This is a genomic window from Actinosynnema sp. NPDC059797 (genome assembly GCF_042732085.1).
In the GTDB taxonomy this organism is placed as follows: domain Bacteria; phylum Actinomycetota; class Actinomycetes; order Mycobacteriales; family Pseudonocardiaceae; genus Actinosynnema.
The window spans coordinates 1-49424 of the sequence record NZ_JBHWIE010000032.1; the positions used below are offsets into that span (position 1 = coordinate 1).

Annotated in this window: 56 protein-coding genes and 1 pseudogene; 38 read left to right on the top strand and 19 right to left on the bottom strand. The window is 73.7% G+C overall.

Annotated features, from left to right (window positions below):
- Positions 1-106: 106 nt before the first annotated feature.
- Positions 107-904, bottom strand: coding sequence for a hypothetical protein (locus ACFV4N_RS11815; protein WP_499672474.1), 798 nt, complete (start codon positions 902-904; stop codon positions 107-109).
- Positions 905-1294: 390 nt separating this feature from the next.
- On the opposite strand from ACFV4N_RS11815, the gene ACFV4N_RS11820 reads away from it, so the two are divergent.
- Entirely contained in the window at positions 1295-2365 is a 1071-nt protein-coding gene (locus ACFV4N_RS11820; protein ID WP_499672475.1) for an XRE family transcriptional regulator, read from the top strand.
- Positions 2366-2409: 44 nt separating this feature from the next.
- Here ACFV4N_RS11820 and ACFV4N_RS11825 read toward each other — a convergent pair whose 3' ends face one another.
- Entirely contained in the window at positions 2410-4668 is a 2259-nt protein-coding gene (locus ACFV4N_RS11825; protein WP_499672476.1) for an ATP-binding protein, read from the bottom strand.
- A 197-nt stretch (positions 4669-4865) separates the two neighbouring features.
- Here ACFV4N_RS11825 and ACFV4N_RS11830 point away from each other — a divergent pair, with 197 nt between their 5' ends.
- The 6 genes from ACFV4N_RS11830 to ACFV4N_RS11855 all read left to right on the top strand — a co-directional run bounded on the left by ACFV4N_RS11830 (position 4866) and on the right by ACFV4N_RS11855 (position 10069).
- Positions 4866-5999 carry a hypothetical protein gene (locus tag ACFV4N_RS11830; RefSeq protein ID WP_499672477.1) on the top strand — a complete coding sequence of 378 codons (1134 nt, stop codon included), beginning with the start codon at positions 4866-4868 and terminating at the stop codon, positions 5997-5999.
- 94 nt (positions 6000-6093) lie between these two features.
- The gene (locus ACFV4N_RS11835; protein ID WP_499672478.1) at positions 6094-7218 is read left to right on the top strand and encodes an acyl-CoA dehydrogenase family protein; all 1125 of its coding nucleotides are present in this window, start codon (positions 6094-6096) and stop codon (positions 7216-7218) included.
- Positions 7218-8225 (top strand): s-methyl-5-thioribose-1-phosphate isomerase, encoded by a 1008-nt coding sequence (locus tag ACFV4N_RS11840; RefSeq protein WP_499672479.1) that lies wholly within the window; start codon positions 7218-7220, stop codon positions 8223-8225. The genes ACFV4N_RS11835 and ACFV4N_RS11840 overlap by 1 nt, the downstream gene beginning before the upstream one ends.
- A complete protein-coding gene (mtnC, locus tag ACFV4N_RS11845) occupies positions 8218-8904 on the top strand; it encodes an acireductone synthase (RefSeq protein ID WP_499672480.1) in 687 nt (228 codons plus the stop codon). Before ACFV4N_RS11840 ends, mtnC begins: the two co-directional genes overlap by 8 nt.
- A complete protein-coding gene (gene mtnB, locus ACFV4N_RS11850; protein ID WP_499672481.1) occupies positions 8901-9491 on the top strand; it encodes a methylthioribulose 1-phosphate dehydratase in 591 nt (196 codons plus the stop codon). Before mtnC ends, mtnB begins: the two co-directional genes overlap by 4 nt.
- Positions 9492-9496: 5 nt before the next feature.
- Positions 9497-10069, top strand: coding sequence for a 1,2-dihydroxy-3-keto-5-methylthiopentene dioxygenase (locus ACFV4N_RS11855; protein ID WP_499672482.1), 573 nt, complete (start codon positions 9497-9499; stop codon positions 10067-10069).
- Here the strand turns inward: ACFV4N_RS11855 and ACFV4N_RS11860 are convergent.
- Entirely contained in the window at positions 10044-10652 is a 609-nt protein-coding gene (locus tag ACFV4N_RS11860; protein ID WP_499672483.1) for an HD domain-containing protein, read from the bottom strand. The two genes, ACFV4N_RS11855 and ACFV4N_RS11860, sit on opposite strands and share 26 nt — an antisense overlap.
- A gap of 99 nt (positions 10653-10751) precedes the next feature.
- Between ACFV4N_RS11860 and ACFV4N_RS11865 the strand changes: the two genes are divergently transcribed.
- The 7 genes from ACFV4N_RS11865 to ACFV4N_RS11895 all read left to right on the top strand — a co-directional run bounded on the left by ACFV4N_RS11865 (position 10752) and on the right by ACFV4N_RS11895 (position 18395).
- Positions 10752-11495, top strand: a complete 744-nt coding sequence (locus ACFV4N_RS11865) for a hypothetical protein (protein WP_499672484.1) — start codon at positions 10752-10754, stop codon at positions 11493-11495.
- A 127-nt stretch (positions 11496-11622) separates the two neighbouring features.
- Positions 11623-12372, top strand: a complete 750-nt coding sequence (locus tag ACFV4N_RS11870; RefSeq protein WP_499672485.1) for a hypothetical protein — start codon at positions 11623-11625, stop codon at positions 12370-12372.
- Positions 12373-12565: 193 nt separating this feature from the next.
- Entirely contained in the window at positions 12566-14353 is a 1788-nt protein-coding gene (ctaD, locus tag ACFV4N_RS11875; RefSeq protein WP_499672486.1) for an aa3-type cytochrome oxidase subunit I, read from the top strand.
- Positions 14354-14461: 108 nt separating this feature from the next.
- Positions 14462-15688: a phosphoserine phosphatase SerB gene (gene serB, locus ACFV4N_RS11880; RefSeq protein ID WP_499672487.1), complete on the top strand. Its 1227-nt coding sequence runs from the start codon at positions 14462-14464 to the stop codon at positions 15686-15688.
- Positions 15689-15702: 14 nt separating this feature from the next.
- Positions 15703-16392: a peptidyl-tRNA hydrolase gene (locus ACFV4N_RS11885; RefSeq protein ID WP_499672529.1), complete on the top strand. Its 690-nt coding sequence runs from the start codon at positions 15703-15705 to the stop codon at positions 16390-16392.
- A gap of 28 nt (positions 16393-16420) precedes the next feature.
- The gene (locus tag ACFV4N_RS11890) at positions 16421-17839 is read left to right on the top strand and encodes a phospholipase D-like domain-containing protein (protein WP_499672488.1); all 1419 of its coding nucleotides are present in this window, start codon (positions 16421-16423) and stop codon (positions 17837-17839) included.
- A gap of 52 nt (positions 17840-17891) precedes the next feature.
- Positions 17892-18395, top strand: coding sequence for a hypothetical protein (locus tag ACFV4N_RS11895; RefSeq protein ID WP_499672489.1), 504 nt, complete (start codon positions 17892-17894; stop codon positions 18393-18395).
- A 31-nt stretch (positions 18396-18426) separates the two neighbouring features.
- On the opposite strand, the gene ACFV4N_RS11900 is transcribed toward ACFV4N_RS11895, so the two are convergent.
- From ACFV4N_RS11900 to ACFV4N_RS11915, 4 genes and pseudogenes are all read right to left on the bottom strand, one after another.
- Positions 18427-20448, bottom strand: a complete 2022-nt coding sequence (locus ACFV4N_RS11900; protein WP_499672490.1) for an ATP-dependent DNA helicase — start codon at positions 20446-20448, stop codon at positions 18427-18429.
- 42 nt (positions 20449-20490) lie between these two features.
- Positions 20491-21162 carry a nucleotidyltransferase domain-containing protein gene (locus tag ACFV4N_RS11905; protein ID WP_499672491.1) on the bottom strand — a complete coding sequence of 224 codons (672 nt, stop codon included), beginning with the start codon at positions 21160-21162 and terminating at the stop codon, positions 20491-20493.
- Positions 21159-21734: a biotin transporter BioY gene (locus tag ACFV4N_RS11910; RefSeq protein WP_499672492.1), complete on the bottom strand. Its 576-nt coding sequence runs from the start codon at positions 21732-21734 to the stop codon at positions 21159-21161. Before ACFV4N_RS11910 ends, ACFV4N_RS11905 begins: the two co-directional genes overlap by 4 nt.
- 99 nt (positions 21735-21833) lie before the next feature.
- A pseudogene (locus ACFV4N_RS11915) lies at positions 21834-22677 on the bottom strand (glycosyltransferase family 2 protein); the annotation flags it as partial.
- A 32-nt stretch (positions 22678-22709) separates the two neighbouring features.
- Here ACFV4N_RS11915 and ACFV4N_RS11920 point away from each other — a divergent pair.
- The 5 genes from ACFV4N_RS11920 (at position 22710) to ACFV4N_RS11940 (ending at position 26176) form a co-directional block, all read left to right on the top strand.
- Entirely contained in the window at positions 22710-22856 is a 147-nt protein-coding gene (locus ACFV4N_RS11920) for a hypothetical protein (RefSeq protein WP_499672493.1), read from the top strand.
- Between the two features lie 380 nt (positions 22857-23236).
- Positions 23237-24010 carry a choice-of-anchor P family protein gene (locus ACFV4N_RS11925; protein WP_499672494.1) on the top strand — a complete coding sequence of 258 codons (774 nt, stop codon included), beginning with the start codon at positions 23237-23239 and terminating at the stop codon, positions 24008-24010.
- A 2-nt stretch (positions 24011-24012) separates the two neighbouring features.
- Positions 24013-24201 carry an LAXTG motif-containing small protein gene (locus ACFV4N_RS11930; RefSeq protein ID WP_499672495.1) on the top strand — a complete coding sequence of 63 codons (189 nt, stop codon included), beginning with the start codon at positions 24013-24015 and terminating at the stop codon, positions 24199-24201.
- Positions 24198-25361, top strand: coding sequence for a non-hydrolyzing UDP-N-acetylglucosamine 2-epimerase (gene wecB, locus ACFV4N_RS11935; RefSeq protein WP_499672496.1), 1164 nt, complete (start codon positions 24198-24200; stop codon positions 25359-25361). The genes ACFV4N_RS11930 and wecB overlap by 4 nt, the downstream gene beginning before the upstream one ends.
- A 155-nt stretch (positions 25362-25516) precedes the next feature.
- Positions 25517-26176 carry a hypothetical protein gene (locus ACFV4N_RS11940; protein ID WP_499672497.1) on the top strand — a complete coding sequence of 220 codons (660 nt, stop codon included), beginning with the start codon at positions 25517-25519 and terminating at the stop codon, positions 26174-26176.
- 133 nt (positions 26177-26309) lie between these two features.
- Here the strand turns inward: ACFV4N_RS11940 and ACFV4N_RS11945 are convergent, their stop codons facing one another.
- Together ACFV4N_RS11945 and ACFV4N_RS11950 are read right to left on the bottom strand one after the other, a co-directional pair.
- Positions 26310-26879, bottom strand: coding sequence for an isochorismatase family protein (locus tag ACFV4N_RS11945; RefSeq protein ID WP_499672498.1), 570 nt, complete (start codon positions 26877-26879; stop codon positions 26310-26312).
- Between the two features lie 14 nt (positions 26880-26893).
- Complete coding sequence (locus ACFV4N_RS11950; RefSeq protein WP_499672499.1) at positions 26894-28168, bottom strand: nicotinate phosphoribosyltransferase; 1275 nt, start codon at positions 28166-28168, stop codon at positions 26894-26896.
- A 78-nt stretch (positions 28169-28246) separates the two neighbouring features.
- Here ACFV4N_RS11950 and clpS point away from each other — a divergent pair, with 78 nt between their 5' ends.
- From clpS to ACFV4N_RS11985, 7 genes are all read left to right on the top strand, one after another.
- Positions 28247-28546: an ATP-dependent Clp protease adapter ClpS gene (gene clpS / locus ACFV4N_RS11955; protein WP_499672500.1), complete on the top strand. Its 300-nt coding sequence runs from the start codon at positions 28247-28249 to the stop codon at positions 28544-28546.
- On the top strand, positions 28543-29100 hold the full coding sequence (locus ACFV4N_RS11960; protein WP_499672501.1) for a DUF2017 domain-containing protein: 558 nt from the start codon (positions 28543-28545) through the stop codon (positions 29098-29100). The genes clpS and ACFV4N_RS11960 overlap by 4 nt, the downstream gene beginning before the upstream one ends.
- Positions 29100-29672 carry a P1 family peptidase gene (locus tag ACFV4N_RS11965; RefSeq protein ID WP_499672502.1) on the top strand — a complete coding sequence of 191 codons (573 nt, stop codon included), beginning with the start codon at positions 29100-29102 and terminating at the stop codon, positions 29670-29672. The genes ACFV4N_RS11960 and ACFV4N_RS11965 overlap by 1 nt, the downstream gene beginning before the upstream one ends.
- A gap of 158 nt (positions 29673-29830) precedes the next feature.
- The gene (locus ACFV4N_RS11970; protein WP_499672503.1) at positions 29831-30430 is read left to right on the top strand and encodes a DUF2231 domain-containing protein; all 600 of its coding nucleotides are present in this window, start codon (positions 29831-29833) and stop codon (positions 30428-30430) included.
- Between the two features lie 9 nt (positions 30431-30439).
- Complete coding sequence (locus ACFV4N_RS11975; protein ID WP_499672504.1) at positions 30440-30895, top strand: M67 family metallopeptidase; 456 nt, start codon at positions 30440-30442, stop codon at positions 30893-30895.
- A 54-nt stretch (positions 30896-30949) separates the two neighbouring features.
- Positions 30950-31222 carry a MoaD/ThiS family protein gene (locus ACFV4N_RS11980; protein ID WP_499672505.1) on the top strand — a complete coding sequence of 91 codons (273 nt, stop codon included), beginning with the start codon at positions 30950-30952 and terminating at the stop codon, positions 31220-31222.
- A 6-nt stretch (positions 31223-31228) separates the two neighbouring features.
- Positions 31229-32179 (top strand): PLP-dependent cysteine synthase family protein, encoded by a 951-nt coding sequence (locus ACFV4N_RS11985; RefSeq protein WP_499672506.1) that lies wholly within the window; start codon positions 31229-31231, stop codon positions 32177-32179.
- An 81-nt stretch (positions 32180-32260) separates the two neighbouring features.
- Here ACFV4N_RS11985 and ACFV4N_RS11990 read toward each other — a convergent pair whose 3' ends face one another.
- Positions 32261-33550, bottom strand: coding sequence for an extracellular catalytic domain type 1 short-chain-length polyhydroxyalkanoate depolymerase (locus ACFV4N_RS11990; protein ID WP_499672507.1), 1290 nt, complete (start codon positions 33548-33550; stop codon positions 32261-32263).
- Entirely contained in the window at positions 33547-34200 is a 654-nt protein-coding gene (locus tag ACFV4N_RS11995) for a polysaccharide deacetylase family protein (protein ID WP_499672508.1), read from the bottom strand. Before ACFV4N_RS11995 ends, ACFV4N_RS11990 begins: the two co-directional genes overlap by 4 nt.
- A gap of 174 nt (positions 34201-34374) precedes the next feature.
- Here ACFV4N_RS11995 and ACFV4N_RS12000 point away from each other — a divergent pair, with 174 nt between their 5' ends.
- Entirely contained in the window at positions 34375-34785 is a 411-nt protein-coding gene (locus tag ACFV4N_RS12000; protein WP_499672509.1) for a cytidine deaminase family protein, read from the top strand.
- Positions 34786-34848: 63 nt separating this feature from the next.
- On the opposite strand, the gene ACFV4N_RS12005 is transcribed toward ACFV4N_RS12000, so the two are convergent.
- Both ACFV4N_RS12005 and ACFV4N_RS12010 read right to left on the bottom strand, forming a co-directional pair.
- Positions 34849-35520 (bottom strand): hypothetical protein, encoded by a 672-nt coding sequence (locus ACFV4N_RS12005; protein ID WP_499672510.1) that lies wholly within the window; start codon positions 35518-35520, stop codon positions 34849-34851.
- 32 nt (positions 35521-35552) lie between these two features.
- A complete protein-coding gene (locus tag ACFV4N_RS12010; RefSeq protein ID WP_499672511.1) occupies positions 35553-35969 on the bottom strand; it encodes a CYTH domain-containing protein in 417 nt (138 codons plus the stop codon).
- Between the two features lie 181 nt (positions 35970-36150).
- Here ACFV4N_RS12010 and ACFV4N_RS12015 point away from each other — a divergent pair, with 181 nt between their 5' ends.
- Positions 36151-36924, top strand: a complete 774-nt coding sequence (locus ACFV4N_RS12015; RefSeq protein ID WP_499672512.1) for an MBL fold metallo-hydrolase — start codon at positions 36151-36153, stop codon at positions 36922-36924.
- A gap of 17 nt (positions 36925-36941) precedes the next feature.
- On the opposite strand, the gene ACFV4N_RS12020 is transcribed toward ACFV4N_RS12015, so the two are convergent.
- Entirely contained in the window at positions 36942-37784 is an 843-nt protein-coding gene (locus ACFV4N_RS12020; protein ID WP_499672513.1) for an SMP-30/gluconolactonase/LRE family protein, read from the bottom strand.
- A 212-nt stretch (positions 37785-37996) separates the two neighbouring features.
- Here ACFV4N_RS12020 and ACFV4N_RS12025 point away from each other — a divergent pair, with 212 nt between their 5' ends.
- Genes ACFV4N_RS12025 through ACFV4N_RS12045 form a run of 5 tightly spaced genes read left to right on the top strand, consistent with a single transcriptional unit; the run spans position 37997 to position 41176 of the window.
- Entirely contained in the window at positions 37997-38626 is a 630-nt protein-coding gene (locus ACFV4N_RS12025) for a rhomboid family intramembrane serine protease (RefSeq protein ID WP_499672514.1), read from the top strand.
- Positions 38623-39420, top strand: a complete 798-nt coding sequence (murI, locus tag ACFV4N_RS12030) for a glutamate racemase (RefSeq protein WP_499672515.1) — start codon at positions 38623-38625, stop codon at positions 39418-39420. Before ACFV4N_RS12025 ends, murI begins: the two co-directional genes overlap by 4 nt.
- A 17-nt stretch (positions 39421-39437) precedes the next feature.
- Positions 39438-40250 (top strand): MBL fold metallo-hydrolase, encoded by an 813-nt coding sequence (locus ACFV4N_RS12035; protein ID WP_499672516.1) that lies wholly within the window; start codon positions 39438-39440, stop codon positions 40248-40250.
- On the top strand, positions 40240-40743 hold the full coding sequence (locus ACFV4N_RS12040; RefSeq protein ID WP_499672517.1) for a hemerythrin domain-containing protein: 504 nt from the start codon (positions 40240-40242) through the stop codon (positions 40741-40743). The genes ACFV4N_RS12035 and ACFV4N_RS12040 overlap by 11 nt, the downstream gene beginning before the upstream one ends.
- A gap of 10 nt (positions 40744-40753) precedes the next feature.
- Positions 40754-41176, top strand: a complete 423-nt coding sequence (locus ACFV4N_RS12045; protein ID WP_499672518.1) for an OsmC family protein — start codon at positions 40754-40756, stop codon at positions 41174-41176.
- Here the strand turns inward: ACFV4N_RS12045 and ACFV4N_RS12050 are convergent.
- Positions 41173-41691 (bottom strand): DUF2231 domain-containing protein, encoded by a 519-nt coding sequence (locus ACFV4N_RS12050; protein ID WP_499672519.1) that lies wholly within the window; start codon positions 41689-41691, stop codon positions 41173-41175. The genes ACFV4N_RS12045 and ACFV4N_RS12050 overlap by 4 nt on opposite strands.
- A gap of 54 nt (positions 41692-41745) precedes the next feature.
- On the opposite strand from ACFV4N_RS12050, the gene rph reads away from it, so the two are divergent.
- Together rph and rdgB are read left to right on the top strand one after the other, a co-directional pair.
- Positions 41746-42510, top strand: coding sequence for a ribonuclease PH (gene rph / locus ACFV4N_RS12055; RefSeq protein ID WP_499672520.1), 765 nt, complete (start codon positions 41746-41748; stop codon positions 42508-42510).
- Positions 42507-43109 (top strand): RdgB/HAM1 family non-canonical purine NTP pyrophosphatase, encoded by a 603-nt coding sequence (gene rdgB / locus ACFV4N_RS12060; RefSeq protein ID WP_499672521.1) that lies wholly within the window; start codon positions 42507-42509, stop codon positions 43107-43109. Before rph ends, rdgB begins: the two co-directional genes overlap by 4 nt.
- Positions 43110-43129: 20 nt before the next feature.
- On the opposite strand, the gene bcp is transcribed toward rdgB, so the two are convergent.
- The 3 genes from bcp to ACFV4N_RS12075 form a co-directional block, all read right to left on the bottom strand.
- Positions 43130-43603, bottom strand: coding sequence for a thioredoxin-dependent thiol peroxidase (gene bcp, locus ACFV4N_RS12065; protein ID WP_499672522.1), 474 nt, complete (start codon positions 43601-43603; stop codon positions 43130-43132).
- 18 nt (positions 43604-43621) lie between these two features.
- Positions 43622-44152, bottom strand: coding sequence for a hypothetical protein (locus tag ACFV4N_RS12070; protein WP_499672523.1), 531 nt, complete (start codon positions 44150-44152; stop codon positions 43622-43624).
- Between the two features lie 284 nt (positions 44153-44436).
- Positions 44437-45462 carry an LLM class flavin-dependent oxidoreductase gene (locus tag ACFV4N_RS12075; protein WP_499672524.1) on the bottom strand — a complete coding sequence of 342 codons (1026 nt, stop codon included), beginning with the start codon at positions 45460-45462 and terminating at the stop codon, positions 44437-44439.
- Positions 45463-45569: 107 nt separating this feature from the next.
- On the opposite strand from ACFV4N_RS12075, the gene ACFV4N_RS12080 reads away from it, so the two are divergent.
- The gene (locus ACFV4N_RS12080; protein WP_499672525.1) at positions 45570-46610 is read left to right on the top strand and encodes an FAD-dependent oxidoreductase; all 1041 of its coding nucleotides are present in this window, start codon (positions 45570-45572) and stop codon (positions 46608-46610) included.
- Here the strand turns inward: ACFV4N_RS12080 and ACFV4N_RS12085 are convergent.
- Positions 46576-47856, bottom strand: coding sequence for a styrene monooxygenase/indole monooxygenase family protein (locus tag ACFV4N_RS12085; protein WP_499672526.1), 1281 nt, complete (start codon positions 47854-47856; stop codon positions 46576-46578). The genes ACFV4N_RS12080 and ACFV4N_RS12085 overlap by 35 nt on opposite strands.
- Before the next feature lie 141 nt (positions 47857-47997).
- On the opposite strand from ACFV4N_RS12085, the gene ACFV4N_RS12090 reads away from it, so the two are divergent.
- Complete coding sequence (locus tag ACFV4N_RS12090) at positions 47998-49095, top strand: sensor histidine kinase (RefSeq protein ID WP_499672527.1); 1098 nt, start codon at positions 47998-48000, stop codon at positions 49093-49095.
- Positions 49086-49424, top strand: a 339-nt coding sequence (locus ACFV4N_RS12095; protein WP_499672528.1) for a response regulator, incomplete at its 3' end; no start/stop codon positions are given. The genes ACFV4N_RS12090 and ACFV4N_RS12095, both read left to right, overlap by 10 nt.

Consider the following 49424-nt stretch of genomic DNA (forward strand, 5'->3'; position numbering starts at 1 on the left):
CCCCACACGTCCCAGCCGGGCTGGGAGCCGCCGAACGTCCCGGCCCTCTGGCAGCGACTCTGACACCGGCGGGCGGGTCGGGCGACGGACCCGACCCGCCCGCCGGTCAGGGGACGACGCGGGCGGCGGCGACCGGGCGCTCGGAGGTGGGGTGGGCGCCGGCCGACGAGGTGTTCACGCTCCACCGGTAGCGGGTGAAGGCGCCGGTCGCGTCCGAGGCGTAGAACATCATGTGGCCGAAGCCCGCGCCGTCGGTGGCGGCGCCCGCGTTGAAGATCCGGCTGTCCGGGAACAGGGCGTAGTTGCCCACCCCGTACCGGCCGTGCGGCTCGGACGTGCAGTCGACCACCTCGACCGCGTACTGGGTCTCGCCGGGGAAGTTCAGCGACGCCACCGGGGCCGTGTAAGGGCCCTTCACCGACCTCACCATCACGATGTGCCCGGTGTTGGTGTCCTGGTCGTTGCGGTAGTCGACGGCGATCAGGTCGCCCGGCAGCAGGTCCGCCACCGCGTCCACGCGCTCGAAGTGCGGCACGGACCGCTCGGCGAACGCCAGCCGGTAGTCGCGGGCGAACGGGCTCGCCGTGCCGAAGTGGGCGCGGAAGAAGCGGGGCGTCGCCCACGGGTAGGTCCGCCTGAGCACGGCCGTCTGGAACGAGGCGCACTGGCTCCGGTTGACCCAGCCCGAGGCGTCGCCGGGCGAGCCCCACCGGACCACGTTCGGCTGGTCGGGCTCCTTGTAGACGTTGTTGCCCAGCGGGCACGTCGGCAGCGACAGGTAGCCGACCAGCAGCTCGGCTTCGAGCAGGTGCGGCGTGGACGTCCGGTGTGGACGCGGGCCTGAGGACCCGGGGGGCGGCGCTACGGCGGTCCCACCGGGCTGCGGTCTCCAGGACAGGGCCATCGTGCGACTCCCCCCTTCGGTGCGGGCCCGCACACCGTAGTCGAAGGGAGGAGCCGCCACCCGCTGGTCGGCGCACGTCCGCCGGTTGTTCAGCGCAGGTACACCAGCAGGACGGTGGTCACGGCGGTGCCGGAGGACCGGGGCGAAGCGGCGAGCGCGTTCATGGCCACCCCCGAAGGCCGTCTTGGCTGAACTTCAGCTCTGATCACTGAAATCTGTTGAATCCAGGTGTGATGAGGGTAGCGGGGTTCCGTTCAGCCGACGAAGCGCAATTGCGACTCGTGGGCTCCCAGGTCCGGGTGGTTTCGTGTACTCTGCGAAATTCGGCATTCTTCCTGAAGTTCGCTGAAGGGCTCACCGCTCGTGGTGGTCGCAGAAGGTCCCTCCGCGTTGGCGCGCCGTCTCCGGGCGCTGCGTGAGGAGACCTGGCCGGAAGTCCGGATCACCCAGGGCGACCTCGCCGACGCGCTCAGCGCGGAGAAGCCCGCGAGCGTGCCGCTGCTGTCGTCGTGGGAGAGCCGCACCAAGCCGAAGGCGCCGCCGCTGCACCGCCTCGCCGCCTACGCCACGTTCTTCGCCACCAAGAGGTCCGTGGCCGAACGCCCCTACCGCCTGCTGGACGTCGACGACCTGACCGCCGACGAGCTGCGCCGCCGCGAGGAGCTGCTCGCCGAGCTGACCGGGCTGCGCGCGGCCGGCCGGCGCGACCTCGCCCCCGCTGCGGCGGCCGATGGGAGGGACCCGGGGTTCTGGCACTTCGACGACCGGCACGTCATCACCATCGTGGTCGCCCAGCTGCCCCGGGAGATGCGCGACCGGATGCCCTACGCGGACCCGACGAAGCCCGACTACGTCGAGCTGCACACCTACGCCGACCTCGACGCGCTGATCGAGCTGCACGGCCACATCCGCGCGGTCAACCCGCGCAGCCAGGTCAACTTCCGCACCGACACCGACCTCTCCCACGACGACTACACCACGCACCTCGTGCTGCTGGGCGGCGTGGACTGGAACTGCGCCAGCCGCGAGCTCCAGGACCGGGTGGACCTGCCGGTCGAGCAGGTCGGCAGGCACCACGAGTCCGAGCCCGGCGGGTTCGTCGCGCGACTGCCGGACGGCACGGAACGCCTGTACGCGCCCGTGCTCGGCACGTCACCCGACCGGCACGACGTGCTGAACGAGGACGTCGCGCACTTCTACCGCGGCCCGAACCCGTTCAACCACAAGAGAACGGTGACGGTCTGTAACGGCATGTACGGCCGGGGGACCCTCGGCGTCGTGCGCGCGCTGACCGACGCCCGGTTCCGCGACCGCAACTCCGAGTACCTGGAGACCCGCTTCGCGGGCGCCGAGGCCTACAGCGTCCTCACCAGGGTGCTCGTGGTGAACGGCCAGGTGGTCACGCCCGACTGGGACCTGCCCGGGTCCCGCCTCCTCGAATGGCCGGAGGCGTCCGGGTGAAAGCCGCCGGGCTCGGTGCCGCACGACACCGAGCCCGGCGCGGTTCACCCGGTCAGGTCGTCCAGCCGGCGCTGGACCAGGGCGGCCTCCGGAGCGCCGAGGTCGAGGTAGATCTCCAGCGCCCGCCTCAACCGCTCCTGGGCTTCGGGCAGCTCACCCAGTGCTCCGTGGGCGCCGGCGAACCCCTCGTGCGCCTGCGCCTGCTCGTAGCGGTCGCCGATGCCCAGGGCGATGACGAGCGCCTGGTCGTGGAACTCCAGGGCCGGCTCCGCCGCGCCGAGCTGCCGGTTGGTGTTGCCGAGCCCGTTGAGCGCCGCGGCCTCCAGCGCGCGGTCGTGGGTGGCGCGGGCGAGGAGCAGCGCCTTGCGGTGGTGGTCCAACGCCTTGGTGTAGTTCGCCAGGTGCTGGAGCGCCACCCCGATGTCGTTCAAGGCGTAACCCTGTCGAGGCAGGTCATCGGTCTCGCGGAACAGCTCCAGCGCCCGCAGCGTGTGCTCGACCGATTCCTCCGAGCGGCCCACCCGGTCCAGGACGAGGCCCATGTTGTTGAGCACCTGTCCCTGCCCCGTCCGATCGTGCCCGGCCTCGAACAGGCGCAGTGCCTCGGCATCGCGGTCCAGCGCTTCGTCGTACTCGCCGAGCAGCATGTGGACGAGCCCGAGGTCGGCCAGCGCCTGTGCCTCGGCGTTCGGCTGACCGGCTTGCCGCAACACCCCGACCGCCTCCTCCAAGTGGTCCTGGGCCTCCCGGTAGCGCCCGAGGCGCTGGTAGGCGGTGCCGAGGTTGTGCAGGCACCGCCCCAGGGCCACCCGGTCGTCCAGCTGCCGCGCCGCCCGGACCGCCAGCGCGTGCAGGGACACGGCGTCGTCGAAGTGCCCGTGGACGTCCAGGAACCGGTAGAGGGTCGTGGACAGCAGGGGTGCGTAACCGGCCCAGGTGGTGTCCACCGTCTGGGCCGCCACGGCGGAGAAGGTGGCCCGCTCGACCTCCAACCAGCGCGCGGCCCGATCGGCGTCCGCGAGGACCGCCGGGACCACGTCGGTCTTCGGCGCCGGCGGCCGACGGCCGTGTTCCTGGGGGAACAGGAGCTTCATGGCGAGCGACGCGGAGCGCAGGTAGAAGTCGAACAGCCGGCGCTGCGCCGCCTGCTTGACCTCTTCCTGCTCTTCCTGCGAGGCGAGGTCGGCCGCGTAGACGCGCAGCAGGTCGTGCATCTGGTAGCGGCCGGTCCCGGTGCGCTCCAGCAGGTGCGCGCGGAGCAGCGAGTCGAGCAACCGGCGCGTCCGCTGCTGTGCGCTCCCGATGAGGGCCGCGGCGGCGGCCGGATCGAAGTCGCGACCGGGGTGCAGCCCCAGGAGGCGGAATGCCCGTGCCTCGTCCGACCCGAGGTTCCGGTAGGACCAGGACAGCACGGCGCGCACCGCGGTGTACGGATCGTCCCCCGCGTCGAGCAGGTCGAGCCTGCTCTGCTCGTCGGCCAGGTCGGCGACCAGTTCGGCGAGGGGGGTGTCCGGGCTCGTCGCGGCGAGGTCGGCCGCGATCCGCAGCGCCAGCGGCAGCCGGGCGCAGTGCCGGACGAGGTCGTGGGCGGCGTCGGGCTCGGCGTCGACCCTGGGGCCGATCAACGTTCGCAGCAGGGTCACCGCCTGCTCGTGGGGCAGGAGGTCGAGGTTGACCCGGCGGGCGCCGTCCCGGGAGACCAGCCCCGGCAGGGCATCGCGGCTGGTGACCAGGACGACGCACGAGGACGTGCCCGGCAGCAGTGGCCTGACCTGGTCGGCGGACCGGGCGTTGTCGAGCACCACCAGCATCCGTCGACCGGCGGCCAGGCTGCGGAACCTGGCCGCGCGCTCGTCCGGGTCGTGGGGGATGTCGGAATTCGGCACCCCCAACGAGCGCAGCAGGCCGGCGAGCGCCTCGGCGGCCTGCATCGGCCGGTCCGGTCCGTACCCGCGCAGGTTGAGGTAGAGCTGACCGTCGGGGAACCGGTCGCGCACCCGGTGCGCCCAGTGCGTCGCGAAGGCGGTCTTGCCCACCCCGGCCGTGCCGGACACCGCGGAGATCACCGCGGCGGCCGTGCGCGGGGCACCTTCGGTCGACGCGAGCAGCAGGTCCAGCTCGGCGAGCTGTTCGACCCGGTCGGTGAAGGCGTGCACGTCCGGTGGCAGTTCGTGTGGGACGGGCACCTCGTGGCGCCCCGTCGAGTGGAGGTGGACCCCGCCCGCGATCGAACCCGCCTGGACGACCGAACGTGCGGCGCCGGAGACGTCGTTGCTCGTGTCGGGCCCGTGCTCATCGGACAAGCGAAGCCTCCTGCGGGTCTGGGCAGAGCGTAGCGACGTGATGACCGACCGAGTACGGCCAAGAGGATTATGTCTCCCGGGCGGTGATCCGCAGTTCTGCGGAAGTTGGTTGAGCGTCACTCGGTTTCCGTTGGTGGGGAACGGTTGTCGCCGCGCACGCGTTGATCCCGGTACCGTCGGTCGCCGGAGGTCCTGACTTGATCGCTGTCGGACCGCTGCGCGCGGAACACCACGCTTCACACGGCAAACTCCTGACCGCGTTGGACGTGGCCGACTGCCCGCCGGGTCGGGTGGACGCCGTCGTCGTGCCGACGAACCGGCCGACCGCACACCTGTACGCCGTGCTCGACGTCGCTGCCGCCCTCGACCGTCCCCTGGTGGCGCTGACGAGCGGCCACGCCTCCGCCGCCCGGACCGCGAAGCTGGCCCGCGACCGGGGCGTCGAAGCGCTGGCCCTCGACGTCCGCGACCTGTGCGGCTCCGTGATGCCGCGCCTGGCCACCGGGAAGGTGCTGCGCGGCACGGAGTTCGAGCGGCGCACCGACACCAGCCTCAAGCGCAACCTCGGCCTGCTGGTGTCGTGGGTGGCTGGCTGGGAGCGCGTGGCGTTCCTCGACGACGACATCACGGTGCCGCGGCCCGCCGACCTCGACGCGGCGGCCGGCCTCGTGTCGGACGGCTACGCGGCCGTCGGCCTGGACGTGGGCGGCTTCCCGGACAACTCGGTGGTGTGCCACGCCCACCGCGAGACCGGCGGCGAGCAGGGCACGTTCATCGGCGGCGGTGCCCTGGTCGTCGGCAACGGGTCCATGACCTCCTTCTTCCCCAACGTCTACAACGAGGACTGGTTCTTCCTGCTCGACGACCGGGGCCTGCGCCGCTCGGCCAGGGCCGGCGAGGTGCTCCAGAAGCCCTACGACCCGTTCGCCAACGAGCTGCGGGCGCAGACCGAGGAGTTCGGCGACTGCCTCGCCGAGGGCGTGTTCGCGCTGCTGGACGACGAGGGCGGGTTCGAGGCCGCGGCCGACGAGGGCTACTGGTGGGAGTTCCTGCTCGGCCGGGCCAACCTGATTGACGGCATCCTCGACCGCATCCGTTCGAGCAACCGGCAGGACGACGAGGCGCTGCGCATGGAGATCGCCCTGCGGGCCGCCCGCAAGCGCTGCGACGCCATCCCGCCGTCGCTGTGCGTGCGGTACCTGAAGGCGCTCGCCCAGGACCGCCGCACGTGGGCCTGGCACGTGGAGTGGCACCCCTGCGGCGCCACCGACCTGCGCGGCGCGCTCAACGTGCTGGGACTGGCCGGTCACGGGATCCACGTGACCCGCTGAACCGCCGCCCCTCCCATGTGGCGGAACGCTCAGCCCGCGCCGCCGCCCGCCCGATAGGCTCGCCTGCTGGGGACGAACTGGCAGGAGGCAGTGGATGACGAGCACCGATGGTCGGCAGAAGTGGCTGACCGTCGCCGAGGAGCTGGCCGCCGGGCTGCGCGTGGACGCCGCGGAGCGCGACCGGCTGGGCGCCGAGCCCGCCGCCGAGGTCGAGGCGCTGCGCCGGTCCGGCCTGCTGGCGGTCCGCGACTGGGCGACCCAGCAGGCGGTGACCCGCGTGGTCGGCGCGGCGGACGCCAACGTCGGCCACCTGCTCGGCTACCACTACCTCCAGGTGTGGCGCAGCGGCCTGTTCGACAACCCCGCCTTCGACGCGGGCGAGGACCTGTTCTGGGCGGGCGTGAGCAACCCGCTGGACGCGGCCCTCCGGCTCGACCCGGTCGACGGCGGGTTCACCGTCTCCGGCCGCAAGACCTTCGCCACCGGCGCGTCCGTCGCCGACCGGCTCGTGGTCAGCGCCACCCGCGCCGACACCGGCGAGAAGCTGACCTTCACCCTGGACGCCCGGGCCGACGGCATCTCCTACGCCGGCGACTGGGACAACATCGGCCAGCGGCTCACCGCCAGCGGCGGCGTGACCTTCGACGCGGTGTTCGTCCCGCACGCGCGGGTGCTGGGCGGCCAGGACGAGGCCACGCCCCGGCTGTCGCTGGCGGCCCTCGGCTTCCAGCTCGTGCTGGCCCAGCTGTACGTCGCGCTCGCCGAGGGCGCGCTGGCCGAGGCCGCCCGCTACACCCGCACCACCACCCGCCCCTGGTTCCTCAGCGGCGTGGACAAGGCCGTCGACGACCCCTACATCCTCGGGACCTACGGCGAGCTGGTCGCCGACACCAAGGCCGCCGGCCTGCTCGCCGACCACGCCTCCGGGCTGCTGGACGCCGCCTCCGGGCGCGGCGCCGGCCTGACCGCCGACGAGCGCGCCGAGGCCGCCGCCGCGATCTCCGCCGCCAAGGTCGTCTCCACCCGGGTCGCCAACCAGACCACCAGCCGCGTGTTCGAGCTGTGCGGGGCCCGCGCCACCGCGGCCGGCTACGCCTTCGACCGGTTCTGGCGCAACGCCCGCACGCTCACCCTGCACGACCCGGTGTCGTACAAGGCGCGCGAGGTCGGCGCGCACTTCCTCACCGGCGAGCACGCGCCGTTCACCGGGTACAGCTGATGGAGCCGGTGCTCGCGCGCAGCGTCCGGCTGGAGGACGACGGCGTCCACATCCTGGACCGCCGCAACTTCCCGTTCGAACGGGTGTGGGTGCGCTGCGCCACCGTGGCCGAGGTCGCCGGCGCCATCGAGGACATGGTCACCCAGTCCTCCGGCCCGTACTTCGCCGCCCTGTGGGGCATGGTGCTGGCCGCCCGCGAGGCCCGCGGCCTGCCCCGCGCCGAGGCTCGCGCGTCCCTGGAGCGGGCCGGCGAGCTGCTGGTCGCCACCCGGCGCACCAACAACGCCCTGCGCAAGGCCGTGGCCGCCGTGCTGGCCGGCGTGGACGCCTCCGACGACCTCGAAGCGGGCGCGCTGGCCGGCGCGCGCGCGGGCGACGAGCGCTACCGGGACCGCAGCCGCAGGCTCGGCGAGGCCACCGCCGCGCTGCTCCCCGGGGACGGCGCGGTGCTCACCCACTGCTGGGCCGACCTGTACCTGACCGAGACCGTCAAGGCCGCCCAAGGCCTCGGCAAGCGTTTGCGCTTCGTGTGCACGGAGACCCGCCCGTACCTCCAGGGCGCCCGGCTGACCGCGGAGACCCTGGGCGAGATGGGCGTGGACACCACCCTGATCACCGACGGCATGGGCGCGGCGGTGATGTCGGCCGGCGAGGTCGACGTGCTGCTGACCGCCGCCGACCGGGTCACCATGGACGGGCACGTGGTGAACAAGGTCGGCACGCTCGGCCTGGCCGTCGCCGCGCACGCCTTCGACGTGCCGTTCCTGGCCATGGTGCAGGCGCCCGACCGGCTCGCGCCGACCGCCGCCGACGTGCCGATCGAGCACCGGCCGGGCGAGGAGGTGCTGCACACCCTGGGCCGCCGCACGGCCACCGACAAGGCGCGCGGCCGCTACCCCGCGTTCGACGTCACCCCGCCGCGGTTCGTGACCACCGTGGTGACCGACCGCGGTGCGTACGCTCCGCACGAGCTGGCCGACTACTACGCCGAGGACGTTCATGACTGACCGGATCGCTACTGGGTGGGTTGTGCTGGACATCGAAGGCACGCTCAGCGCCACCGACCAGGTGCTGGTCACCCTGTACGACTACGCGCGCCCGCGCCTGGGCCCGTGGATCGACGAGCACCCCGACGACCCGGCCGTGGCCGAGGCGGTGGCGCAGGTCCGCGAGCTGTCCGGGGTCGAGGGGGGCACGGACGAGCTGGTCGCCGTGCTGCACGGCTGGATGGACGCCGACCGGAAGGCCACCCCGCTCAAGACGCTGCAGGGCCTGATCTGGCAGGAGGGCTACGCGCGGGGCGACCTGGTCGCCGAGTTCTTCCCGGACGTGGTGCCCGCCCTGCGGAAGTGGCACGACGAGGGCGTGAAGCTGGCCGTGTTCTCCTCCGGCTCGGTCGCCGGGCAGGTCGCGTTCTTCCGGCACACCACCGACGGCGACCTGACGCCGCTGTTCGAGCACCACTTCGACACCGCCAACGCGGGGCCGAAGCGCGAGGCGTCGTCGTACCTGAAGATCGCCTCCGTGCTCGACGCGGACCCCGGCGACATCACCTTCTGGTCCGACGTGCCCGCCGAGCTGCACGCCGCCGCCGAGGCGGGCTGGCGCACGGTCGGCGTGGCGCGGCCCGGCGAGCCCCAGGAGCACGCCGACTTCGGCCCGCACCGCAAGGTGGACTCGCTGTGACACCGGGCGAGGCGCTGGCCGCCGAGTGCGCCCGCTACACCGCGATGGGCTGGATGCGGGGCACGTCGGGCAACCTGTCGGTGGTCGTGGACCGCGACCCGCTGCGGCTGGCCGTGACGGTCAGCGGCAAGGACAAGGGCGAGCTGACGCCCGACGACGTGGTGCTCGTCGACGCCGGGGGCAACACCGACGACCCGGTGCGCGTGCCGTCCGCCGAGGCGGCCCTGCACGGCCGGATCGCGGCGGTGTCGGGCGCGGGCGCGGTGGTCCACGTGCACGCCCTCGCGCCCGTGGTGGCCGCCGAGCGCTGGCCCGACGGGGTGGAGCTGCGCGACCTGGAGATGCTCAAGGGCTTCGGCCGGCGCGCCCACGACGACGTGGTGGTCATCCCGGTCGTGCCCAACGGGCAGGACATGGGGGTGCTCGGCGACGCGTTCGAGGAGGGCTTCCGGCCGGACGTGCCGGCCTTGCTCGTCGCCCGCCACGGGGTGTACGTGTGGGGTGACGACCTCCACCAGGCCAGGCACCGCCTGGAGTGCCTGGAGTGGCTGTTGCGCTTCAAGGTCGAGGTCTCTTCGAGGAGGTAGGCGCGATGACGTTGCTGACCGTGTGGCCGGACACCGATCCCGGGAACCCGGTGATCCGCACCTCCGACCCCGCCGAGATCGCCGAGGAGCTGAAGCAGCTCGGCGTCCGCTACGAGCGGTGGCCCGTCCTGCCCGGCGTGACCAAGGAGAACGCCCTGGAGGCGTACCGGGACCAGGTCGCCCGGGTCACCGAGACCGAGGGCTACGTCCTGGTCGACGCCATGGAGATGACCCCGTCGGACGACCCCGGGTGGCTGGAGACCGCCGCCCAGTCGCGCGCCAGGTTCCTCGCCGAGCACACCCACGACGACGACGAGGACCGGTTCTTCGCGCGCGGCGCGGGCGTGTTCTACCTGCACGTCGGCGACCGCGTGCACGCCGTGCTGTGCGAGGCGGGCGACCTGCTCAGCGTGCCGGAGAACACCACCCACTGGTTCGACATGGGCACCCGGCCCGACTACGTGTCGATCCGGTTCTTCCACGACGACGACGGCTGGGTCGGCAACTTCACCGGCAGCGACATCGCCCGGTCGTTCCCGACGTTCGACCAGCTCATGGCGGATCACCGAGCGAGCTGAGCTCGGCGGCCAGGTTCCGCCTGGCGCGCGCCTCCCAGCGGGCGCGCGCCGCGGGCGTGGCGTACAGCGGGTCCCGGTCGAGCAGGGACCGCAGCACCGCGCCGCGCCCGACCCGCCAGGCGTCGTCGGCGACGTGCGCGTACTCGGCGCGCACCGCCCGCCGGTAGCGCTCGTAGTCCGCCGGCCCGGAGCCGAGCACGGCCAGGTCGGCGTCGAGCAGCAGCCGGGCGACCTCGTCGTCCGAGGTGTGGTCGGTGGTGGCGAGCACCAGTTCCGCGACCCGCTCCGCCTGCGGCAGCCCGGCCAGCCGCGCCCGCGCCCAGTCGGCGCTGCGGCGCTCGTCCTCGCCGGGCCGGCCGTCGTAGACGACGTCATGCGCCAGGGCCGCCAGGACCAGCACCGCGCGCTCCTCGGCCGTCCGGTCGGCGGCGAGCGCGGTCACGTCCCGCACGACGGCCAGCACGTGGTCGGCGTTGTGGTAGCCGCGGTGCGGCTCGGCGTACCGCTCGGCCAGGTCGCCGGGCGGGTGGTCGCCGCCCAGCGCGCGGACGGCGTCGTACCACGGGGTCTCCAGGTCTCGCACGGGACCATTCCACCGCGAAACCGGCCGCGGACCGACACGTCCGAACGGTTCAGGGCGATACACCGGGTGGAGCACCCCTTCGACTCCGCGAGGTGGACCATGCGCACGACGACCCGCGCCCTGCTCACCGCCGCCCTGCTCACGGCCGCCCTGGTCACGGCTGCCGCCACGCCCGCCGCCGCTGCCACCGCCGCCCAGTCCGACGACAGCCGGGCCTCCGTCGTGGTCGGCGACGTCCGCCTCGACGAGCCGGGCGACGCCTGCGACGAGGTCGGCCTGCCCGGCGACGAGACCGCCCTGCCCCCCGACGCCCACCGGGGCAACGGCCCCTACCTCGACGTGCTGGCCTTCCCGCCGGGCCGGGCCGTGACCGGCGTGGTGGTGGCGAACGGCGAGGCATACCACGTCTACCCGGCGGCGAACCTCCACGACCTGCCCTGGGAGGGGCTGCGGGCGCCGCTCGACCAGGACGACCTGCTGCCGGCCGTCGCCCACTGGTTCGCCTGCGCCGTCGCGGTCGCGACCACCCCGCCCACCGCCAACAGCACCGTGACCGCCTCGCTGGACGCCCCCGTGGCCAGCCCGAACGGCGCGCTCCTCCCGACCTCGACCACCACCGCGCCCCGGATCCCCCGGACGCCGACCGCCACCGCGACCACCGCCCCGCCCACCGCGGCGCCCGCCGGGACCGGCACGTCCGCCGCCCCGGCCGCGAGCCCCCGGACCGCCGGCCTCGCGGACACCGGCGCCGCCCCCGCCGGGCCGGCGGTGCTCGGCCTCGCCCTGCTCGCCGCGGGCCTCGCGCTGCTCGCGTCCACCCGGGCCCGCGGGTCCGGCCGGTGACGCGTCACGGGGGCATCACAAAACAGGGACGAACCACTACTCCCGAAGGTGGTCGCTCGATAGGGGGACATCCGGCGTAGTTGGCTACGCCGGTCGGTCCTTCTTCCCGTGGAGCACCACCATGCGCATGACCTCCCGTCGCCTGCTCGGGGTAACCCTGTTCGCTCTGACCACCGCAGGACTGCTCGGTGGCGTCGCCGCCGCCACCCCGGGCAAGGGCCCGGACAAGAACCTGGACGCCAACCACCCGAACGCCTGCGCGGTGGCGGGGCTGTCCGGTCGGGCCGTCGACGGTGACGAGGGCGACCTGGAACTGCCCCACACCGTCACCGGCCGGACGACCCTGACCGTCGAGGGCGGCGTCGCGGGCCACACCGTGACCGGCGTCGTGGTCAAGGGCGGCGACGGCTACCTGGTCTACCCGGCCGCCGAGCTGGGCGAGCTGCCCTGGGAGGGCCTGGTGCCGCCGCTCAACAACGGCGGGCAGCTGCCCGACATCAGCCACTGGTTCTTCTGCGTCGAGCCGGGCGGGCAGCCCGAACAGCCGGGCGGCGAGCCCGGCCCGGAGCCCGAGCAGCCGGGCGGGGAGCCGGAGCAGCCGGGTGGCGAGCCGGAGCAGCCGGGCGGGGAACCCGGGCAGCCGGAGCAGCCGGAGCGCCCGTCCGCCGGCACCCCGAACGGGTCGTCCACCGCGCCGACCACCCCCGGCTCCGCCACGCCGGCCACGACCACCTCCGCGCCCGCCGCCGTCGCGACCGACGACCTGGCCGACACCGGATTCGGCTCCGCCTGGCTGCTGTTCGCGGGCCTCGGGCTCGTCGCCCTGGGCGCGGTGTTCGTGGCCTCGCCGAAGCTGCGCGGCCTGATCCGCCGCTGAACCCGCCCCGACCCGCTTCCCGGGACCGCGGTCCCGGGAAGCGGGTCCACCGCCCACCGGCTGTGACCTGCGCTACCTCGCCCGAGCCGGCAACCGGCCCAGCCGCGCCCCCCGGAACCGGGCCGTCTACGATCCGAGAAGCCGACGGGCCCGCCCGCCGGTCACGCCAGAACCAGCACAGGCAGGAGGCACCGTGACGGCCGTAGCCCCGCAGCCGATCGCTACGCGGCCCTTCGGGACTCGCAAGGCGGTCAAGGGTTCGTTCCTGCTGCGGATGTTCCGCACCACGGACCACAAGCAGATCGGCATCATGTACCTGGTCACGTCGTTCGCCTTCTTCATGGTGGGCGGCGCGATGGCCATGCTGATCCGCACCGAGCTGGCCCGTCCGGGGATGCAGTTCCTCTCGCAGGAGCAGTACAACCAGCTGTTCACCATGCACGGCACGGTGATGCTGCTGCTCTACGCGACCCCGATCGTGTTCGGCTTCGCCAACTTCATCCTGCCGCTCCAGATCGGCTCGCCGGACGTGGCGTTCCCGAGGCTCAACGCCTTCTCGTACTGGCTGTACCTGTTCGGCGGCCTGATCGTGATGGCGGGCTTCCTCACGCCGGGCGGCGCGGCCGACTTCGGCTGGTTCGCCTACACGCCGCTGTCCAACGCCATCCACTCGCCCGGCGCGGGCGCCGACCTGTGGATCTCCGGCCTGGTCGTCGGTGGTCTCGGCACCATCCTCGGCGCGGTCAACATGATCACCACCGTGGTCTGCCTCCGGGCGCCCGGCATGACCATGTTCCGCATGCCGATCTTCACCTGGAACATCCTGGTGACGAGCGTGCTGGTGCTGCTGGCGTTCCCGATCCTGACCGCCGCGCTGCTGGGCCTGCTGGCCGACCGGCACCTGGGCGCCCACGTGTTCGACCCCGCCAACGGCGGCGTGATCCTGTGGCAGCACCTGTTCTGGTTCTTCGGCCACCCCGAGGTCTACATCGTCGCGCTGCCGTTCTTCGGCATCGTGTCCGAGATCTTCCCGGTGTTCAGCCGCAAGCCGCTGTTCGGCTACAACGGGCTCGTCTACGCCACGCTGGGCATCGCGGCCCTGTCCGTCGCCGTGTGGGCCCACCACATGTACGCCACGGGCGCGGTGCTGCTGCCGTTCTTCGCGTTCATGACCTTCCTGATCGCCGTGCCGACCGGCATCAAGTTCTTCAACTGGATCGGCACCATGTGGAAGGGGCAGCTGACGTTCGAGACACCGATGCTGTTCAGCATCGGCTTCATCGTCACCTTCCTCTTCGGCGGCCTGTCGGGCATCCTGCTGGCCGCGCCGGCGATCGACTTCCACGTCTCGGACACGTACTTCGTCGTCGCGCACTTCCACTACGTGCTCTACGGCACGATCGTGTTCGCCACCTTCGCGGGCATCTACTTCTGGTTCCCGAAGATCACCGGCCGGATGATGGACGAGCCGCTGGGCAAGCTCCACTTCTGGACCACGTTCCTCGGCTTCCACGCCACGTTCCTGGTGCAGCACTGGCTGGGCAACGAGGGCATGCCGCGCCGGTACGCGGACTACCTGCCCGGTGACGGCTTCACCACGCTGAACATGATCTCCACGATCGGCGCCTACATCCTGGGCGCGTCGACGCTGCCGTTCATCTACAACATCTTCAAGTCCTACCGGTACGGCGAGACCGTGCACGTGGACGACCCGTGGGGCTTCGGCAACTCGCTGGAGTGGGCGACCTCCTGCCCGCCGCCGCGGCACAACTTCACCGAGCTGCCCCGCATCCGCTCCGCGCGCCCCGCGTTCGAGCTGCACTACCCGCACATGATCGAGCGGATGCACGAGGAATCGCACGTGACCTTCACCGGCAAGGCCATCCCGCACGAGAAGGCCAAGGCCGCCCCGTCCGAGAAGGCCGCGCAGGCGGTCCAGTCCGGCACGGCCTCGGAAGGCACCGAGGGCGACCACAAGTAACCTCGACGCGCAGGTTCGACGACGAGCCCCGGCCGCCCCATGGCTGCCGGGGCTCGTCGCCGTCCGGCACACCCCCGGCACTCGTCGCCGTCCGGCATAGGAGCCATCGTGACCAAGCCCACCGCCACGCCCGTCCTGATCACGGTCACCGGACCGGACAAGCCGGGGGTGTCCTCGGTGCTGTTCGCGGTGCTGACCCGCCACGGGGTGGAGATCCTCGACGTCGAGCAGGTCGTCATCCGGGGCCGGCTGGTGCTGGGCGTGCTCGTCGGCGCGGACCGCGACCCGGAGGGCCTCCAGGAGGCCGTCGAGCAGGCCATGGCGACGGTGTCCATGCACGTCGAGGTGGAGATCGGCGCGGACTCCAAGCGCACCGCCCGGCTGGAGTCGAGCCACGTGATCATCCTGCTCGGCCGCCCGGTGACCGCCCGCGCGTTCACCGAGGTGGCGCGGCGGCTGGCGGCGCTGGGCGTGAACATCGACGCCATCCGGGGCGTGGCCGACTACCCGGTCACCGGTCTGGAGCTGCGGGTGTCCGTGGCGGCCGACACGGGGGAGAGCGACGCGGCCCTGCGGGCGGCGCTGGCCGAGGTGGCGGTGCGCGGCGGGCTGGACATCGCGGTGGAGCGGGCCGGGCTGACCCGGCGCGCCAAGCGGCTGGTGGTGTTCGACGTCGACTCCACGCTCATCCAGGGCGAGGTGATCGAGATGCTGGCCGCGCACGTCGGGGTGGAGCCGCAGGTCCGGGAGATCACCGAGGCGGCCATGCGCGGCGAGCTGGACTTCGCCGAGTCGCTGGAGCGGCGGGTGGCGCTGCTGGCGGGCCTGGACGAGTCGGTGCTCGACGAGGTGGCGGCGTCGCTGGAGCTGACGCCGGGCGCCCGGACCACGGTGCGGACGCTCAAGCGGCTCGGGTTCCGCTGCGGCGTCGTCTCCGGCGGGTTCACGCGCGTCATCCAGCGGCTGGTGGACGACCTGGGCCTGGACTTCTGCGCGGCCAACGAGCTGGAGGTCGTGGACGGCAAGCTCACCGGCCGCGTGGTCGGCGAGGTCGTCGACCGGGCGGGCAAGGCGGTGGCGCTGCGGCGGTTCGCCGAGCAGGAGGGCGTGCCGATGGGGCAGACCGTGGCCGTGGGCGACGGCGCCAACGACATCGACATGATCGGCGCGGCCGGGCTGGGGGTGGCGTTCAACGCCAAGCCCGCGCTGCGGGAGGTCGCGGACACCGCGCTGTCGCACCCGTTCCTGGACGCGGTGCTGTTCGTGCTCGGCGTGACCAGGGCCGAGGTGGAGGCCGCGGACGCGGCGGACGGCCTGGAGCTGAACCGGCTGTGAACCCGATCCTGCGGATGCTGGTGGACCGGCACTACGCCACCGACGTGGAGGACCCCGCGGCGGTGCGCGCGATGCCGGTGGTGCTGCGCATCGAGCGGTCCGCGCCGCCGGCGCGCACCGAGGTGCTGGAGGCCGCCGCGGCGGCGGCCGTCGCGGTGTGCCTGGACGAGCGGGCCCTGCCCGGTGGCGAGTGGCACGACGACGTGGTGGCGTGGGTGCGCGGGCGCATCCGCAAGGTGTCGCGACGGGCCCGGGGCGCGCACTGGGAGGTCGTGCAGGCGCTGCCCGGTGTGACCGTCGAGGTCGGCGGGGCGCAGGCGCGGGCGTTCGTGCCGGGGCTGGTCTCGGAGCTGCCCAAGGAGCTGAGCCGGTTGCAGGTCTCGGGTAGCGACCTGCCGCCGGATGAGCCGGGGCCGGTGCCGCCGGGCGCGTACGAGCTGTGGCTGAACCCGCGCGTGGGGATGACGGCGGGCAAGGCCGCCGCGCAGGTCGGGCACGCGTCGATGCTGCTCGCGCCGCGCCTGTCGGAGGCGGAGCTGGCGGACTGGGCGGCGGTCGGCTACCGGTGCGCGGTCCGGACGCCGTCGCCGACGGACTGGGACGCGCTGGTGGCGCGGCCGGACGTCGTGCTGGTCCGCGACGCCGGCTACACGGAGGTCGCCCCCGGTACCGCGACCGTGGCGGTGAACCACCGCTTCGGGTGAGGTTTGCCCGGTCCTCTCCAGGGCAACCATGCACGGCGTGGGCCTCTTGGACGTAGTGGACGCCAGGATCGGTGACGGGCTGGAGAGCCTGTTGTGCGCGCACCACGCCCGCCGGCTGCGCAGGCTGGGCTGGGGCTCGGTGTTCGGCGACGGGGGCGGCTGGTGGTCGCCCCGGCGGCCCGTGCGGGACGGCAACCGGGTCGAGGTGCTGGTCGACGGGCACGAGCTGCTGCCCGCCGTGTCCGAGGCGATCTCGTCGGCCCGCGAGTCGGTGCACCTGGCCGGCTGGTGCATGAGCCCCGACTTCAAGCTGACCCGCGAGCCGGGCGCGCCGACGCTGCGCGAGCTGCTGGCGGCGGCGGCGGAACGGGTGCCGGTGCGGGTGCTGCTGTGGGCGGGCCCGCCGGTGCCGATGTTCGAGCCGACCCGCAAGCGCGTGCGGGCCGCCCGCGAGGAGTTCATGCGCGACAGCGCCGTGTCCTGCGTCATCGACGCCCGCGAGCGGACCATGCACTGCCACCACGAGAAGATCGTCGTGGTGGACGGCTCCGTCGCCTTCGTCGGCGGCATGGACCTCACCGCCGTGGAGGGCGACCGGCACGACACGTCGGAGCACCCGCCGCGCCACCCGCTGGGCTGGCACGACATCGGCACCCGCCTGCGCGGCCCGATCGTGGCCGACGTGGCCGAGCACTTCCGCGCCCGCTGGCAGGAGATCGCCGGCGAGGAGCTGCCGCCCGCGCGGGTGCCGGAGCCCGCGGGCACGTCGTCCGCGCAGCTCGTGCGCACCATCCCCGAGCGCACCTACGACTTCGTGCCGCGCGGCGAGTTCAGCCTGCTCGACTCGTACCTGAGGGCCCTGCGCTCCGCGACGCGCCTGGTGTACCTGGAGAACCAGTTCCTGTGGTCGCCCGAGGTGACCGAGATCCTGATCGACAAGCTGCGGAACCCGCCGGACCCGAGGTTCCGGGTCGTGCTGGTGCTGCCGCGCAAGCCGAGCAACGGCGCCGACACCACGCGCGGCCAGCTCGGCAGGCTGATCGACGCCGACGACGGCGGTCGCAGGCTGATCGCCGCCACCCTGTCCTCGCACGACGGGCAGACCTCGTCCTCGGTGTACGTGCACGCCAAGCTGGCCGTCGTGGACGACCGCTGGCTCAGCGTCGGGTCGGCGAACCTCAACGAGCACTCGCTGTTCAACGACACCGAGGTCAACGTGGTGACCGACGACCCGGCCGTGGCGCGCGACACCAGGCTGCGGCTGTGGTCCGAGCACCTGCGCCGCCCGGTCGAGGAGGTGTCGGGCGAGCCGGAGGACGTGGTCGACCGCCTGTGGCGGGACCAGTTGGAGTCGGAGGGCGACCACCGGGTGACGGGGCTGCCCGGCGTGTCCCGGCGGGCGGGTCGCCTGCAGGGCCCGCTGCGCGGCCTGCTCGTGGACGGGTGAGGACCGGGAAAAGCGGCTGCGCCCGACCGGGGTGGGCGGCGACGATGGCGGCGTGTCGGAGCTGCTGTGGGACGAGGTCGACGTCTTCTTCGACCCCGGGTTGACGGGCGCGCTGCCGGACGGGTGCGTGCCGGGCACGACGGTCGAGGACTGGCAGGCGCTGCTCGACCTCGTCGGGTCGAGCGGGTGGGCGTGGGAGGTCGCGGTGGGCCGGGACACCGCGCCCGGACCGCTGCCGACCGCCGCGCGGCTCCTGGGGCGCTCACCGGACGACGAGTGCCACGTCCTGAGGGTGTGGCCCGTGCCGGGCGTGCAGGTGAACCTGTGGCCGCTGGACCCCGACCGGATCGACTACGACTTCGACCTGCGGGAGTTGCAGGGCCAGGCCGGGGTGGACGTCGTGTGCGGCTTCCTGACCGCGGTCGGCCGCCGGCTGGGCAAGCCGGCGGGCATGGGCTCGGAGGGGAGCCCGGACCCGCTGATCGAGTACGACCCCGCGCTCGACCGCGTGGTCCTGAGGGACGGCCCCGCGGCGGCGAGGCGCGGCGGGCGGTGACCTCGGGAGGCCGCGCCGGCCCCCGCCGGTCTCAGCGGTTCGCCGCGTCCAGCCGCTTCAGCGCCGCCCGCACGACCTCGGGGTCGTAGGTGGTCCAGAACGGCGGCAGGGAGGCCCGCAGGAACCCGCCGTAGCGGGCGGTGGCCAGGCGCGGGTCCAGGACGGCCACCACGCCCTTGTCGCTCATCGACCGCAGCAGCCGCCCCGCGCCCTGCGCCAGCAGCAGCGCCGCGTGGGTGGCCGCGACGGTGAAGAACCCGTTGCCGCCGCGCGACTCGACCGCCTTCTGCCGCGCGGAGGCCAGCGGGTCGTCGGGCCGGGGGAACGGGATCCGGTCCATCACCACCAGTTGCAGCGACGGTCCCGGCACGTCCACGCCCTGCCACAGCGACAGGGTGCCGAACAGGCACGTCCGCGCGTCCTCGGCGAACCGCTTCACCAGCTGCCCGGTCGAGTCGTCGCCCTGGCACAGCACCGGGAACTCCAGCCGGTCGCGCAGCGCCTCGGCGGCGGCCTTGGCCGCGCGCATCGACGAGAACAGGCCCAGCGCCCGCCCGCCGGCCGCGTTGACCAGTCCTTCGATCTCGTCCACGTAGGACGGTTGGAGGCCGTCGCGGCCGGGGGGCGGCAGGTGCCGCGCCACGTACAGGATGCCGCTGGTGCCGTGCGAGAACGGCGAGCCCACGTCCAGGCCGGTCCAGCGCGGCGCGCCCAGGTCGGACGGCGGCTCCTTGTCCGTGGCCGTGCCCTCGGCCTTCACCGACGGCGACGACGCGGGCAGGCCCCACTGCCGCGCCAGCGTGTCGAACGTGCCGCCCAGCGTCAGCGTCGCCGAGGTCAGGACCGTGGTCCGCTTGCCGAACAGCCGCTCCCGCAGCAGCCCGCCCACGCCCAGCGGCGCGACCCGCAGCGACGGCGCCCGGTCGCCGTGGTCGCCCGACACCCACACCACGTCGTGGTCGTCGTCGAACGCCTCCAGGACCCGCACCGCGCAGTCGTGCACCTCGTCCAGCAGCGTCAGCGCCAGCTTGCGCGACGTGGCGCCCTCGGCGTCCTCCTTGCGCTCCGGCCCGAGGGACGTGATGCACGCGCGCGCCGCGTCCCTGGTCGCCGCCAGCGCGCCGGCCAGCGCCCTCGGCAGCGAGTCGAGCCTGCCCGCGGGCACGTCCTCCAGCACCATCGCCAGCCCGTCGGACGCCTCGGCCAGCCGGTCGGCCACGTCCTGGTCGATGAGCCGCCCGCAGCGCCGGGCCGCGGTCGCCACCAGGGCACCGCTCAGCTCCTCGGTCGCCACCGACGTGATGCGGTCGACCAGGTCGTGCGCCTCGTCGATCACCACCACGTCGTGGTCGGGCAGCACCTGGTAGCCCTCCAGGGCGTCCACGGCGAGCATCGCGTGGTTGGTCACCACCACGTCGGCCCGGCCCGCCTCGCCCCGCGCCCGCTCGGCGAAGCAGTCGGTGCCGATCGGGCACTTGCCCACGCCCAGGCACTCGCGCGCGGTCACCGACACCTGCCGCCACGCCTGGTCGCTGACGCCGGGCACCAGCTCGTCGCGGTCGCCGGTCTCGGTGTCGGACGACCACTCGTGCAGGCGCTTCACCTCGCGGCCCATGCGCGACACGGCGAACGGGTCGAACAGGCCCGCCTCCTCCGGCTCCTCGGGCGCGCCGGTGTGCAGGCGGTGCAGGCACAGGTAGTTGCGGCGGCCCTTGAGGATGGCGAACCGGGGCTCGCGGCCCAGCTCCTTCTTCAGCGCCTTGGCCAGCCGGGGCAGGTCGCGGTCCACGAGCTGGCGCTGGAGCGCGATGGTGGCGGTGGAGATGACGACCGTGGCCTCCTCGGCCACCGCGTGCCGCAGCGCGGGCACCAGGTACGCCAGCGACTTGCCGGTGCCGGTGCCCGCCTGGACGGCCAGGTGCTCGCCCGTGCGGATGGAGCGCTCGACCGCCTCGGCCATCCGGACCTGGCCCGGCCGCTCGGCTCCGCCCACCGCCTCCACGGCGACGGCGAGCAGGGTTCTGGTGTCGGGGATGGCGGTGGTGGCGGGCACGGCGAAGACCGTACCCGCCCGCACCGTCAGTCCCGCGCGCCGTCAGACCGACGCGAGCACCCGGTTGCCCAGCGCCACGACGGCCTCGCGGTGCGCCGGGGTCAGCTCCACCGGCTCACCGCGCCGCGCGGCGACCAGGTCGCGCAGCTCGCCCGCCAGGTCGGGCCAGTGCCCGGCGGCCAGCTCGGCGGCCCGGGACTTGGAGACGATCTCGCCGGTGCGGATGGTGTGCCACTGCCGCGCCGGGCCGAACGCGACCCACAGCACGCCGTCGCGGTGCCCCGGCCCGCTCACCGAGGCCACCAGCCCCACCAGCGGCTCCCAGTACTCGACCAGGTTGCGCCGGCAGTACTCCTCGACCTCGTCGCGGGTCACCGCGAACTCCGGTCGCGGGCCGCGCGTGGTGATCGAGTACCGGTTGAGCTGGTGGAGCAGCACGGGCGTCACGTCGGGGGTCGCGTCGGCGTGGAACACGCCGTCCCGGCCCCACGGCCCGGGTTCGCCGCCCACCAGGCAGATCAGGTCCAGCTCCGGGGTCAGCGCCGCGGCGAGCGCGGCCAGGTCGCCCGGTCCGGGCTCGCGGGACAGCTCCAGCACGAGGTCGAGGTCGGACCCGGGCCGGTGGTCGCCGAGCGCGGCGGATCCCACCACGTGGGCGGCGCGCACCAGACCCGGGGCCGACTCGTCGAGCGGCCTTAAGAAGGCCTCGCTCACTTGCGCTTGACCAGCAGCCAGGCGGCGGGCAGCAGACCGGCGGCCAGCGCGATCTTCAGCGCGTCGCCCAGCAGGAACGGGGTGACGCCGAGCTGGAGCGCCTTGCCGAACCCGACGCCGGCGGCGGCCATCAGCCACGGCACGCCGCACGCGTAGATCGCCAGGTTGCCCAGCGCCATGGTGCCGACCGTCCGCAGCGGGGTGCGGTCGCCGCCGCGCGCGGCCAGGTGCCCGACCAGCGCGCCGGCGAGGACGAACCCGACCACGTAGCCGAGCGAGGCGGGCGTGCCGGACGCGCCGCCCTGGAACCACGGCACGCCCGCGACGCCGGCGACCAGGTACAGCGCCATCGAGACGCCGCCGCGCCGCCAACCGAGGGCCGCGCCGACGAGCAGGGCCGCGAACGTCTGGCCGGTGATGGGGACCGGGCTGCCCGGCACCGGCAGCGCCACCTGGGCGGCCAGGCCGGTGAGGCCGGCGCCCGCGACGACCAGGGCGATGTCGCGCGCCAAGGCGCCCGGCACCAGGTCGGCGAGCACCGCGCGACGGCCGGGAACGGCGAGGACGGACACTTCGAACCTCCTACGGGATCGACTTCCCCGGGAGGCTAACCGCCGATGGGCGTTCCGGTCCCCGCCGATCGCCGCGAAGTCGGTCACGTCACGCGTGCCTCAGCGGTCCGGCGCCACGACGCCGGAGATCCGTTCGGTGTTCCGCCGCGTCTTGGTCCACCCGTTGCGGCCGCGCGCCAGGCGGGTCACCGCGCGCCACGGCGACAGCCCGGGGTGGCACCGCTTCCGGTAGACCGGTCCCCACAGCACGGACGGCAGCAGCCCGAACGAGCCGTAGACCGCGAACAGCACCCGGGCCCCGCCGGTGAACCAGGCCGCCACCTCGCCGGGCGCGACCGCGAACCGGTGCGCCGGCAGGGCCGGCGGCACCGGGTGGACGAGCGTGCCGAGCAGCTGCACCCACGGCTGGGCCGGGTAGTGCGTCACCTCCGCCGCGCCCAGCGTGGACAGGTGGGGCGAGGCCCGGATCCGCCGCGCGTACCGCAGGCACTGCATGGTGCCCTGGCCCCACCGGGTGCGCTGGGCGAGGAACCGCCGCAGGCTGTAGAGCCCCTCCTGCTGCACGTGGGTGTCCGGGGTGAAGCCGGTGCGCCGGCCGGCGCACGTCGGTGTTCACCATCCGCACGTCCACCTGCACCGCGCCGATCGAGGCGTCGCCGAACAGGTGGTCGGCCGCGCACACGTCGAGGCAGTCGCGGGCCGGTCGCCCGTCCGCGTCGACCACCACGACCACCGCGCGGTCGGCGTCCGCGTGCCGCCCCATCCACAGCTTCAGGGCGCAGTAGGCGTCGTTGAGGGCGTCGCCCTTGCCGGTGCGCGCGTGCGGCCGGCGGCGCCGGACCGGGTGGACGTGCCGGTCGCCGCGGAACCCGCGCAGCACCTCGGCCGTGCCGTCGTCCGAGTCGTCGTCGACGCCCCACACGTGCGCGATGGGAAACGCCGACCACCAGCAGCGGCAGCAGCAGGAACGCCGAGGTGCACTCCGGCGTCATCCGCAGGCCCAGCGGGGTGTCCGAGCCCAGGCCGAAGTGCACCGCCTGGCGCGAGGCGACCACGACCACGCCGTCGTCGGACGGCACGTCGAGCACCAGCCCGGCCAGGGTGATCTCGGCGCCACGGTAGGCGCGGTGGGCGCCCCCCGCGCCGGCCACGGCCGCGAGCAGTGCGGCCACTCCCGCCCGGGTGAGGTACGCGGTCCGAGGGGTCCGGGCACAGCAAGCGCCACTGATCGTTTCCTTCCTCCGACCGGGTAACGCCCGATAGGGCTATGTGCTGGTCATCGGACCGGCCTCCGCTCCACCTCAGTCCCGGAACGAGTGACAACGTGAAGTCTTTTCGGGCCGGTATTCCACGTTCAGTGGGACCGGTTGAGCGGTTCGAGTGGAGGCGCTGCTCCGTTACGGGCAGCAACCCTTAATCCGACGGGCTGAACGCCGATAGGGGCAATTGCTCGGCACGAACGTTCCCCCGAGCTTTCCCACCCCCCGCGAGGAAGGAGTTCCATGCGCGTGCGAATGACGCGTCGCGCCGCGGTCGCCGGACTGGTCGCCGTCGCGTCGCTGCCGGCAGGTGCGGCACCCGCCCAGGCCGCGCCCGGCGACGCCGCCGCCCACGGCGCGGAGCTGGACCTGGACCTGCCGGACCGGGACGCGGTCACCGCGGGCCCGTTCGCCGCGGCCTCCGCCGACGGCCCTGCCGAAGGCCCGTCCGCGTCCGTCGACCTGCCCGGGGTCCTCGAGACCGGCGTGATCACCACGGCCGCGTCCCGGGACGACAAGACCGGCGGCGCCCACTCCCGGGCCGCCACCGCCGACGTGCGGCTGGACCTGGTCCAGGCCGTGACCGGCCCGATCTCGGCGCGACTCGTCGAGGCGACCTGCGACGCCACGCAGAAGGGCGTGGCGGGCGGGACGGAGCTGGTCGGGCTCGACCTCGGCCGACTGGGCGCGTTGGACGCCGAACCGGCGCCCAACACCGCGCTCGACCTCGACCTGGCGGGCGTGGACGTCGCCAGGCTCGTCCTCAACGAGCAGACCCGCGACGCCGACGGCGGCCTCACCGTCAACGCCGTGCGCCTGACCCTGCTCGGCGGCGCGCTCGGCTCCCCGGGCAGCGGCGACCTGGTGGTGTCCGCGGCCACCTGCGGCCCGGCCGGCCCGCCGATCCCGTCGGCCTCCGGCGCGGGCCTGTGGCCGGCCCTGGGCCTGCCGGCCCTGGTGGGCGTCCCGGCCGCCGCCGCGGGCCTGCGCCGCCGCCGCGCGCCCGGGGTGGTCTGACCGTGTACCGGGTCCCGGGCAGCGGGGTGGCGGTCGGCACGGGCGTGGGCTCGTTGGCGGCGACCGGCGCGAACGTGACGTGGTGGCTGGTGGCCGGCGTGGTCCTGCTCGCCGGCGGGGCGGTGCTGGGGCGCGTGGCGCGCAGGGGACCGGCCGGGGCGCCGCACCACCGGCGGAGGGGGACGAGGTGAAGGAAGTCCTGCTGCTCGCGGGCACGAGGCCCGAAGCGGTGAAGATCGCCCCCGTGGCGCTGGCCCTGGCCGACCACCCCGTGCTGCGGCCGGTGGTCGTCCACTGCGGCCGGCACACCGACCTGGTCGAGCGGGCCCTGCGCGCGTTCGGCCTGCGGGCGGACGTGGAGCTGGACGTGCCCCGCGCCACCGGCGACCAGGCCGAGCTGCTGGCCGGCCTGGTGCCGGAGGTCGACCGGGTGCTGCGGGTGCGGGACCCGGCCGTCGCCCTCGTGCAGGGCGACACGACGACGGCGCTGGCCGGCGCGCTGGCGGCGTTCTGGCGCGGCATCCCAGTGGCGCACCTGGAGGCCGGCCTGCGCACCGGCGACCTCGGCGGGCCGTTCCCGGAGGAGGGCGCGCGGCAGATGATCGCCCGGATCGCGTCGCTGCACCTCGCGCCCACCGACGACGCCGCCGCCGCGCTGCTGGGGGAGGGCCTGGTGGACCGCGAGATCGTGGTCACCGGCAACACCTCCGTGGACGCCGTGTGCCGGGTCGCCGCCGCCGACCTGCCCGCCCGCGACCCCCGACTGGCGCTGCTGGAGCGGGTGCTCGACGAGCGGTCGGAGCGGCTGGTGCTGGTCACCGCGCACCGGCGGGAGTCGTGGGGCGAGCCGCTGGAGCGCGTGCTGCACGCGGTGCGGGCCATCGCCGACCGGCACCCCGACGTGCGGGTGCTGCTGCCCGTGCACCCCGACCCGGCCGTGCGGACGGCGGCGGTCCGGGTGCTGGGCGGGCACGAGCGGATCGTGATGACCGGGCCGCTGGACTACCCGGACCTGGTGCGGGCGCTGCGGCGGGCCGCGCTGGTGCTCACCGACTCGGGCGGCATCCAGGAGGAGGCGCCCACGTTCGGGGTGCCGGTGCTGGTGCTGCGCGAGGCGACCGAGCGCTCGGCCGCGGTGGACGAGGGCTGCGCGTGGCTGGTCGGCACGGACCCGATCCGCATCCTGGCCGAAGCGGGCTGGGTGCTGGGCGCGCGGCTGCGGTTGCCCTCGGGGCGCAACCCGTTCGGCGACGGCCGCGCCGCCTGCCGGGTGCGCGGCGCGCTGGAACGGCTGGTCGGCCTGCCGGTGGACTTCGCCACCGCGCCGCTGCCGGTGCGCATCCCCACCTGACGACCCCGGCGCCACCCACCCAGTTCACGTCACGCTTGGTGACCAACCATCCCGACCGGGTACAGGTGCTTCCCCGGCGGGTGACTTGCGGGCGGGTTCGTCAAGGTTCGCCGCTCCGGCGCAGATATTCATGCGCAGGAACAGGAGGCAACACCATGAACCACACCCGAGCGCGCCGAGCAGGTTCGGTGGCCGCGGCGCTCGTGCTCGGCCTGGTCGCGACGCCGTCCGCGTGGGCGGCCAACCCGGCGGGCGTGGCGTCGGTCGGCTCCGCCGGCTTCAGCAAGGGCGGCACCGAGGTGCGCATCGCCCCGCTGGCGGAGTGCGCGGTCGACGGCGTGACGAGCGCCTCGTCGGAGGCGGTGGTCCGCCAGGGCGTCCGCTTCGGCCCCGGCACCTCGTCGTGCACGACCACGGTGGTCGACCCGAGCAACGACACGACCACCACGACCTCCGAGGCGAACGGCACGGAGTTCGAGCTGTCCGCGCTGGTCGCCGAGGGCGGCCCGCGCCTGCGCGTCGGCAAGTGGCGCGTCACCTGCACCGCCACCGACCGGGGCACCAGCGCCAACTGGGGCCTGAACGGCCTCCAGGGCTTCGCCGGCCTGCCCGACGAGATCCCGCCGGGCTACCGCCAGGAGCTCAAGTCCGGCAGCGGCGAACTCCTGGCCGTGGCGACCTTCAACGAGACCACCGTCCCGGAGCAGAACGACGGCAGCATGGCCCTGACCATGCTCCGCATCACCTTCGCCCCGGCGTCCAACGCCACGGGCGAGGTGGTCGTGGGCGCCACGGCCTGCTCCCCGACCCCCTGACCACCACACGCGGGCGGAGCCCAACTCCGCCCGCGTGTCCTCCACTCAGACCGCGCGTGTCCTCCGCTCAGACACCGCGAGTCGTCCGTTCGGGCATCGCGAGTCGTCCGTTCGGGCACCGCGAGCCGACCGCTCACCCCACGCGCGGCGTGCCCGACAGCGCCACCCCGGCCTCGTCCAGCGCCGCCAACGCGGTGTCCACCGTCGCCCGCGCCACCCCCGCCGTCAGGTCCAGCAGCACGGTGGTCCGGAACCCCGCCCGAGCCGCGTCCAGCGCCGTCGCCCGCACGCAGTGGTCCGTGGCGATCCCCACCACGTCCACCTCCTTCACGCCACGCGCCCGCAGCCAGTCCACCAGCTGCTCACCGCCGCCCGACGTGCCCTCGAACCCCGAGTAGGCCGCCGCGTACTCGCCCTTGGAGAACACCGCCTCCACCGCCGTCACGTCCAGCTCCGGGTGGAACGACGCCCCGGCCGTCCCCGCCACGCAGTGCACCGGCCACGAGTCCACGAAATCCGGCTCCGAGCTGAAGTGCCCGCCAGGGTCCACGTGGTAGTCGCGCGTCGCCACGACGTGGTCGTACGACCCGGCCGCCACGTGCGCCGAGATCGCCGCCGCCACCGCCGCCCCACCCGCGACCGCGAGGGAACCGCCCTCGCAGAAGTCGTTCTGCACGTCCACCACGACCAGCGCCTTGCCCATGGAATCGGCCTCCTTCACAGGAACGTCGTCGGAACAGCGGGTTCACCGCGGGACAGCTTCAGGCCCTCCCACGGCACGGTCACCAGCGCGGCGCGCAGCCGTTCCCGGCTCTCGGCCAGGGTGTCCGGCCCGTCCACCCGCCGTCCACCCCGGATCAGCGGCACGGCCAGCAGCCGGTCGTGCTCGCCCGGCTCCACGTCCGCCGAGTGCGGGAACACGACCTCCTCCAGCGCCGTCCCGGTCTCCTTGTGCCGCCGCAGCGCGCTCTTGCGCCCACCGCGGGACTCCTTGTGCGAACTGCGCTTGGCCACCGGCCGCCCGTCCACCTCGACCAGCTTGTAGACCATGCCCGCGGTCGGCGCGCCCGACCCCGTCACCACGGACGTGCCCACGCCGTACGCGTCCACCGGCTCCGCCCGCAGCATCGCGATCGCGTACTCGTCCAGGTCTCCGGACACCACGATCCGCGTGTTCCGCGCGCCCAGCGAGTCGAGCTGGTCCCGGGCCTGCCGCGCCAGCACGCCCAGGTCGCCGGAGTCGATCCGCACCGCGCCCAGGGACGTCCCGGCGACCCGCACTGCGGTGTCGATGCCGTTGGTGATGTCGTAGGTGTCCACCAGCAGGGTCGTGCCCACGCCCAGCGCCTCGACCTGGCTGCGGAACGCCTCCTCCTCGGTGTCGTGCAGCAGCGTGAACGCGTGCGCGCACGTCCCGGCGGTCGGGATGCCGTGCCGCCGGGCCGCCTCCAGGTTGGACGTGGCGGTGAACCCGGCCAGGTACGCGGCCCGCGCCGCCGCCACCGCCGCCTCCTCGTGCGTGCGGCGCGACCCCATCTCGATCATCTGCCGGCCGTTGGCCGCGCTCACCATGCGGGCGGCGGCGGACGCGATCGCCGAGTCGTGGTTCAGGATCGACAGGGCCAGCGTCTCCAGCACCACGCCCACCCCGAACGGCGCGCGCACGGACAGGATCGGCGAGCCCGGGAAGTACAGCTCGCCCTCGGGGTAGCCGTCCACGTCGCCGGTGAACCGGTAGTCCGCGAGCCAGTCGAGCGTGGCCCGGTCGACCACGTTCGTGCGTTCCAGCAGCTCCAGGTCCTCCGCCGAGAACGTGAAGGACGCGATCGCGTCGAGCAGCCTGCCCGTGCCCGCGACCACGCCGTACCGCCTGCCCTCGGGCAACCGCCGGGCGAAGACCTCGAAGACGCACGGTCGGTCCGCGGTGCCGTCGCGCAGGGCCGCGGCGAGCATCGTCAGCTCGTAGTGGTCGGTGAACAGGGACGTCGACATGGGAAGAGAGCCTAAAGCCGCCCGACCGGGGACACCTGTGGTCTCCACCACCAAGCGGAACATGACACCATTGGCGGTATGACCACGCCCGTCGAACAGGAACGGACGCAGGCCGACCCGGTGGAGGAGGAGGTCCGCACCGAGGACCGCCCCTGGCAGACGCTGGTCTGGAACGACCCGGTCAACCTGATGTCCTACGTGACGTACGTGTTCCAGAAGCTCTTCGGCTACAGCCGTGACCACGCGACGAAGTTGATGCTGGACGTGCACCACAAGGGCAGGGCGATCGTGTCGTCGGGGACGAAGGACAAGGTGGAGGCCGACGTGGCCAAGCTGCACGCGGCCGGGCTCTGGGCGACCATGCAGCGTTCGTCGTGAAGAAGTGGACCCGGAAGGGTGATCTCGTGCTCGGCCGGTTCGACCGGCAGGAGGCCGCGGTGGTGCGCGGCCTGGTGAGCCAGGTCCAGGACATGCTCCTCGCCCGCGCCGAGGAGGCGCCGCAGGACGAGCTGGCCCAGCTGACCGGCATCCGGACGGGGCCGTCGACGCCGCCGGACGACCCGATCCTGGGCCGGCTGCTGCCCGACTTCCACCGGCTGGACCCCGACGCGCCGGACCCGGCCGAGGTGGACTCGGCCAACGCGCTGCGGTCGCTGCACGAGCCCGAGCTGCTGGACCAGAAGACCGGTGCGGCCGAGGTGGTGCTGGAGACGTGCCCGCCGGACGGCGGCGAGGTGCGGCTGCGGGTGGAGCAGGCCGAGGCGTGGCTGGCGTCGCTGAACGACGTGCGGCTGGCCCTGGGGACGGCGCTGGACGTGCAGGAGGACATGCCCGAGGAGCTGCCGCCGGACGACCCGAGGTCGCCTCACCTGGGTGTTTACCAGTGGCTGACGTGGGTCCAGGAGACGCTCGTCGAAGCGGTCATGGACTGATGCTGGTCGGGCGTGCCGCCGGGGTCGTGGTGGTGCTGACGCCCGCCGGCGCGGTGGCCGGGGTGGACGTGCGCGGCGCGCCGGTCGGCACCCGCGAACTCGACCTGCTGGACCCGTCGGCGCTGGTGCAGCGGGTGCACGCGGTCGTGCTCGCGTCCGGCGGGCTGGCGGCGGTGGACGGGGTCGTGCGGTGGCTGGCGGCGCGCGGGCACGGGTTCCCGGTGGGGTCGCGGCCGCACGAGGTCGTGCCGATCGTGCCCGCGGCGGCGGCGTTGGGGCTGGTCGCGGCTGGCGACGGCGGTGCGGCCTGCGAGGCGGCCGTCGACGAGCCGGTGGAGGCGCTGGCGCTCGTGGGCGAGACCGCGGTGGGGCTCGTCGTGGTCGAGGCCGAACTGGCGAAGGCGCAGTGCCGAAGGGTCGCGATGTCGGCGCAGGACGGGTTCGCTCGGGCCGGGGTGGAGGTGCCGGCGACGGTGTTCGCGCTGGCCACGGGCGTGCCGACGGGGGTTGCGCTGGACGACCTGTGCACGCGGGCGGCGGGCGCGCTCGAACGCGCGGCTCGCGGTGCCTGACCGGAGGACACGCGATGCCTGAGCGGAGGACACGCGATGCCTGAGCGGAGGACACGCGATGCCTGAGCGGAGGACACGCGATGCCTGGGTGGAGGACACGCGGTGTCTGAGCGGAGGACACGCGGGTGAGGGGCGGGTGGTTGGGGTACCCGGTCGCCATGTCGGGTGTGAAGAAGCTGCTCAGGTGGGTTGAGTCGAGTCCCGCGCTGGACAAGGCGGCCGGTGCGCTGGCGGAGGTGATCCCGCCCGCCCTGCGGCGGCACCGGGTCACCGACCTGCTGCGCGGGCGTCCGCTCGGCCACCCCGCGCACCCGGCGGTGGTGCTGCTGCCGGTCGGGATGTTCGCCGCGTCGAACGTGCTGGACGTGCTGCCGGGTGAGGGCCGGGCCGCGCGGGCGCTGATCGGGTTGGGGCTGGCCTCGGCGCCCGCCGCCATCGCGACCGGGCTCGCCGAGTACACCACGCTGGACGAGCGGCAGCGGCGGACCGCGTTCGTGCACCTCGCGGCCAACGCGACCGCCACCGCCTGCTACCTCACGTCCTTCCGGCTGCGCGGCCACGGCTTCGGCGTGGTGGCGCGGGTCGTGTCCGCGATCGGGCTGGTGGCGGTCGGCGCGGGCGGCTTCCTGGGCGGCCATCTGTCCTACGCCCAGGGCGCGGGGGTCGGGCGCGAGCCGATGGCGGACGAACCGGGCGCCCTCGAACAGGGCGCGGAGTGGGCCTTCTCACGAGGCGGGACACCTTCCGCCACCCCGTAGGATGAAGGTGTGCTGGTGATTCGCCGTGACCTCGTCGACGCGATGGTGGCGCACGCCCGTCGTGACCACCCCGACGAAGCATGCGGGATCATCGCGGGCCCCGAGGGCTCCGACCGCCCGGAGCGCTTCGTCGCGATGGACAACGCCGAGCGCTCGCCGACCTTCTACCGCTTCGACTCCATGGAGCAGCTGCGCGTCCACCGGGAGATGAGCGCGAACGACGAGGAAACCGTCGTCGTCTACCACTCGCACACCGCGACGGAGGCGTACCCGTCGCGCACGGACATCTCCTACGCGAGCGAACCGCAGGCGCACTACGTGCTCATCTCCACCCGTGATCCCGAGGAGCACGAGCTGCGCTCGTACCGGATCGTGGACGGTGTGGTGACCGAGGAGCCGGTCGAGGTCGTCGAGTCGTACATGTTCTCGCACACCGGCGCCGACGACACGCCCGACTGTCCCTGAGCAGCCGCGCGTCTCACCCCTCTTCACCCAACCCGGTTCCCCGGAGGTTCCAGCATGGCCGTCACCGTCTCCATCCCCACGATCCTGCGCACGCACACCGGCGGGCAGAAGTCCGTCGAGGCGTCGGGGAGCACGCTCGCCGAGGTGATCGACGACCTGGAGAACAACCACGGCGGCCTCAAGCAGCGCCTGGTCAAGGAGGGCTCGCTGCACCGCTTCGTCAACGTCTACGTCAACGACGAGGACGTGCGCTTCGCGGGCGGCCTCGACGCCGCGGTGAAGGACGGCGACACCGTCACGATCCTGCCGGCCGTCGCGGGCGGCTGATCCGCCGTGGCCCGGTACGAATCGCTGCTCGACGCGGTCGGCGGCACGCCCCTGGTGGGCCTGCCCCGGCTGTCGCCGTCGAAGGACGTGCGGCTGTGGGCGAAGCTGGAGGACCGCAACCCGACCGGCTCGATCAAGGACCGCCCGGCGCTGGCGATGATCGAGGAGGCCGAGCGGACCGGCGTGCTGACCCCGGGCTGCACGATCCTGGAGCCGACATCGGGCAACACCGGCATCGCCCTGGCCATGGCCGCCAAGCTCAAGGGCTACGGCCTGGTGTGCGTGATGCCGGAGAACACCTCCACCGAGCGCCGCCAGCTCCTCCAGGCGTACGGCGCGCGGATCGTGTTCTCGCCCGCCGCGGGCGGCTCCAACCAGGCGGTGGCGCAGGCCAAGGAACTGGCCAAGGCGCACCCCGACTGGGTCATGCTCTACCAGTACGGCAACCCGGCCAACGCCGCCGCGCACTACCGCGGCACCGGGCCCGAGCTGCTCAAGGACCTGCCGACGATCACGCACTTCGTCGCGGGCCTCGGCACCACGGGCACGCTGGTCGGCGTCGGCCGGTACCTGCGCGAGCACAAGCCGGATGTGCAGGTCGTCGCCGCCGAGCCGCGGTACGGCGAGCTGGTCTACGGCCTGCGCAACCTCGACGAGGGCTTCGTGCCGGAGCTGTACGACGCGAACGTGCTGACCGGCCGCTACTCGGTCGGCTCGTACGACGCGCTGCGCCGCACCCGGCAGCTGCTGGAGGTGGAGGGCATCTTCGCGGGCATCTCCACCGGCGCGATCCTGCACGCGGCGCTGGCCGTGGCGGAGAAGGCGGTCACGAAGGGCGAGACCGCGGACGTGGCGTTCGTCGTGGCCGACGCGGGCTGGAAGTACCTGTCCACGGGCGCGTACGCGGGCACCCTGGACGAGGCCGCCGAGCGCCTCGACGGCCACCTCTGGGCCTGACGCCCCGACACCCCCGGCCTGACGCCGTGACGAGGAGGGCCCCGCGCGAACCCGCGCGGGGCCCTCTCGGCGTTCTCCGGGTCAGGCGACGGCGCAGGCCGCCCCGTTCAGGGTGAACGAGGTGGGTTTGCCGGTGTTGCCGCCGTGCGTGGCCTGGAGGCCGACGCCGATCGACCCGTTCGGGGCGATGGCGGCGTTGTAGGCGACGTTGCGGCCGGTCACCGCACCGCTGGTCGGCGACCAGGTCGCGCCCCAGCCGCCGGTGACGGTCTGGCCGCTCGGCAGGGTGAACGCGAGCTGCCAGCCGTTGACCGCGGTCGTGCCGGTGTTGGTGATGGTGATGGACGCGGTGAGCCCGGTGTTCCACGCGTTGACGGTGTAGGAGACCCGGCACGCGCCGACCGGCTGGTCACCGGTGGTGGTCGTCGTGGTCGTGGTGGTGGTCGTGCTCGTGGGGCCGCCCCGGTCGAGGCCGAAGAACTGGATGGCGCGCAGCGCCATGCCGGCGCCCAGCACGTTGTGCCCCGTGCCCTGCATCGAGATCGCCTCGACCTTGTCGCCGTAGCGCGTGCGCGTCCAGCCGGACTGCGGCGAGTCCGTCGAGGTCGGCGTGGTCGACAGCCCGTGGACGTCGGTCCACTGCTCGACCTGCTCGGCGAAGTTCGGGTAGCGCAGCGTGTCGTCCGCGGTGCCGTGCCAGACCTGCACCCGCGGCCGGGCGCCGCTGTAGCCCGGGTAGGCGCCGCGCACCAGGTCGCCCCACTGCTGCGGCGTCTTGTTCACCTGGCCGTTGGCGCACGCGCTGTTCCACGACGAGCCGTCGGTGGTGGCGAAGCAGCTCGCGGGCACGCCCGCGAACGCCGCGCCCGCCGCGAACACGTCGGGGTAGTTGGCCAGCATCACGTTCGTGGTCATCGCGCCGGACGAGACGCCGGTGACGAACACGCGGCTCGCGTCGCCGTTGTAGCGCTGGAGCACGTGGCGGACCATCGAGACCAGGCCCACCGGGTCGCTGCCGCCGTCGCGGCGCAGCGCCTGCGGCGAGGACACGTCGTAGCAGCCGCCGGAGCGGGTCGCGGTCGGGTAGATGACGATGAACCCGTACTGGTCGGCCAGCCTCGCGAACTCCGTGCCGGAGTAGAACGCCTGCCCGGTGCCCGTGCAGTAGTGCACGGCGAGCAGCACCGGCGGCCGGGCCTGCGTCCGGTCGGGCACGTACAGGTGCATCCGCAGGTTGCTCGGGTTCGAGCCGAAGCCGGTGACCTCGGTCAACGACGCGGCCGAGGCCGGCTGCGGCGAGGCGACGAGCGCGAGCGCGAACGCCGCCACCGCGGTCACCGAGGTGACCAGCGCGACGAGCGCCTTCCTCACGGGGCGACCACCTGCCCGCTGGTGTTGATCCGGCCGGGGCACAGGCCCTTGGCCGCCAGGCCCTGCACGATGCGCGGCACCGCGTTCACGGTCGCCTGGTAGGCGGCGTGCATGAGCACGATCCCGCCCGCGTTGGCGCCGGTGGCCGCGCGCACGATGGCGTCGGTGGAGGCGCCGTTCCAGTCCTGGGTGTCGACCGACCAGGTGACCTGGGTCAGGCCGAGCTTGCGGGCCTCGTTCTGCACGGTCGCGTTCGTCGCGCCGTACGGCGGCCGGAACAGCGTCGGCGCCTGGCCGGTGGCGTTGCGGATCGCGTTCTGGGTGTTGGACAGCTCGGTCGCCACCTGGGACGCGCCCAGGTTCGTCAGGTACGGGTGCGACCAGGAGTGGTTGCCGATCCACATGCCCGCCGAGGCGACCTCGCGGGCCAGGCCGGGCTGCTGCTGCACGTTCCGGCCGATGTCGAAGAACGTCGCCCGCGCGCCCGCCGAGCGCAGCGCGCTGACCAGGGGGCGGGTGTACTGACCGTTAGGGCCGTCGTCGTAGGTCAGCGCGACGTAACCGTTGCACGGTGCGGCCTGCGCCGTGGACGTGGTGACCGGAAGCGCGACCACCATGAGCGTGGCGGCGAGGAGGGTTCTCCAGAGCATCGTTGCTCCTCAAAACGGTGTAAGGATGTGGTCACTATGTGACTGCTCCCGGTGTTCGGACAATGAGTTTCGTGGAAGTTGCGGATCTCAAATGGCCTAATGAGCTGCGGCAACAGGCAAAACACCCATTCGGCCGCTTAATCGTCGGGGGGAAACTTTCGTAAGCTCGCCCGCGTGCTGCCGATCGAGTCGGAACGGGACCTGCTGGCGACGGCCCTGCGGACGGCGCGCGCCCGCACCCGGTGGCGGCACCACAACGTGGCCGCCGCCGGTCTCGCGCCGGACGGCCGCGTGTTCACCGGCCTCAACGTCTTCCACTTCGCGGGCGGCCCGTGCGCGGAGCTGGTGGTCATCGGCGCGGCGGCGGCCGGGGGCGCCTACGAGCTGGAGTCGCTGGTGGCCGTGGACGCGACGGGCGTGGTCGTCCCGTGCGGCCGGTGCCGCCAGGTGCTGTCCGACCTGATGCCCGGGGTCCGCGTGCTGGTGGCCGAGGACGAGGCGGTGGCCGTGGTCGACCTGCTGCCGCGCGCCTACCGCTGGACCGAGCACCTCGCGGCCCTGGAGCAGCGCCGCCACGAGGGCTAGCGGGGTCGCGGCGGGGCGGTCGCAGCGGGGGCGGTCGCAGCGGGCGCGGTCACGGCGCGTCGGTCACAGCAGGTCGAGCACCCGGGCCAGTTCGCCCGCCACCTGCTCGCGCGGCAGCGGGTCGAGGGTGATCTCGTCGCCGGACTTCAGCGGCTCCCTCGCGTACACCTCGACCGGCGCGTGCTTGTGCGGGCCCTGGAGGACCAGCGACACGGTCGTCCGGTCGGTCGGGCCGACCACGCGGTGCAGCACCTCGGAGTCCAGCAGGTAGGTGCTGCCGGGGCCCAGGTCCACGTCGAACACGCACTTCAGGCGGGCGTCGCCGGTGGGGGTGAGGGCGTAGGACGAGGTGCCGACGTGACCGCCGTAGCGGAAGCCGAGGAAGTCGTCGCCCCGCGCGTCGTGCACGTACTCCTGGAACCGGTAACCGCCCGCGAGCACCGCCGCCGCGAAATCCCACCGGTGGTTGTGCACGTTCTCCGCCGGCGGCGGGTATTCGGGCGTCGGGCGCCACACGTGCAGCCTCAGCTGGAATTCCGGATCAGCCAGCAGCACGATCTTCAAGAAGCCGTTCGGGTGGCGGTACGCGCGATCGGGCACGTCCCCCTCCGCGCCCCGGGCGAGCAGCGGTCGCAGGAATTCCGGCGCCGCCACCCGGCGCAGGCAATCGACCAGCGCGAAGTCGTTCCCCGACCGGTACTCGGCCACGAACGCCGAGATGTCGCGCAGTTCCATGAATTACCGCCGTCCTCGAACGCCGCCGCCGTTCAGCCCAACGCGATCAGGGCGTTGCGATAAGCCGGTTCGGCGGTCACCTCGCGCACCACCGGCAGGAACCGCGGTATCGCCACCACGTCGTCGGGCCGCGCCACCTGCACCTCCAGCAACCAGCACGCCCGGCTGCCCGGATCGGTGATGTGGTCCACCTCGTACACCCGACCGGCCCACCGGAACTCGGTGCGGGTCTTGCGGATGACGTGCCGCGACCCGTCGCGGCCCGCCATGAGCCGGTTGTACTCCGAGCTCTCGATCTCGACCTCGTCGACCGTCCGCACCCCGTTGCGCGCCGGGGTCAACCGGGCGTACTCGTAGCTCACCCGACCGGCCGAGACCCGGCGCCTGATGCGCTTCTCCTCGGCTTCGGTAACCCGTAGATAAGCCTGTTCGAACTCGATCCGCCGCATCGACCCACGCTGTGCCGGGGGCCAATCGGGTTCCGCGCCGAGGAGGAACTTGCGCTCGATCTCGACCGCCACCCGCACCCCCGCTGATGCATTCGAGTGAACCCGTGCGCCACTGATATTGGCAGCTTCTCGCCCCGGTCTTTCCGCATTTTTGCAGACAGCGGGCTGCTATCGTTCCGCCATGCAATTGAGGGTGCTCGGGTGTGCGGGCAGCGCACCCGGTCCCGGTCTGCCCACCTCCGGGTACCTGGTGGAGGCGGGCGGGGCCCGGATCGTGATGGAGCTGGGCAGCGGCGTCTTCGGCGCGCTGATGCGGCACTGCGACCCGTTCGACCTCGACGCCGTCCTGCTCTCGCACCTGCACCTCGACCACTGCGCGGACTTCAGCGCGCTCACCGTGCACCGGCGCCACCACCCGGAGCCGCCGTACGACGTGACCGAGCGCAGGCTGCCCGTGCTCGCGCCGTCGCACGCGCCGTCCCGGCTGGCCGCCGCGCACGCCGCGAGCCGCGCCGAGCTGGCCGGGCTGAGGCTGGAGGACGCGTTCGACTTCGTGCCACTTGCGCCCGGCTCGTACCGGGTGGGGCCGGTGGAGGTCGAGGTGGCCGCGATGCGGCACATCTGCGAGGCGTACGCGTTCCGCCTGACGCACGGCGGCGCGTCGCTGGTGTTCTCCGGCGACACGGTGCCGTGCCCCGAGCTGGTGGACCTGGCGCGCGGCGCGGACCTGCTGCTGGCCGACTCGGCGTGGCGGGAGCAGGCCGGCCGGGCCGACTACCTGCACATGAGCGGCCGGGAGGCGGGCGCGGTGGCGGCGGCCGCGGGGGTGGGCCGGCTGGTGCTGACCCACGTGCTGCCGTGGTCGGACCGCGACGGCGTGCTGGCCGACGCGGTGACCGAGTTCGACGGCCCGGTGGTCCTGGCCGCCCCCGGCGAGCTGTACGAGATCGGCTGAACGCCCTACCCGGCTGATTACCCGGAGAAGGCGGTGGACGGCAGCCCCTCGCCGACCCCGGGCAGCACCAGGACGGAGCCCGCCAGCTCGCTCAGGGCGTCGCCGGACAGCCCGGTGCGGGCGCTGGTGACGTACAGGTCGGTGAAGTCGGGACCGCCGAAGCAGCACGCGGTGGGCTGGCCGACCGGCAGTTCGAGTTCGAGGTCCAGCACGCCGTCCGGGGTGTAGCGGTGGACGGCCGCCCCGCCCCACAGGGCCACCCAGACCGCGCCGGAGGAGTCCACGGTGAGCCCGTCCGGCAGGCCGCGGTGGACCTCGACGAGCGGGCGGCGGTTGACGGCCTCGCCGGTGTCGCGGTCGAAGTCGAGCACGTCGACGCGGCGCTCGGCCGAGTCGATGTGGTACATGAGGGTGGCGTCAGGGCTCCAGCCGATGCCGTTGCTGACGCCGAGCTTGTCCAGGACGACCTTGGCGTCGCCGTTGGGCTCGACGCGCGCGAGCCAGCCGTCGGGCTCCTCGTCGTAGCGCATGGTGCCCGCCCACAGCCGCCCGGCCGGGTCGACCGCGGCGTCGTTCCCGCGCACCCCGTCGCGGGCCCAGTAGACCAGCCACGTCTTGGTGCCGTCCCGGTCCAGCAGCGCGATCCCGTCGCGCAGGTTGAGCACCAGCCCGCCCCTGGTCCGCGGCTTGGCCGCGCCCACGTGCTGCGGCACCTCCAGCACGGCGTCGTCGCCCCGCCCGGGGCTGTAGCGGTGCACCTCGCTGGCGAGCACGTCCACCCACAGCAACGTCCCGCTCGCGTGGTCCCACGTGGGCGCCTCGCCTAAGGCCGCCTCGGCCCGCACCGCCACCTCGATCACGCCCCCACCCTACGTCCCCCCGCGTGTCCTCCACTCAAGCATCGCGTGTCCTCCACTCCGACACCGTGAACCCACCACTCGGACAGCACTTCCGGGCGCCGAGTGCGCGACTCGCGGTGTCGGGGTGGAGGACACGCGCGACCGGAGTGGAGGACACGCGGTGTCGGAGTGGAGGACACGCGGGGGTGGTGGGGCGCGCGTAGATTGGTGGGGTGGCTGAGGTGGGGTACGGCGGGGCGGGTGGGAAGAGGGCCGTGCCGTTGGTCAAGAGGGTGATCCCGCCCAACCCGTTGTTGTCCGCCGCGGTGGTGCTGGGGTTCGTCGGGTTCCTGTACGCGGTCGAGGCCGTGGACGTGGTGCTGGGCGGGCGGCTCGACGACGACGGCGTGATCCCGCGCGACTTCTCCGAGTGGGACAACATCCTCTGGTACCCCTACCTGCACGCCGACTGGGCCCACCTGACCGGCAACGCCGTGCCGCTGCTCGTCCTGGGCTTCCTGGCCACCTCGGGCGGGATCAAGCAGTTCCTCCAGGTCACCGCCGTCATCTGGCTCGTCGGCGGGCTCGGCACCTGGGTGGTCGGCTCCGCCGGCAGCCACATCGGCGCGTCCGGCCTGGTGTTCGGCTTCCTGGCGTTCCTGCTGGTGCGCGGCCTGTTCGCGCGCAGCCCGTGGCAGGTCGTGGTGGCCCTGGTCGTCTTCGCCCTCTACGGCACCGCGCTGTGGGGCGTGCTGCCCGGCCAGCCCGGCATCTCGTGGGAGGGTCACCTGTTCGGCGCGCTCGGCGGCGTGCTCGCGGCCTGGGGCGTGGCCCGCGACGCCAGGGTTAACCTCGGGGCGTGACGCCAAGCGCCGACTCGCCCATCGGGATCTTCGACTCCGGCGTCGGGGGCCTGACCGTCGCCAGGGCGATCATGGACCAGTTGCCGGAGGAGCGGATCAGGTACGTCGGGGACACCGCCAACGCCCCCTACGGCCCGCAACCCATCGCCCGCGTCCGCGAGCACGCCCTGAAGATCGCCGACCGGCTCGTGGCCGACGGGGCGAAGATGCTGGTCATCGCCTGCAACACGGCGTCCTCCGCCTGCCTGCGGGATGCCCGCGAGCGCTACGACGTCCCGGTGGTCGAGGTCGTGCTGCCCGCCGTGCGCCGCGCGGTCGCCACCACCCGCACCGGCCGGATCGGCGTCATCGGCACCCGGGGCACCGTCACCTCCGGCGCCTACCAGGACGCGTTCGCCGCCGCGCGCGGCGTCGAGGTCACCGCCGTGCCCTGCCACCGGTTCGTGGACTTCGTCGAGCGCGGCATCACCTCCGGCCGCCAGGTCCTCGGCCTCGCCCAGGCATACCTGGAACCCCTCCAGCGCGCCGAGGTCGACACCGTGGTCCTCGGCTGCACGCACTACCCGCTGCTCACCGGCGTGGTCCAGCTCGTCATGGGCGACGACGTGACGTTGGTCTCCAGCGCCGAGGAGACCGTCAAGGACGTGGTGCGGGTGCTGACCGAGCGGGACCTGTTCCGCACGGGTGCGCCCGACCAGGTCTTCTCGTGCACCGGCGACGTGGGCGCGTTCGCCAAGCTCGCCCGGCGATTCCTGCCCCAGTTGGAAAACGCGTCCTTCCGCACCCACTGCTGAGCCGGCACGCTCGCCGGGTGCTGTTGACCATCCTGGGCTGCTCGGGCAGCCTGCCGGGACCGGACGGCCCCGCATCCGGCTACCTCGTCGAGGCGGACGGCTGCCGGCTCGCGATCGAGCTGGGCAGTGGCGTGCTCGCCGCGCTCCAAGCGCGCCACGACCCGTTCTCGATGGACGCGCTGCTGTTCTCCCACCTGCACCCGGACCACTGCAGCGATTTCACCACCCTCACCGTGATCCGCCGCTACCACACCGACCCGCCCTACGACACGGCCGAACGCCGCCTGCCCGTGCACGGGCCGTCCGAGAGCGCCGACCGGTTCGCCCGCGCCTACGCGGAGACGGCCGAGGAGCTGCTCACCGCGGACCTGTCGGACGTCTTCGAGTTCCACGCCCTCGCCGACGGCGTCCCGTTCCGCGTCGGCCCGTTCGAGATCACCCCGGTCCTCGTCGACCACCCCACCGAGGCGTACGGGTTCCGCATCGCCACCGGGACCGCGACCCTCGCCTACACCGGCGACAGCGGGCCGTGCGACGCGCTGCGGACCCTGGCCGACGGCGTGGACGTGCTGCTGTCCGAGGCGACCTGGACCCACGCCGACGACCGGCCGGCGGGGCACCACCTGTCCGGCGTGCAGGCGGGCGACCTCGCGGCGGCCGCGGGCGTCGGCCGCCTGCTGCTCACCCACGTGGCCCCGTGGACCGACAAGGGCGCCGTGCTGGCCGAGGCGCGCGGCCGGTTCCGCGGCCCCGTGGACCTCGTCGCCGCGGGCGACACCTACGCGGTTGACGAGCCGGTGGCGCGGGTAATCGGCGGCCATGGCAACTGACGTCGTCGAACTGATCCTCGAAGACCACCGCAGGTTCGAGGAACTGTTCCGCCAACTGCGCGACCGGAACTCCGACCGGACCGCGCTGCTCGGGGAGCTGGCCGCGCTGCTCGTGGCCCACGCCGAGGCCGAGGAGTCCGAGGTCTACCCGGCCCTCAAGCGCTACAAGGAGGTCGACAACGACGAGGTCGACCACGGCGCCGAGGAGCACGCCGAGGGCCACCAGGCGCTGCTCGCGCTGATGGAGGTCGGCGACACCGAGTCCGAGGAGTGGGAGAGCAAGCTCGAGGAGCTGGTCGAGGCGCTCAACCACCACGTGGACGAGGAGGAGCGCACCATCCTCAACGACGCCCGCGAGCAGGTGGCCGACTCGCGCCGCGAGGAGCTGGGCAGGCTCTTCCTGGAGATCAAGCAGGACCGCCTGGACGAGGACTGCGGCGACATCTCGTACGTCCGCAAGATCGCGGCCGACACCAAGGACCGGATCGACTAACGTCGGTCGGGTGTCGAACGTCGAGGTGCGCCGGGTCGGTCAGCACGACTTCGTGGCGGAGAACGACCGGGGCGCCTCGGTGCGCGTCGGCCGCGCGGGCGCGGAGGGTTCCTTCTCGCCCGTCGAGCTGCTGCTCGCCGCGGCGGCCGGCTGCGCGGCGGTGACCGCGGAGACGCTGGTCACCCGCCGGGTCGGCGAGGGGCGGCTGGTGGCGCGCGCGGACGACGTGCGGCCCGGGGGCGCGCACGAGCTGGACGCGGTGCCGGTCACCCTCGACTACGACACCTCGGGACTGGACGACGAGCAGTTGGCGGCGCTGGAGCAGGTCGTGCGCCGGGCGGTCGAGCAGCTGTGCACGGTCACCCGCACCCTGAAGAAGGCGCCGCCGACGCCGCTGGTCCTGCCCGGGAACACCGGCTCCGGGACCCCCTAGCTCGCGCCGATGCCGTCCCACACGGCCGTCGAGCCGCTGTGGCCGATGCGGACCACCTGCACGGTCGCCGCCGCGCCCGCCGCGATCACCAGCACCGCCACCACCGCGGAGATCCGCCGCCACGTCCGGGGCACGTTCGCGTCGTCGGCCGCCGCCGCGCCCTCGCGGTCGGCCAGCCGCCCCGCGACCAGCAGCGCCACCACCGCCACGCCGAAGCCCAGCGCGAACGGCAGCAGGTCGTTGCCCAGCGACGCGTGCCGCTCGATCAGGGGATTACCCAGGTCGGCGAACCGCGTGTAGAGCTGGTCGCCGGACCACTGCGCCAGCGGGACGGAGCCGACGCCCGCCACCGTCACGCCGAGCAGCGGCCACGTGTAGCGCCGCCGCCAGCGCGGCACCACGGCCAGGCCGACCGCGCCCGCGGCGGCCAGCGGGAGCAGCACCACGACCGCGTGGACCAGCAGCGGGTGCGCGGGGAGGTCGAAGATCGTGACCAGGTCGTTCGCGAGTGCCATGCCTCTCCCTACGCCGGTGGGCCGTCCCCGGGTTCAGCGCAATAGGGTAGTGCCGTGCTGAGGAGCGATGGCAGGAACGACGACGTGCTGCGCGACATCCGGATCACCCGCGGCTTCCAGCAGTGGCCCGCCGGGTCGGTGCTGATCGAGTTCGGCAACACCCGGGTGCTGTGCGCGGCCAGCGTGACCGAGGGCGTGCCGCGCTGGCGGTCCGGCTCGGGGCTGGGCTGGGTGACCGCCGAGTACGCGATGCTGCCCTCGGCGACGCACACCCGCGGCGACCGGGAGTCGGTCAAGGGCCGCATCGGCGGTCGCACGCACGAGATCAGCCGCCTGATCGGCCGCGCCCTGCGCGCCTGCATCGACCTGGCCGCGCTGGGCGAGAACACGATCGTCATCGACTGCGACGTGATCCAGGCGGACGGCGGCACCCGCACCGCCGCCATCACCGGCGCGTACGTCGCCCTGGCCGACGCCGTGACCTGGCTGTCCGCCGCCGGCCGGCTGGCCGACCCGCAGCCGCTGTCGTGCGCGGTGTCGGCGGTGTCGGTGGGCGTGGTGGACGGCCGCGTGCGGCTGGACCTGCCGTACGAGGAGGACTCGCGGGCCGAGGTCGACATGAACGTGGTGGCCACCGACGCGGGCACCCTGATCGAGGTCCAGGGCACCGGCGAGGGCGCCACGTTCGCGCGCTCGACGCTGGACAAGATGCTGGACGTGGCGCTGGCCGGGTGCGCGGAGCTGAACCGCCTCCAGGCGGAGGCGCTGGCCCTGCCCTACCCCGGCGTGCTGCCCGAGCCGAAGGCGAAGAAGAAGTGAAGCTGCTGCTGGCCTCCCGCAACGAGAAGAAGCTCGGCGAGCTGCGCCGCATCCTGCTGGCCGAGGGGCTGGAGGGCATCGAGGTCGTCGGCCTCGGCGACGTGCCGGAGTTCCCCGAGGCGCCGGAGACCGAGCCGACGTTCGAGGGCAACGCCCTGGCCAAGGCGCGGGACGCGTTCCGCGCCACCGGCCTGCCGTCGGTCGCGGACGACTCGGGCATCGCGGTCGACGCGCTCAACGGGATGCCGGGCGTGCTGTCGGCGCGCTGGTCCGGCAGGCACGGCGACGACCTCGCCAACACGGAGCTGGTGCTCGGCCAGTTGCGCGACGTGCCGGACGAGCGCCGCGGCGGCGCGTTCGTGTGCGCGGCGGCGTTCGTGTCGGCCGACGAGGAGGTCGTGGTGCGCGGCGAGTGGCGGGGCTCGATCACCCGCGAGCCGCGCGGTGGGAACGGCTTCGGCTACGACCCGGTCTTCCGCCCGGAGGGCCACGACGTGACGTCGGCCGAGCTGTCGCCGGAGGAGAAGGACGCGCTGTCCCACCGGGGTCGCGCGCTGCGCCAACTGCTGCCGCACCTGCGGGCGCTGGCCCAGGGCTGACCCCGGCGGGCCGGGCGTGGTCAGGCGGGCAGCTCGCGCAGCAGCTTGGCCACGTGCCCGGTGGCGCGGACGTTGTACATGGCCTTCTTGACCTTCCCCTCGGGGTCGACCAGGAAGGTGGACCGGATCACGCCCATGACGGTCCGGCCGTAGTTCTGCTTCTCCCCGTACGCGCCCCACGCGGTGAGCACCTCGCGGTCGACGTCGGACAGCAGCGGGAAGTTCAGGCCCTCGGCGGCGGCGAACTTGGCCAGCTTCTCCGGCTTGTCCGGCGAGATGCCGACCACGTCGTAGCCGGAGGACGCCAGGTCTCCGATGCTGTCGCGGAAGTCGCACGCCTGCTTGGTGCACCCCGGCGTGCCCGCGGCCGGGTAGAAGTAGACGACCACGGAGCGGCCGAGGTAGTCGGACAGCGACACGGGCTTCCCCTCGCCGTCGGGCAGCGTGAACGCCGGGGCCTGGTCGCCGGGGGACAGTCGCTTCTGCTCGGTCATGGGCGCAGACGCTACAGGTCAGGCCGTGCCCTCGAACGTGGCGCTCGGTTCCTGCCCGGTCCCGTTCGGCTCGACCACCAGCCGCAGCCGCACCGGGTTCTCGGGCACGGCGAACGCCACGGTCAGCACGGTCTCGTCGCCGGGGGCGACCTCGCTGACGGCGGCCGCGATGCCGTTGAGGCCCTGCACCGAGTCGCGCACCTCGGCCACCGGCCGGCCCGCGACCTCGGCCCGCACCGCGAGCCCGCCGGTGCGGTAGACCTCCTCGGTGTCGTTCACCAGGGTGAGCGTGAACACGGCGGTGCGCGGCGACTCGGGGAACGAGGTGTCGCTGGGCTTGAGCGAGGTCGGCCGCGACACCGTGACGGCCATGCCGCCGGCCCAGACGCGCTGCGTGCCGAACTCGGTGGCTCCTTGGCCGGACCCCTCGGGGCCCTGTTCGGCCACCGCGGAGGGGACCGGGGCCCCGGTGTCGAGGCCGCCGTGGTCCGCGCACCCCGCCACGGCCAAGCCCAGGCATGCGCCGACGGCCAGTCTGGCGAACTTCACGAACCTCCCCTTCCCGCCCCGGCGGTGGGCTTGCTGCGACTGCCCACCACGATGACGGGTAGAGGGGCGCGCGGGGGCCGAAAGAGGGCCTTGAAGCGCACCTGGTGCCGGCCTGTGGCCAAGCCGTGATGGCGCACGGCTGCCCGCGTGGGCGGCACCACACCGGGTGGCACCCACGCGGGTCGGCGGCGGCCGAGCCCCGGGCGGAGGACCGCCCGGAAGTTGGAGAGCGCGTCGGGGGGCGTGCGCGCTCACACCGATCATCGCGGTCCGTTGGCGAACCGCTACACCTCTACTTCAGTCTTCACCCGTTCGGATGAACGCTGGAAGAGGTCGGCCAGGAGTTCGTACGACCGGAGGCGGTCCGGCTGCTCGGCGACCATCGTGGTCACCATCAGCTCGTCGGCCGCGGTGTCGGCGAGCAGCCGCTCCAGCTGCGCCCGCACGGTCCCCGGCGAGCCCAGCACCTGCTCGGCGCGCCGCTCCTCGATGAACAGCAGCTCCAGGTCGCTGTAGGGGTAGGCGGCGGCCTCCTCGTTGGTCGGCATCCGGCCCGGCTGACCGCGGCGCAGGTTGAGGAACGCCAGCGAACCGGGCATCGCCAGGTACTCGGCGCGCTCGTCGGTGTCCGCGACCAGCACGGAGGCGCAGACGATCGCGTACGGCTCGGACAGCCGCGCCGACGGCCGGAACCGGTCGCGGTACAGGGCCAGCGCGGGCAGCGTGTTCTGCGCGCTGAAGTGGTGGGCGAACGCGAACGGCAGCCCGTGCAGGGCCGCGACCTGGGCGCTGTAGCCGCTGGAGCCCAGCAGGAACACGTCGGGCTTGTTGCCCTCGGCGGGCACCGCGTTCAGCGGCTCGGTGCCGTCGAAGTAGCCGGTCAGCTCGGCGAGCTGCTGCGGGAAGTCGTCGACGGACAGCGGCCCGGCGGTGCGGCGCAGCGCCTGGGCGGTCCGCTGGTCGGTGCCGGGCGCGCGGCCGATGCCCAGGTCGATGCGGCCGGGGTGCAGGGCGGACAGCGTGCCGAACTGCTCGGCCACCACCATCGGCGGGTGGTTCGGCAGCATCACGCCGCCCGAGCCGACCCGCAGCGTGGTCGTGGCGTCGGCGACGTGGCCGATCAGGACCGCGGGCGACGAGCTGGCGATGCCCGGCATGTTGTGGTGCTCGGCCAGCCAGAACCGGGTGTAGCCGAGCCGTTCGACGTGCCGCGCCAGCTCGCGGGTGTGGGCGAAGGCGGTGCTCGCGTCCCCGGCGGTGGTGATCGGGGCCAGGTCGAGGACGGACAGCGGCACGTCACGGAGGCTCATACCCCGGAACAACGCCTCGGGGCCCCGCTGCCTTCCCGCGGGAGGGGTGTGACCGGCACGACCGGCCGCCGGGGAAGCGGCGCGGCGCGCCGGGCGTTCCCGTGGACATGGACGTGGTGGTCATCGGCGCCGGTCAAGCGGGTCTGTCCGCCGCTTACTTCCTCAAGCGGGCCGGCCTGGACCACCGCGTCCTCGACGCCGAGGACGGCCCCGGCGGCGCGTGGCGGCACCGCTGGCCGTCCCTGCGCATGGCCACCGTGCACGGCATCCACGACCTGCCCGGCGCGCCCTTCGCCGAACCCGACCCGGACGCGCCCGCCAACGAGGTGCTGCCCGCCTACTTCGCCGACTTCGAGCGCCGCAACGGCCTGGACGTGCTGCGGCCGGTCCGCGTGCGCGTCGTGCGCGACCTCGGCGGCCTGCTGCGCGTCGAGACCGACCGCGGCGCGTTCGACGCGCGGGCCCTGGTCAACGCCACCGGCACGTGGACGCGCCCGTTCTGGCCCCGCTACCCCGGCCAGGAGCTGTTCCGGGGCCGGCAGCTGCACTCGTCGCAGTACCGGGGCCCGGAGGAGTTCGCCGGGCGGCACGTGGTCGTGGTGGGCGGCGGCACGTCGGCGGTCCAGCAGTTGCTGGAGATCGCCCGGCACGCCGCGGGCACCACCTGGGTCACCCGCCGCGAGCCCGAGTTCTCCGACGAGCCGTTCACCCCCGACCTGGGCCGCGCCGCCGTGGCGGAGGTCGAGCGCCGCGTCCGGCTGGGCCTGCCGCCGCGCAGCGTGGTCAGCGTGACCGGCCTGAGCCTGACCCCGGCCGTCCGCGAGGGCCTGCGGACCGGCGTGCTCCACCGGCGGCCGGCGTTCGAGCGGATCACCGAGGACGGCGTGGTCTGGGCCGACGGCAGCCGGCAGCGCGCCGACGCGATCCTGTGGGCCACGGGCTTCCGCGCCGCCCTGGACCACCTCGCCCCGCTGCGCCTGCGCGACCCGGGCGGCGGCATCCGGCTGGAGGGCACGCGGGTCGTGGCGGACCCGCGCGTGCACCTGGTCGGCTACGGGCCGTCCGCCAGCACGGTCGGCGCCTCGCGGGCGGGACGGGCCGCGGCGAAGGAGCTCAGGTCGTCACTGGCCCGCCCACGGGCCGCCTGACCAGCTTCTGCCCGACCACCCGGGCCGCCACCGCCAGCTTGTACCGCAGCACGTCCAGCCGGCCGACGTCCCACCGGGCCAGGAACTCGCGGGTCGCGTCGCCGTCGAAGAACCACGGCGACAGCGACGACGGGTCGTTGAAGCCCTCCCACAGCCGCTCGGCGATCCCGGGGTGGCGGGACGCGGCGAGGATCAGCTCCTTCTGCGCGGCGGTCAGCGGCGCCAGCATCTTGTTGGTGAACTCGCTCGCGTAGCGCCCGCGCTCCCACCACTCGTCGAACCGCCCGGTCAGCCAGGCCGCGGTGTACGGGCCGTCGAACGCGGCCAGCTCCTCGGCGAAGAACCGCGCCATGCGGGTGGCGTTGTTGGCGCCCTGCCCGGTCAGCGGGTCGTTGAGCACCACCGCGTCGCCCAGGCCCAGCACGTGCCGCCCGGACGGCAGCACGCCCACGGGTCTGCGCACCACCGGCAGGACCTCGCCCTTGATCCAGGTGACCGGGCTGGTCGGCCGGGCGGGCCGCAGGAACGCCGACTCGTGCGGCAGCAGCTCGTCCACCAGGCCCTTGAGCGCGGCCAGCCCCTCGTCGGCCGTGGTGACGCCGCGGAACCGGTCCGCCCGGCCGCCCGGCGCGGCCTCCAGCACGACGCTGCGCGACTCGCCCACGTCCTTGTCGTGGAACGGGACCCAGAACACCTCCACGGTCCCCGGCAGGAACGAGAACACGCCCTCCCGGTGCTCGGGCCGGGCCTCCAGGTCGTACCCGTGGATGTTGATCATGAACAGCCTCCGCTGCGGCGCGGTGTGCACGCACCGGGCCGGGTCGGGCTCGAACAGCGAGGCCAACGAGCGGTTGCCGGCGGTGACCACGACCAGGTCGTGCGACGCGGCCAGGTCCTCCAGGTCGGCCTCGGTCACCGCGCCGACCGCCACCGACGCGCCGCGCCCGCACACCTCCCGGAGGCCGCGCGAGAACTTCAGCCGCTGGTCGACGGCGAGGCCGGGCTTGCGCAGCGGCGCGTCCACGGCGAAGGCCACGCCCCGGTCGTCGGTGCACAGGTCGAGGTGGATGCGCCGCATCCGGGGCGCCTCCGGCCAGAAGTCGAGGCCCAGCTCCGCCTCGTACTCCACCTGGTCCCCGAACAGGCAGGCCGTGGGGCGACCGCGGTCGGCGAGGAGGTCCTCGGCCGTCCGGTCGGAGTACAGCGACACCCGCCACCCGGCCCGCAGCATTGCGGCGGAGAGCACAAGACCGGCCTGACCTGCACCAACGACGGCGATAGAGGGCACGTTGAGACATCCTCGGCGGCCCGCCCCGGGTGGCGCCATAGCACGTTCGGGTCTACTAGCCTGTTAAAAGTGCACAGGGGGTTGCGTTTTGTTGCCGGTTTGTCACTCGGATTCCTCACCGCGGTGGTGAACCTGCTGGTCGTGGCGTTCGTCCGGCCGGCCGCGCCCACCGTCGCCGAATGGGAGCGGCGGCGCCTCCGGTGGTCCTTCGGGATCGACACGGCCGAGCCGACCGGGGAGCGGTCGGTTCGGTACCTCGCAGTGCGCGCGCCGGTCGGCCTGTTCGGCGGGGTCGTGGTCGCCTGGCTGTACTACGGCCTGTACCAGGGGTTCGCGGTGCTCCAGCGGCTGGTCGGCGGGGTCCTGGGCGGTCCCGGGGGCGGGCTGGACCTCACCGAGGACTGGCCCGAGTTCGCCCTGAGCGCCCTGGTCGGCGTGGTGCTGCTCTACCTGGAGGTCCAGGGCATCCTCGGCGTGGTCGCGCTGGAGCGGAAGGTCGCGGACCGGTGGCTGGGGCCGGGCGAGGCCGAGCTGCTGCGCCGGCGGATCGACGAGCTGGCCGCGAGCCGGGCGGGCATCGTGGCCGCGGTGGACGCCGAGCGCCGCCGCATCGAGCGCGACCTGCACGACGGCGTGCAGCAGCGGCTGGTCGCCCTGGGCGTGCTGCTCGGCCGCGCCCGCCGCAACCCCGGCGCGGCGGCGGACCTGCTGGCCCAGGCGCACGAGGAGTCGAGGCACGTGCTGGAGGACCTGCGCGAGGTGGCCTGGCGGGTCTACCCGGCCGCGCTGGACTCGCTCGGCCTGGCGGAGGCGCTGGAGGCCGTGGCGGACCGCTCGCCCATCCCGGTGCGGCTGCGCTGCGCGCCGCCGGACGCGCCGCCGGGGGTGGAGACCGCCGTGTACTTCGTGGTGTGCGAGGCGGTGACGAACGCGGCCAAGCACTCGGGTGCGACCATGATCGACGTGGACATCACCCCCGCGGACCTCCCGGGCGCCGGCGGCGCGGTGCGCGTCGCGGTCTCCGACGACGGCGCCGGCGGCGCGGACCCGGCGGGCGGCGGGCTGTCCGGCCTGTCCCGGCGGGTGCTCGCGCTGGACGGCGAGTTCGAGGTCAGCAGCCCGGTCGGCGGCCCCACGGTGGTCACCGCCCGGATCCCGCTGGGCGTGCCGGCGCGGGAGGGCGCCGCGTGCGCGTGATCCTGGCCGAGGACTCGACGCTGCTGCGCGAGGGCCTGGTGCGGCTGCTGGCGGAGGAGGGCCACGAGGTGGTGGCCGCGGTCGGCGACGCGGCGGCGCTGGTCGACGCCGTGGCCGCGCACCTCCCGGACGTGGTGGTGACCGACGTGCGGATGCCGCCCACGAACACCGACGAGGGCATGAGGGCGGCGCTGGAGATCCGCGGGCGCTTCCCCGGCGTCGGCGTGCTGGTGCTGTCGCAGTACGTCGAGCAGCGCTACGCCGTCGACCTGCTCACCGGGCACGCCGACGGCGTGGGCTACCTGCTCAAGGACCGGGTGGTCCAGGTG

Bases quoted from the DNA above. Each gene is read 5' to 3' on its own strand.
- ACFV4N_RS11815 (WP_499672474.1), bottom strand. From the start codon at position 904: ATGGCCCTGTCCTGGAGACCGCAGCCCGGTGGGACCGCCGTAGCGCCG.
- ACFV4N_RS11835 (WP_499672478.1), top strand. From the start codon at position 6,094: ATGACGAGCACCGATGGTCGGCAGAAGTGGCTGACCGTCGCCGAGGAG.
- ACFV4N_RS11840 (WP_499672479.1), top strand. From the start codon at position 7,218: ATGGAGCCGGTGCTCGCGCGCAGCGTCCGGCTGGAGGACGACGGCGTC.
- mtnC (WP_499672480.1), top strand. From the start codon at position 8,218: ATGACTGACCGGATCGCTACTGGGTGGGTTGTGCTGGACATCGAAGGC.
- ACFV4N_RS11855 (WP_499672482.1), top strand. From the start codon at position 9,497: ATGACGTTGCTGACCGTGTGGCCGGACACCGATCCCGGGAACCCGGTG.
- ACFV4N_RS11865 (WP_499672484.1), top strand. From the start codon at position 10,752: ATGCGCACGACGACCCGCGCCCTGCTCACCGCCGCCCTGCTCACGGCC.
- ACFV4N_RS11870 (WP_499672485.1), top strand. From the start codon at position 11,623: ATGACCTCCCGTCGCCTGCTCGGGGTAACCCTGTTCGCTCTGACCACC.
- ACFV4N_RS11885 (WP_499672529.1), top strand. From the start codon at position 15,703: ATGCTGGTGGACCGGCACTACGCCACCGACGTGGAGGACCCCGCGGCG.
- ACFV4N_RS11890 (WP_499672488.1), top strand. From the start codon at position 16,421: ATGCACGGCGTGGGCCTCTTGGACGTAGTGGACGCCAGGATCGGTGAC.
- ACFV4N_RS11925 (WP_499672494.1), top strand. From the start codon at position 23,237: ATGCGCGTGCGAATGACGCGTCGCGCCGCGGTCGCCGGACTGGTCGCC.
- ACFV4N_RS11940 (WP_499672497.1), top strand. From the start codon at position 25,517: ATGAACCACACCCGAGCGCGCCGAGCAGGTTCGGTGGCCGCGGCGCTC.
- ACFV4N_RS11945 (WP_499672498.1), bottom strand. From the start codon at position 26,879: ATGGGCAAGGCGCTGGTCGTGGTGGACGTGCAGAACGACTTCTGCGAG.
- ACFV4N_RS11950 (WP_499672499.1), bottom strand. From the start codon at position 28,168: ATGTCGACGTCCCTGTTCACCGACCACTACGAGCTGACGATGCTCGCC.
- clpS (WP_499672500.1), top strand. From the start codon at position 28,247: ATGACCACGCCCGTCGAACAGGAACGGACGCAGGCCGACCCGGTGGAG.
- ACFV4N_RS11965 (WP_499672502.1), top strand. From the start codon at position 29,100: ATGCTGGTCGGGCGTGCCGCCGGGGTCGTGGTGGTGCTGACGCCCGCC.
- ACFV4N_RS11970 (WP_499672503.1), top strand. From the start codon at position 29,831: ATGTCGGGTGTGAAGAAGCTGCTCAGGTGGGTTGAGTCGAGTCCCGCG.
- ACFV4N_RS11980 (WP_499672505.1), top strand. From the start codon at position 30,950: ATGGCCGTCACCGTCTCCATCCCCACGATCCTGCGCACGCACACCGGC.
- ACFV4N_RS11995 (WP_499672508.1), bottom strand. From the start codon at position 34,200: ATGCTCTGGAGAACCCTCCTCGCCGCCACGCTCATGGTGGTCGCGCTT.
- ACFV4N_RS12005 (WP_499672510.1), bottom strand. From the start codon at position 35,520: ATGGAACTGCGCGACATCTCGGCGTTCGTGGCCGAGTACCGGTCGGGG.
- ACFV4N_RS12010 (WP_499672511.1), bottom strand. From the start codon at position 35,969: ATGCGGCGGATCGAGTTCGAACAGGCTTATCTACGGGTTACCGAAGCC.
- ACFV4N_RS12015 (WP_499672512.1), top strand. From the start codon at position 36,151: ATGCAATTGAGGGTGCTCGGGTGTGCGGGCAGCGCACCCGGTCCCGGT.
- ACFV4N_RS12040 (WP_499672517.1), top strand. From the start codon at position 40,240: ATGGCAACTGACGTCGTCGAACTGATCCTCGAAGACCACCGCAGGTTC.
- ACFV4N_RS12050 (WP_499672519.1), bottom strand. From the start codon at position 41,691: ATGGCACTCGCGAACGACCTGGTCACGATCTTCGACCTCCCCGCGCAC.
- bcp (WP_499672522.1), bottom strand. From the start codon at position 43,603: ATGACCGAGCAGAAGCGACTGTCCCCCGGCGACCAGGCCCCGGCGTTC.
- ACFV4N_RS12075 (WP_499672524.1), bottom strand. From the start codon at position 45,462: ATGAGCCTCCGTGACGTGCCGCTGTCCGTCCTCGACCTGGCCCCGATC.
- ACFV4N_RS12080 (WP_499672525.1), top strand. From the start codon at position 45,570: ATGGACGTGGTGGTCATCGGCGCCGGTCAAGCGGGTCTGTCCGCCGCT.